Origin of the sequence: Sphingomonas canadensis, assembly GCF_026013525.1 — a bacterium.
GTDB classification, from domain to species: Bacteria; Pseudomonadota; Alphaproteobacteria; order Sphingomonadales; family Sphingomonadaceae; genus Sphingomonas; species Sphingomonas canadensis.
Genome location: NZ_JAPDRA010000004.1, coordinates 205091 through 262400, shown reverse-complemented (window position 1 = coordinate 262400; position 57310 = coordinate 205091). Strand labels below are relative to the sequence as shown.

49 protein-coding genes, 1 tRNA gene and 2 pseudogenes (2 of these 52 cut by a window edge) are annotated in these 57310 nt (G+C 67.6%); 21 read left to right on the top strand and 31 right to left on the bottom strand.

Features of this window, described 5'->3' with window-relative positions; translation table 11 throughout:
• From OM513_RS10895 to metH, 4 genes are all read left to right on the top strand, one after another.
• Positions 1-350 carry the end of an ArsR/SmtB family transcription factor gene (locus OM513_RS10895; protein WP_264944256.1) on the top strand. 604 nt of this gene lie to the left of the window's left edge, so 350 of the gene's 954 nt are visible here — the last part of the coding sequence; the start codon falls outside the window, past its left edge; its stop codon occupies positions 348-350.
• Positions 347-1288, top strand: a complete 942-nt coding sequence (gene metF / locus OM513_RS10890) for a methylenetetrahydrofolate reductase [NAD(P)H] (protein WP_264944255.1) — start codon at positions 347-349, stop codon at positions 1286-1288. Before OM513_RS10895 ends, metF begins: the two co-directional genes overlap by 4 nt.
• A 10-nt stretch (positions 1289-1298) precedes the next feature.
• Positions 1299-2345: a homocysteine S-methyltransferase family protein gene (locus OM513_RS10885; protein ID WP_264944253.1), complete on the top strand. Its 1047-nt coding sequence runs from the start codon at positions 1299-1301 to the stop codon at positions 2343-2345.
• A gap of 125 nt (positions 2346-2470) precedes the next feature.
• Entirely contained in the window at positions 2471-5068 is a 2598-nt protein-coding gene (gene metH / locus OM513_RS10880) for a methionine synthase (RefSeq protein ID WP_264944251.1), read from the top strand.
• A gap of 46 nt (positions 5069-5114) precedes the next feature.
• On the opposite strand, the gene OM513_RS10875 is transcribed toward metH, so the two are convergent.
• Positions 5115-5426, bottom strand: a complete 312-nt coding sequence (locus OM513_RS10875; protein ID WP_264944250.1) for a fucose-binding lectin — start codon at positions 5424-5426, stop codon at positions 5115-5117.
• Positions 5427-5620: 194 nt separating this feature from the next.
• Here OM513_RS10875 and OM513_RS10870 point away from each other — a divergent pair, with 194 nt between their 5' ends.
• Both OM513_RS10870 and OM513_RS10865 read left to right on the top strand, forming a co-directional pair.
• On the top strand, positions 5621-6016 hold the full coding sequence (locus tag OM513_RS10870) for a nuclear transport factor 2 family protein (protein WP_264944249.1): 396 nt from the start codon (positions 5621-5623) through the stop codon (positions 6014-6016).
• Between the two features lie 78 nt (positions 6017-6094).
• On the top strand, positions 6095-7687 hold the full coding sequence (locus OM513_RS10865; protein WP_264944248.1) for an MFS transporter: 1593 nt from the start codon (positions 6095-6097) through the stop codon (positions 7685-7687).
• A gap of 32 nt (positions 7688-7719) precedes the next feature.
• On the opposite strand, the pseudogene OM513_RS10860 reads toward OM513_RS10865, so the two are convergent.
• The 4 genes and pseudogenes from OM513_RS10860 to OM513_RS10845 form a co-directional block, all read right to left on the bottom strand.
• Positions 7720-8072: pseudogene (locus OM513_RS10860) on the bottom strand (IS630 family transposase); the annotation flags it as partial.
• Between the two features lie 233 nt (positions 8073-8305).
• Positions 8306-11272, bottom strand: a complete 2967-nt coding sequence (locus OM513_RS10855; RefSeq protein WP_264944246.1) for a TonB-dependent receptor plug domain-containing protein — start codon at positions 11270-11272, stop codon at positions 8306-8308.
• 253 nt (positions 11273-11525) lie between these two features.
• On the bottom strand, positions 11526-12707 hold the full coding sequence (locus tag OM513_RS10850; protein ID WP_264944244.1) for an acetyl-CoA C-acetyltransferase: 1182 nt from the start codon (positions 12705-12707) through the stop codon (positions 11526-11528).
• Positions 12708-12740: 33 nt separating this feature from the next.
• The gene (locus OM513_RS10845; protein WP_380916306.1) at positions 12741-13826 is read right to left on the bottom strand and encodes an alpha/beta fold hydrolase; all 1086 of its coding nucleotides are present in this window, start codon (positions 13824-13826) and stop codon (positions 12741-12743) included.
• On the opposite strand from OM513_RS10845, the gene phaR reads away from it, so the two are divergent.
• Positions 13825-14391 (top strand): polyhydroxyalkanoate synthesis repressor PhaR, encoded by a 567-nt coding sequence (gene phaR, locus OM513_RS10840; RefSeq protein ID WP_264944242.1) that lies wholly within the window; start codon positions 13825-13827, stop codon positions 14389-14391. The genes OM513_RS10845 and phaR overlap by 2 nt on opposite strands.
• Before the next feature lie 25 nt (positions 14392-14416).
• On the opposite strand, the gene OM513_RS10835 is transcribed toward phaR, so the two are convergent.
• Positions 14417-15628 (bottom strand): PDZ domain-containing protein, encoded by a 1212-nt coding sequence (locus OM513_RS10835; protein ID WP_264944241.1) that lies wholly within the window; start codon positions 15626-15628, stop codon positions 14417-14419.
• Entirely contained in the window at positions 15625-16434 is an 810-nt protein-coding gene (locus OM513_RS10830) for a class I SAM-dependent methyltransferase (protein WP_380916307.1), read from the bottom strand. The genes OM513_RS10835 and OM513_RS10830 overlap by 4 nt, the downstream gene beginning before the upstream one ends.
• Positions 16435-16485: 51 nt before the next feature.
• Between OM513_RS10830 and OM513_RS10825 the strand changes: the two genes are divergently transcribed.
• Positions 16486-16677, top strand: coding sequence for a hypothetical protein (locus tag OM513_RS10825; RefSeq protein ID WP_264944240.1), 192 nt, complete (start codon positions 16486-16488; stop codon positions 16675-16677).
• Positions 16678-16719: 42 nt separating this feature from the next.
• On the opposite strand, the gene OM513_RS10820 is transcribed toward OM513_RS10825, so the two are convergent.
• Together OM513_RS10820 and OM513_RS10815 are read right to left on the bottom strand one after the other, a co-directional pair.
• Complete coding sequence (locus OM513_RS10820) at positions 16720-18285, bottom strand: CpaF family protein (protein WP_264944239.1); 1566 nt, start codon at positions 18283-18285, stop codon at positions 16720-16722.
• Between the two features lie 97 nt (positions 18286-18382).
• The gene (locus OM513_RS10815; protein ID WP_264944238.1) at positions 18383-19105 is read right to left on the bottom strand and encodes a helix-turn-helix domain-containing protein; all 723 of its coding nucleotides are present in this window, start codon (positions 19103-19105) and stop codon (positions 18383-18385) included.
• Between the two features lie 85 nt (positions 19106-19190).
• On the opposite strand from OM513_RS10815, the gene OM513_RS10810 reads away from it, so the two are divergent.
• A complete protein-coding gene (locus tag OM513_RS10810; protein WP_264944237.1) occupies positions 19191-19640 on the top strand; it encodes a DUF6265 family protein in 450 nt (149 codons plus the stop codon).
• Positions 19641-19839: 199 nt separating this feature from the next.
• Here OM513_RS10810 and OM513_RS10805 read toward each other — a convergent pair whose 3' ends face one another.
• From OM513_RS10805 to OM513_RS10775, 7 genes are all read right to left on the bottom strand, one after another.
• On the bottom strand, positions 19840-20094 hold the full coding sequence (locus OM513_RS10805; protein ID WP_264944236.1) for an ATP synthase F1 subunit epsilon: 255 nt from the start codon (positions 20092-20094) through the stop codon (positions 19840-19842).
• Between the two features lies 1 nt (position 20095).
• The gene (locus tag OM513_RS10800) at positions 20096-20641 is read right to left on the bottom strand and encodes a hypothetical protein (RefSeq protein ID WP_264944235.1); all 546 of its coding nucleotides are present in this window, start codon (positions 20639-20641) and stop codon (positions 20096-20098) included.
• Positions 20638-22182 (bottom strand): F0F1 ATP synthase subunit beta, encoded by a 1545-nt coding sequence (gene atpD / locus OM513_RS10795; RefSeq protein WP_264944234.1) that lies wholly within the window; start codon positions 22180-22182, stop codon positions 20638-20640. The genes OM513_RS10800 and atpD overlap by 4 nt, the downstream gene beginning before the upstream one ends.
• Before the next feature lies 1 nt (position 22183).
• On the bottom strand, positions 22184-22765 hold the full coding sequence (locus OM513_RS10790; protein ID WP_264944233.1) for a hypothetical protein: 582 nt from the start codon (positions 22763-22765) through the stop codon (positions 22184-22186).
• Positions 22765-23643 (bottom strand): F0F1 ATP synthase subunit gamma, encoded by an 879-nt coding sequence (locus OM513_RS10785; protein WP_264944232.1) that lies wholly within the window; start codon positions 23641-23643, stop codon positions 22765-22767. The genes OM513_RS10790 and OM513_RS10785 overlap by 1 nt, the downstream gene beginning before the upstream one ends.
• Positions 23644-23770: 127 nt before the next feature.
• Entirely contained in the window at positions 23771-25300 is a 1530-nt protein-coding gene (gene atpA / locus OM513_RS10780) for a F0F1 ATP synthase subunit alpha (protein ID WP_264944230.1), read from the bottom strand.
• 2 nt (positions 25301-25302) lie between these two features.
• Positions 25303-25908 (bottom strand): F0F1 ATP synthase subunit delta, encoded by a 606-nt coding sequence (locus OM513_RS10775; RefSeq protein ID WP_264944229.1) that lies wholly within the window; start codon positions 25906-25908, stop codon positions 25303-25305.
• Positions 25909-26139: 231 nt separating this feature from the next.
• Between OM513_RS10775 and OM513_RS10770 the strand changes: the two genes are divergently transcribed.
• Both OM513_RS10770 and OM513_RS10765 read left to right on the top strand, forming a co-directional pair.
• Positions 26140-27090 carry a tetratricopeptide repeat protein gene (locus tag OM513_RS10770; protein ID WP_264944227.1) on the top strand — a complete coding sequence of 317 codons (951 nt, stop codon included), beginning with the start codon at positions 26140-26142 and terminating at the stop codon, positions 27088-27090.
• 16 nt (positions 27091-27106) lie between these two features.
• On the top strand, positions 27107-27778 hold the full coding sequence (locus OM513_RS10765; RefSeq protein ID WP_264944226.1) for a dienelactone hydrolase family protein: 672 nt from the start codon (positions 27107-27109) through the stop codon (positions 27776-27778).
• A 204-nt stretch (positions 27779-27982) separates the two neighbouring features.
• On the opposite strand, the gene OM513_RS10760 is transcribed toward OM513_RS10765, so the two are convergent.
• Complete coding sequence (locus tag OM513_RS10760; protein WP_264944224.1) at positions 27983-29464, bottom strand: DEAD/DEAH box helicase; 1482 nt, start codon at positions 29462-29464, stop codon at positions 27983-27985.
• Between the two features lie 225 nt (positions 29465-29689).
• Positions 29690-30130, bottom strand: a complete 441-nt coding sequence (locus tag OM513_RS10755; RefSeq protein ID WP_264944223.1) for a hypothetical protein — start codon at positions 30128-30130, stop codon at positions 29690-29692.
• 190 nt (positions 30131-30320) lie between these two features.
• Between OM513_RS10755 and OM513_RS10750 the strand changes: the two genes are divergently transcribed.
• Complete coding sequence (locus OM513_RS10750; protein ID WP_264944222.1) at positions 30321-30758, top strand: PilZ domain-containing protein; 438 nt, start codon at positions 30321-30323, stop codon at positions 30756-30758.
• Between the two features lie 10 nt (positions 30759-30768).
• Here the strand turns inward: OM513_RS10750 and OM513_RS10745 are convergent, their stop codons facing one another.
• Together OM513_RS10745 and OM513_RS10740 are read right to left on the bottom strand one after the other, a co-directional pair.
• Positions 30769-32394 (bottom strand): glycoside hydrolase family 43 protein, encoded by a 1626-nt coding sequence (locus OM513_RS10745; protein WP_264944220.1) that lies wholly within the window; start codon positions 32392-32394, stop codon positions 30769-30771.
• Complete coding sequence (locus OM513_RS10740) at positions 32391-33839, bottom strand: MFS transporter (RefSeq protein WP_264944219.1); 1449 nt, start codon at positions 33837-33839, stop codon at positions 32391-32393. Before OM513_RS10740 ends, OM513_RS10745 begins: the two co-directional genes overlap by 4 nt.
• A gap of 204 nt (positions 33840-34043) precedes the next feature.
• Here OM513_RS10740 and ada point away from each other — a divergent pair, with 204 nt between their 5' ends.
• The gene (gene ada / locus OM513_RS10735; RefSeq protein ID WP_264944218.1) at positions 34044-35093 is read left to right on the top strand and encodes a bifunctional DNA-binding transcriptional regulator/O6-methylguanine-DNA methyltransferase Ada; all 1050 of its coding nucleotides are present in this window, start codon (positions 34044-34046) and stop codon (positions 35091-35093) included.
• Positions 35090-35557: a DUF1203 domain-containing protein gene (locus OM513_RS10730; RefSeq protein ID WP_264944216.1), complete on the top strand. Its 468-nt coding sequence runs from the start codon at positions 35090-35092 to the stop codon at positions 35555-35557. The genes ada and OM513_RS10730 overlap by 4 nt, the downstream gene beginning before the upstream one ends.
• Before the next feature lie 11 nt (positions 35558-35568).
• Here OM513_RS10730 and OM513_RS10725 read toward each other — a convergent pair whose 3' ends face one another.
• Positions 35569-37065 carry a tetratricopeptide repeat protein gene (locus OM513_RS10725; RefSeq protein ID WP_264944215.1) on the bottom strand — a complete coding sequence of 499 codons (1497 nt, stop codon included), beginning with the start codon at positions 37063-37065 and terminating at the stop codon, positions 35569-35571.
• A 275-nt stretch (positions 37066-37340) separates the two neighbouring features.
• Here OM513_RS10725 and OM513_RS10720 point away from each other — a divergent pair, with 275 nt between their 5' ends.
• A complete protein-coding gene (locus tag OM513_RS10720) occupies positions 37341-40517 on the top strand; it encodes a TonB-dependent receptor (RefSeq protein WP_264944214.1) in 3177 nt (1058 codons plus the stop codon).
• 146 nt (positions 40518-40663) lie between these two features.
• Here OM513_RS10720 and OM513_RS10715 read toward each other — a convergent pair whose 3' ends face one another.
• From OM513_RS10715 to OM513_RS10700, 4 genes are all read right to left on the bottom strand, one after another.
• Positions 40664-41044 carry a response regulator gene (locus tag OM513_RS10715; protein WP_264944213.1) on the bottom strand — a complete coding sequence of 127 codons (381 nt, stop codon included), beginning with the start codon at positions 41042-41044 and terminating at the stop codon, positions 40664-40666.
• 119 nt (positions 41045-41163) lie between these two features.
• Positions 41164-41784 carry a response regulator FixJ gene (fixJ, locus tag OM513_RS10710; RefSeq protein WP_264944212.1) on the bottom strand — a complete coding sequence of 207 codons (621 nt, stop codon included), beginning with the start codon at positions 41782-41784 and terminating at the stop codon, positions 41164-41166.
• Positions 41747-43222 carry a two-component system sensor histidine kinase NtrB gene (locus tag OM513_RS10705; protein ID WP_264944210.1) on the bottom strand — a complete coding sequence of 492 codons (1476 nt, stop codon included), beginning with the start codon at positions 43220-43222 and terminating at the stop codon, positions 41747-41749. Before OM513_RS10705 ends, fixJ begins: the two co-directional genes overlap by 38 nt.
• A 200-nt stretch (positions 43223-43422) precedes the next feature.
• Positions 43423-44229 (bottom strand): universal stress protein, encoded by an 807-nt coding sequence (locus OM513_RS10700; RefSeq protein WP_264944209.1) that lies wholly within the window; start codon positions 44227-44229, stop codon positions 43423-43425.
• Positions 44230-44327: 98 nt separating this feature from the next.
• Here OM513_RS10700 and OM513_RS10695 point away from each other — a divergent pair, with 98 nt between their 5' ends.
• Positions 44328-45227: an ROK family protein gene (locus OM513_RS10695; RefSeq protein ID WP_264944207.1), complete on the top strand. Its 900-nt coding sequence runs from the start codon at positions 44328-44330 to the stop codon at positions 45225-45227.
• A gap of 21 nt (positions 45228-45248) precedes the next feature.
• Here OM513_RS10695 and OM513_RS10690 read toward each other — a convergent pair whose 3' ends face one another.
• A complete protein-coding gene (locus tag OM513_RS10690; protein WP_264944205.1) occupies positions 45249-45872 on the bottom strand; it encodes a DNA-3-methyladenine glycosylase family protein in 624 nt (207 codons plus the stop codon).
• 60 nt (positions 45873-45932) lie between these two features.
• Between OM513_RS10690 and OM513_RS10685 the strand changes: the two genes are divergently transcribed.
• On the top strand, positions 45933-46250 hold the full coding sequence (locus OM513_RS10685) for a 2Fe-2S iron-sulfur cluster-binding protein (RefSeq protein ID WP_264944204.1): 318 nt from the start codon (positions 45933-45935) through the stop codon (positions 46248-46250).
• A 45-nt stretch (positions 46251-46295) separates the two neighbouring features.
• Here OM513_RS10685 and OM513_RS10680 read toward each other — a convergent pair whose 3' ends face one another.
• From OM513_RS10680 to rlmB, 3 genes are all read right to left on the bottom strand, one after another.
• The gene (locus OM513_RS10680) at positions 46296-47063 is read right to left on the bottom strand and encodes a hypothetical protein (RefSeq protein WP_264944202.1); all 768 of its coding nucleotides are present in this window, start codon (positions 47061-47063) and stop codon (positions 46296-46298) included.
• 120 nt (positions 47064-47183) lie between these two features.
• Complete coding sequence (locus OM513_RS10675) at positions 47184-47894, bottom strand: hypothetical protein (protein WP_264944201.1); 711 nt, start codon at positions 47892-47894, stop codon at positions 47184-47186.
• 14 nt (positions 47895-47908) lie between these two features.
• Positions 47909-48661 (bottom strand): 23S rRNA (guanosine(2251)-2'-O)-methyltransferase RlmB, encoded by a 753-nt coding sequence (gene rlmB / locus OM513_RS10670; protein ID WP_264944200.1) that lies wholly within the window; start codon positions 48659-48661, stop codon positions 47909-47911.
• 125 nt (positions 48662-48786) lie between these two features.
• On the opposite strand from rlmB, the gene OM513_RS10665 reads away from it, so the two are divergent.
• Positions 48787-48873, top strand: a tRNA-Tyr gene (locus OM513_RS10665).
• A 62-nt stretch (positions 48874-48935) separates the two neighbouring features.
• Here OM513_RS10665 and OM513_RS10660 read toward each other — a convergent pair.
• Positions 48936-50402: a 2OG-Fe dioxygenase family protein gene (locus OM513_RS10660; protein ID WP_264944198.1), complete on the bottom strand. Its 1467-nt coding sequence runs from the start codon at positions 50400-50402 to the stop codon at positions 48936-48938.
• Between the two features lie 426 nt (positions 50403-50828).
• On the opposite strand from OM513_RS10660, the gene OM513_RS10655 reads away from it, so the two are divergent.
• A complete protein-coding gene (locus OM513_RS10655) occupies positions 50829-52469 on the top strand; it encodes a ShlB/FhaC/HecB family hemolysin secretion/activation protein (RefSeq protein ID WP_264944197.1) in 1641 nt (546 codons plus the stop codon).
• Here the strand turns inward: OM513_RS10655 and OM513_RS10650 are convergent.
• Positions 52367-52816 (bottom strand): hypothetical protein, encoded by a 450-nt coding sequence (locus tag OM513_RS10650; protein ID WP_264944196.1) that lies wholly within the window; start codon positions 52814-52816, stop codon positions 52367-52369. The genes OM513_RS10655 and OM513_RS10650 overlap by 103 nt on opposite strands.
• On the opposite strand from OM513_RS10650, the pseudogene OM513_RS20820 reads away from it, so the two are divergent.
• Both OM513_RS20820 and OM513_RS10645 read left to right on the top strand, forming a co-directional pair.
• Positions 52770-52928: pseudogene (locus OM513_RS20820) on the top strand (hypothetical protein); the annotation flags it as partial. The gene OM513_RS10650 and the pseudogene OM513_RS20820 sit on opposite strands and share 47 nt — an antisense overlap.
• Positions 52929-55016: 2088 nt before the next feature.
• Positions 55017-57310, top strand: the 5' portion of a protein-coding gene (locus tag OM513_RS10645; RefSeq protein ID WP_264944195.1) for a beta strand repeat-containing protein. It continues 1318 nt past the right edge of the window; the window shows 2294 of its 3612 coding nt (coding positions 1-2294); the start codon lies at positions 55017-55019; the stop codon falls past the right edge of the window.

Here is a 57310-nt window from a genome sequence, read left to right as displayed (position 1 = left end):
CCGATCTCTACGCGCTGCCGCTGGCCGATGCCGGGGCGGACGCCGCGATCCTGCATCACGTGCTCCATTTCGCGCAGCAGCCGGGCGCCGCGATCGCCGAGGCCGCGCGGGTGCTGAGCCCCGGCGGGCGGTTGCTGATCGTCGATTTCGCGCCGCATGAGCGCGAGGATCTGCGCACGCGCAACGCGCATGCCCGCCTGGGCTTTTCCGACGAGCAGATCCTGGGCTGGTTCGAGGCGCAGGGCCTGTCGCCCGTGCTCGTGGAGACGCTCGAGGGCGGCGAACTGACCGTCAAGCTGTGGCTTGGACGCAAGACCGGAGGCGAAGGAAAGCGAGTGAAGGCGGCATGAGTATCACGGTAAGCCAGCTTGAGGAGGCGCGGCGCGCGCTCGATGCCCCGTTGTTTGCGGACGTCGGCGGCGATGCGGCGGTGTCGTTCGAGTTCTTCCCGCCCAAGAACGAGGCGGCCGAGGCGAGCATGTGGGAGGCGGTGAAGACGCTGGAGCCGCTCGGCCCGCGCTTCGCATCGGTAACCTATGGCGCCGGCGGCACCACGCGCGATCGCACGCATGGCACCGTGGCGCGCATCGCGGCGGAAACCGGCATCCCAGCCGCCGCGCACCTGACCTGTGTCGAGGCGGCGCGCGACGATGTGCTCGCGGTTGCCGACGGCTTCTGGCAGGCGGGCGTGCGCCGCATCGTTGCGCTGCGCGGCGATCCCCCGGTGCTGGGGCAGCAGTTCCAGCCGCATCCGCAGGGCTTCCGCGGCGCGGCCGAGCTGGTCGAGGCGCTGGCGAAGCTGCACCCGTTCGACATCTCGGTCGCGGCCTATCCGGAGCAGCATCCCGAATCGCCGGACCTGGCCGCCGATCTCGATAATCTGAAGCGCAAGCTGGACGCGGGCGCCACGCGCGCGCTGTGCCAGTTCTTCTTCTCGCCGGAGGTCTTCTTCCGCTTCCGCGATGCGGCGGCGGCGGCGGGGATCACGGCGGAGATCGTGCCGGGCATCCTGCCCGTCTCCAACTTCGCCCAGACGCGCAAGTTCGCCACCGCCTGCGGCACCGGCATCCCGCCGTGGATGGCGCGGCTGTTCGACGGGCTGGACGATCACCCCGCCGCGCGCCAGCTCATCGCCGCGACGATCGCGGCGGAGCTGTGCCGCAAGCTCTATGCCGGCGGCGTCCGCGCCTTCCATTTCTACACGCTCAACCGCGCCGAGCTGAGCTACGCCATCTGCCACCTGCTGGGGCTGCGCCCCAAGGCGGCGGCGCAGGCGGCGGCGGCGTGAGGAACCTGCGATGACCCCACGCGAAACCCTGCTCGCCGAAGCGGCGAAGCGCATCCTGATCACCGACGGCGCCTTCGGGACCGAGATTCAGAAGCGCGGGCTGACCGAGGCGGATTATGCCGCCGGCCTCTCGCTCGGCCGCGACCAGAAGGGCAACAACGACATCCTGGCGCTCACCAACCGCGATGTGATCGCCGACATCACCCGCGCCTATTTCAAGGCCGGATCGGATATCGTTTCCACCAACACCTTCTCCGCCAATCGCATCAGCCAGGCCGATTATGGCGCGGAGGATCTGGTGCGCGAGATCAACGTCGCCGCTGCTTCGGTGGCGCGGGAGGCCGCGGACGAATTCCAGCGGCAGGACGGCCGCCCACGCTTCGTGGCCGGCGCGATCGGTCCGACCAACAAGACGCTGTCGCTCAGCCCCGACGTCAACGATCCCGGCTATCGCGAGATCGATTTCGACTATCTGAAGCAGGTCTATCGCGAGCAGATCGACGCGCTGGTGGAAGGCGGCGTGGATTTCATCCTGATCGAAACGGTGTTCGACACGCTGAACGCCAAGGCGGGCATCATGGCCGCGATCGAGGCGGGCGAGGCGCTGGGCCGCGATCTGCCGATCATGCTGTCGATGACGCTCACCGATCTTTCGGGCCGCAACCTTTCCGGACACACCGTCGAGGCCTTCTGGTATGCGGTGCGGCATGCGCGGCCGGTGACGATCGGGCTCAACTGCTCGTTCGGCGCGGAGCAGCTCCGCCCGCATGTCGCGGAGCTGAGCAAGATCGCCGACACGCTGATCATGGTCTATCCCAACGCCGGCCTGCCCAACGAGCTGGGCCAGTATGACGAGCTTCCCGATCAGACCGCGGCGCTGGTGCGCGAATGGGCCGATGCGGGGCAGGTGAACATCCTGGGCGGCTGCTGCGGATCGACGCCCGAGCATATCGCGGCGATCGCCCGCACGGTGCAGGGGCTGCCGCCGCGCGCGATGCCGGTGCCGGAGGTGCGCACGCGCCTGGCCGGGCTGGAGCCGATGACGATGGCGGCATGACTTCTATAGCCCTCTCCCCCTTCGGGAGGAGAGGGCTGGGAGAGGGGCGGTGCGGCCAACTCTCCATGACTCCCCCCTCTCCCCGGCCCTCTCCCCCTGAAGGGGGAGAGGGAGAAAGAAAGCCGATGACCCAAGCCACTGCCCAGTTCGTCAACGTCGGTGAGCGCACCAACGTTACCGGATCCGCCGCGTTCAAGAAGCTGATCATGGCGGGCGACTATCCCAAGGCGGTGGAGGTCGCGCGCCAGCAGGTGGAGAACGGCGCCCAGATCGTCGACGTCAACATGGACGAAGGCCTGCTCGACGCCGTCGAGGCGATGACGACCTTCCTGAAGCTGATCGCCGCCGAGCCCGATATCGCGCGCGTGCCGGTGATGATCGACAGCTCCAAATGGCAGGTGATCGAGGCGGGGCTGAAGTGCGTTTCCGGCAAGCCGATCGTCAATTCGATCAGCATGAAGGAGGGCGAGGACGCCTTCATCGCGCATGCCCGCAAGTGCATGGCCTATGGCGCGGCCGTGGTCGTCATGGCGTTCGACGAGAAGGGCCAGGCCGACACGCTCACCCGCAAGGTCGAGATCTGCGAACGCGCCTACAAGGTGCTGACCGGCATCGGCTTCCCGCCCGAGGATATCATCTTCGATCCCAACATCTTCGCCGTGGCGACGGGAATCGAGGAGCACAACAACTATGGCGTGGACTTCATCGAGGCGTGCAGGGAGATCAAGGCGCGCTGTCCGCATGTCCACATTTCCGGCGGCCTGTCCAACCTGAGCTTCAGCTTCCGCGGCAACGAGCCGGTGCGCCGCGCGATGCACAGCGTGTTCCTGTATCACGCGATCCGTGCCGGGCTGGACATGGCGATCGTCAACGCCGGCCAGATCGACATCTATGACACGATCGATCCCGAGCTGCGCACCGCGTGCGAGGATGTGGTGCTCAATCGCGATCCCGATGCGGGCGAGCGGCTGGTGGCGCTGGCCGAGCGCTATCGCGGCACCGATGCCGTGGCAGAGAAGCAGGCCGCCGAATGGCGCGGCTGGCCGGTCGCCAGGCGGCTGGAACATGCGCTGGTCAAGGGCATCGACGCGCATGTGGTGGAGGATACCGAGGAGTGCCGCCTGACCTTCGCCCGCCCGATCGAGGTGATCGAAGGGCCGCTGATGGACGGGATGAACGTGGTCGGCGACCTGTTCGGATCGGGCAAGATGTTCCTGCCCCAGGTGGTGAAGTCCGCCCGCGTGATGAAGAAGGCGGTCGCCCACCTCCTCCCCTTTATCGAGGCCGAAAAGGAGGAGGGTGCCAAGGGCAAGGGCCGGATCGTGATGGCGACCGTGAAGGGCGACGTCCACGATATCGGCAAGAACATCGTCGGCGTGGTGCTTCAGTGCAACGGCTTCGAGGTGATCGATCTGGGCGTGATGGTCCCGTGGACCAAGATCCTGGAGGCCGCGAACGAGAATGACGCGGACATGATCGGCCTTTCGGGCCTGATCACTCCCTCGCTCGACGAGATGGTCACGGTGGCGGAAGAGATGCAGCGTGCCGAAATGACGCTGCCGCTGCTGATCGGCGGCGCCACCACCAGCCGCGTGCATACCGCGCTCCGGATCGATCCGGCCTATAAGGGGCCGGTGGTCCATGTGCTCGACGCCAGCCGCGCGGTGGGCGTCGCCACCACGCTGGTCAGCGATACCGGGCGCGACGGCTTCGTCGCCAAGGTGTCCGGCGAATATGCCCAGGTGCGCGCCGCGCGCGAGGGCAAGGGGCAGAGCGAGCTGCTGCCGATCGAGGATGCGCGCGCCAATGCCTTCGCCTACGATCCCTCGCTGAAGCCGCCCAAGCCGATCCTGCCGGGCGTGCATGAGTTTCCCGACTGGGATCTGGCTAACCTGCGCCAGTATATCGATTGGACGCCCTTCTTCCGCGCCTGGGAGCTGGCGGGCAATTATCCCGCGATCCTCGACGACGCGGTCGTCGGCGAAAGCGCGCGTTCGCTGTTCGCCGACGCGGAGAAGATGCTGGACCGCATCATCGCCGAGAAGTGGCTCACCGCGCGTGGCGTCGCGGGCCTGTGGCCTTGCCGGCGCGAGGGCGACGACGTGATCGTCCACGTGGAGGACGAGGAGCATGTCCGCATCCCCTTCCTGCGCCAGCAGGTCGCCAAGCGCGAGGGGCGGGCGAATATGTGCCTGGCCGATTTCATCAGCCCGGACGGCGACTGGATCGGCGGCTTCGCGGTGTCGATCCACGGCATCGAGCCGCATCTGGCGCGCTTCAAGGCGGCGCTGGACGATTATTCGGACATCCTGCTGAAGGCGCTGGCGGACCGGCTGGCGGAGGCGTTCGCGGAGCGGCTGCACCAATATGTCCGCAAGTCGCTGTGGGGCTATGCCGAGGGCGAACAGCTCGACAATGCGGCGCTGATCAAGGAGCAGTATCGCGGCATCCGCCCGGCGCCCGGTTATCCGGCCTGCCCCGAGCACAGCCTGAAGCCGATCCTGTTCAAGATGCTGGACGCGCATCATCGCACCGGCATCAGCCTGACCGAAAGCTATGCGATGCTGCCCACCGCGGCGGTCTCCGGCTTTTACTTCGGGCATCCGGACGCGGAATATTTCGGCGTTGCGCGTATCGGGCGCGATCAGCTCGCCGAATATGCCGTGCGCCGCGGCGTCAGCCTGGAGGTGGCGGAGCGGCTGCTGCGCCCCAACCTCGATTGAGCGGGCGCGGCACGGGCGCGGAGCCGCCCCCGTGCCGCGCCCCGGATCATGCCGGGGTGTAGCTGCCCTGGGTCCAGCCCGGCGTTCCCGGATCGCTGCACCATTCGGTGGTGGTGCCCATCGCCGTGCAATAGACGCGGATATGCGCGCCGGCCGAGTCCTGCCACACGGTTGCGGAGACCATTCCGCCCGGCTTCAGGAAGGATCCGGTCGTCCATCCAGCCGATCCCGTATCGGCGCAGCGCTCGCTGACATTGTTGCCGTCGCTGGAATAGACGCGGATGTGCAAATTTCCGCTCGTGTCGATCCAACTGATCGTGTCGGTTGCCGCCACATAACCTGAGCTGGGCTGATTCATGACCTCTCCTGTTGTATTGCCTGCGAATCGAAGACTCGCCTTCAGCGATACAATATTTATTTGTTTCGGCTTAGAATTAAAGCGGTCGAGGCGAAGTATTTGACGCAGCGTGGGACTTTCTTACGGCTCCGGCGTCGTCTTCCCGTGCGCTTTCGATCTGTGATAAGCCCCTGCGCGGGGGGAGAATATCGGGGATGCTTGATCGGGAGGCGATCCTGCAAAGGATCGATACGGCCTATGCCGCGCGGACCCGCGGCGACATGGCCGCGCTGGATGCGATGTGGGCCGATGACGCCACCTATCAACTGATCGGGGCCAGCATGCTGCCGCGCGTGCCCGCGGGCGTATCGGACATGCATGAGGCGGTGGGGCGGCTGATCGATATCTTCCAGTTCCACGAGGCCGAGCGCGTGACCGCGATCGTGGAAGGGCTGCGCGCCGCGCTGCACTGGCGCATCACCTTCTCCACCGGCGCGGCCAGCATCGCGAACACCGAACTTTGCGACTTCTGGGAGTTCACGCCGGAGGGCAAGGTCCGCTCGCTGGTGCAGTTCACCGACACCGCGTTGCTGCGCATCCTGCTCGCCTGACGGGAGCCGCCGCGCGCCGCCCTTGCCGTTGCGGATCACTGCGGTAATGTTTCAGAAACAAGGGGGAGGGGGATCGCAATGGGCTCGGAAGCACAGGGCGCGGCTGGTGCGGCGGAGCCGACGGCCAAGGAGATGCGGCTGGTGATCAGCGCATCGTCGCTCGGCACGATCTTCGAATGGTATGATTTCTTCATCTGGGGCACGCTGACCACCACCGGCATCCTGGGCCGCACCTTCTTCCCGTCCGATAACGAGATGCTGGCGACGCTGCTGGCCTGGGCCACCTTTGCCGTCGGTTTCGGCTTCCGGCCGCTGGGCGCGATCCTGTTCGGCTATCTGGGCGACCGGCTGGGCCGGAAATACACCTTCCTGGTCACCATCACGCTGATGGGCGTGGCAACCGCGGGGATCGGGCTGATCCCCGGATATGCCGTGATCGGCGCGGCGGCGCCGGTGCTGATCATCCTGCTGCGCATCGCCCAGGGGCTGGCGCTGGGCGGCGAATATGGCGGCGCGGCGATCTATGTCGCCGAACATTCCAGCGACGGGCGTGCCGGCTATCACACCGGCTATATCCAGGCGAGCGTGGTGGGCGGCTTCATCCTCAGCCTGGCCGTGGTGCTGCTGTTCAAGATGGCGCTTGGCGGCGTCTGGGATTCCTGGGGCTGGCGCGCGCCGTTCCTGTTCTCGATCCTGCTGCTGCTCGTGTCGCTCTGGATGCGGCTGAAGCTGTCCGAGAGTCCGGTGTTCAAGGCGATGAAGGAAGCGGGCGAGACCGCGAGCAATCCGTTCGTCGAGAGCTTCACCTATCCGGGCAATCTGGGGCGGCTGTTCGTGGCGCTGTTCGGAATCGCCGCGGGGCTGACGGTGATCTGGTACACTTCGATGTTCTCGGTCCTGTCGTTCCTCACCGGGCCGCAGCGCGTGGACGAGACGACAGCGCAGCTCATCACCGGCGCGGCGGCCTTCGCCGGGCTGTTCTTCTTCGTCTGGTTCGGCAGCCTTTCGGACAGGATCGGGCGCAAGAAGCCGATCGTCTGGGGTTATGCGCTGACGCTGGCGGCGCTGTTCCCGGCCTTCTGGGTGATCGGCAGCGCGGCGAACCCCGGGCTGGCCGCGGCCGCGGAACGGGCGCCGGTTGTCGTTTCCGGCCCGCATTGCAGCTATGATCCGTTCGCATCGGTGCAGCCGGAAGCGTGCGGCAAGCTGCTCGACTATTTCTCGAAAAAGGGCGTGGCCTATACCAAGGCCCAGGCCTCCGCGCTCGACGTCACGATCGGCGGCGCGCGGGTGGAGGATGTGAGCCCGGCGGGGCTCGATGCGGCGTTGAAGGCGGCGGGATATGATCTTGCGAAACAGGTGCCGCCGGCGCGCAACATCGTGATCATCTTTGGCGCCATCCTGGTGCTGATGGCGCTTTCGGGCGCGACCTATGGCCCGGTGGCGGCGCTGCTGACGGAGATGTTCCCCTCGCGCATCCGCTACAGCTCGATGTCGATCCCCTATCACATCGGCACGGGCTATTTCGGCGGTTTCCTGCCGTTCATCAGCCAGTACATCATAGCGCGCACCGGCGATCCCTATGCCGGGCTGTGGTATACGTTCGCGGTGGTGGCGATGGCGCTGGTGGTGACGCTGTTCGGCCTGAAGAGCAGGCCGGCGGAGGGCTGAGCGCTGCCCCGCGCGTTGAAAGCGATTGGCGTTTATTTCGGGTCATATCCGCAGGTTCTGAAATAGTTGGCGCACTCTAGCGACCGGAAGATGTCGGAGAGTCCGCCGATGAGCGCCAATGATCCACTGACGGTTGGTTCGCCGGCCTTGATCGCCTCGCGGGCGCCGGCGCGCCTGTCCCTGGACAGATTGTCCACATCGCCCGTCGCGCTGCAGACCTCGCACGAGCATGTGGCCCGAACCAGTCGCCGTTGACCGGCCCGTCGAGCCTTATCTGCGCGTTCATGCCGGTCAGGCGCAGGCCCGGCGACCAGTGTGGCCGTCTTGCGATGCCAGTGCGGATAGCGCTCCGCAGCCGCTTTCCTCGGCGCCAGTGGCAGTGTGTGCTGTCATCCCGGCCGACGCCACGAAGCACATCAGTATGATCGGGGAGATCCGTTCCCGGCTTAACACGGCCGGAAGCCGATCGGAGCGATTTGTCTCACGCATCGCGATTTGGCCAGCCCAAGAGGCCGATGTTCCGGGTGGGCCAGATGTGCGGCGCCCAACAAAAAGGCTGGCCGGTCGTTAGACCGGCCAGCCCAATTTTGCCTATTGCCAGCCGAAGCTAGCCGGCGATCAGAAGTGAACCGAGGCGTTCACGAAGAACGTACGGCCCAGATAGTCGTAGCCACTGTACAGCGGGGCATTGCCCACGCGGTTGTAAGCGCCAGACGAGATCGACGGAGGCGTCTTGTTGGTCAGGTTCCGGACACCCATCGTGAGCTGATAGTTGCTGAGGGCAACCTGAACCGAAGCCTGGTGATAGAACACGTCCGGGGTCTCGAAATAATAGGGCGTGGTCGCAGGGTTCAGACCGTACAGGTCATAGCTCTGCTGGCCCTTGATATAGTCGAGGCCGTAACGCAGGGTCACGATGTCCCAGCGATAGGTCGCGTCCAGGGTGCCGGTCCAATCCGGGGAGTTCAGCGAACCGTTGTACTCATCGAGCGGATCGGTCGGGAACAGGCGGTTGGCCTGCGAGTAGTACTTCGTGGCCGCGACATTCAGCAGGAGCTGGCCCGGACCAACCTGGCGCTGATAGCGCAGATTGAAGTCAATACCCCGAACGCGATCTTCCGACAGGTTCACATAGTTGTCGTTGATCGTCAGAGCCTTGGTCACCGAGTTACGAGTGATCAGGTTGCAATAGCCGCCGCCTGCACGGAACTGCGGATCATCGTAGCAAAGCGAAGCGATGCCCGACGCACCAGCGCGCGCGACACCGTTCTTGACGACGATCGAGAAGTAATCCGCCGCGAACGACAGATTGCCCCATGCATCCATGCCGCCATCGAGACGCAGCACACCGCCAACCGACCAGTTGGTCGACGTTTCCGCCTTCAGGCCCGTGGCGCTGCCGCCGCCGGCGAAGGTGGTGACGCTGCTGGTCTGCAGGAAGTCGGGTGCAAGACCTTCCGACGCGCAGTTGATGTAGCGCGTATCGGTCGCTGCGAAGCCCGCGCCGTAGTTGTAGCACGGATCGACGGTCTGCGACAGGAAGCCCGAGGTCGCGCCCAGATACTGCTCGAACAGCGCCGGGGCACGATAGGACGTGCCGTAGCTGCCGCGGAAGCTGAGCCACTTGACCGGAGCGTAAACCGCGCCGAGCTTGTAGGTCTCATCGCCGCCGTACGAACGGTAATGGGTGTAGCGGCCCGAAGCGTTGATCGACAGATCGTAAACGAACGGCACCTCGCGGAGCAGCGGCGCATCGATTTCGCCGAACAGTTCCCACACCTCGTCGGTGCCGACGGTCGGCTGCGACGATGTGAAGCCGTACAGGTTGCCGCGAACGCTCTCCGGCGAAGGCTGATCGCTGATCGACGAGCGGCGGAATTCACCGCCGAGCGCGACCTGCAGATCACCACCCGGCAGCGTGAACAGCGGGCCGGTGAACGTCAGGTTGGCCACGGACTCGCTGTACTTGGTCACGCCGGTCACCGGATCGGTGACATAATTGAACCAAGCCGCCGGGAAGTTGCCACCGACGACGGACGCCGTCAGCGCCGGGGCCGCGATGCAGCCGCCGGTGGTGTCGCGGCAGGCAAAGCCGCCACCCGAGGCAACGACGTCCATCGACTGGCCGAGGCGATCGGTCAGAATCAGGTCGGTCGTGTAATCCGCGTCCGACCAGGTCTTCGACACGTAGAAGTCGTAGCTCCAGCCCGCAGGCAGATCGCCACGGATACCGCCGCCCAGCTTCGCGAAATCAACCTGCTGGCGGTTGTTGTAGTTGCCATAGGCGGTGAAGGCACGGACGCCGATCACCGACGACGGGTTCGCGGTCGAGGTGCCCGCGGCGCCGAAGGTGCTGAACTGCAGTTCCGCCGGGATCAGCGGGCTGCCCTTCAGATAGTCGAGCGTGAACTGGCGGAAACCGTTCTGCTCCGACTTACGGCGATTGAACAGCGCTTCGACGTAGATCTCGGCATCGCCCAGCGCGTTCATCTTGTAGCTGCCCTGCAGATACCCGGTCAGGATCTCGGCAGGCGAGTACAGCGACTGGTTCAGCATCCGCTGGTCGAACGTATCACGGACATTGAGGCCGATCGAGCCGCCGCCGACGCATTCATAACCCGGGATGCCGCCGCCTGCGCCCGCCTTCGGACGGAAGCGGTTGCAAGTGCCAGCGTAGCCAGCCGGGACGCCCGGTGCGAGCGCGACGGCCGCGCCCGAGACGCCGTTGGTGCCGATGGTGTTGACCGTAACGCCGCTCTCGCCGGTGCTGCCGGTGGGATAGCACTTGGATTTGCCGGTCAGGGGGTCGATCGCATCGCCCGAGCCCGGAACGCGGCTGCCATTGGAGGTCATCCGGTACTGGGTCTGGCACTGCATCCAGTCGCGCTGGCCCCAGGTGAGCTCGTCGCGCTTGTAATATTCGAGCGACCCGGCGACGCTGAAGCGATCACCGTTGAAGCCGAACACCGCGGCATAGCGCATCTCGTTGCCGCCGCCTTCTTCGGTAACGTTATGCTGGGCTTCGAGGGTGATGCCTTCGAACTTCGTTTCGGTCACGATGTTGACGACGCCCGCAACCGCGTCCGAACCATAGATCGACGACGCGCCGGCCTTCAGCACCTCGATGCGGTTGATGATCGCGGTCGGCAGCACGTTCAGGTCGGCCGAGCCGACCGAGCCGCGCGAACCGGCCGGGGCAACGCGACGGCCGTTGAGCATGATCAGCGTGCGAGTCGCGCCCAGGCCGCGCAGCGACAGGGTGTTCGCGCCCGGGCCGCCGTTGGTCACGTAACCGCCGTAAGCGTTATTGATCTGCGACGCACCGTTGGTGACGGCAGTGCTCTGCAGCGCATTGGTGGTCGAATTGAAGCCAGCGAGGGTGGCTTCCGCCTTGGTGATGACGGTGACGGGTTCCGGAAGGTTGAAGGTGTCGCGCTTGATGCGCGAACCCACAACGACGATCGGCTCGTCCGCGGCTTCCTCCGAGGAGGCTCCCTCATCCTGCGATGCAGCCGCCGAGTCGTCCTGAGCGAATGCAACCGAAGGGATCAGCAGGAGCGAACCGGCAATGGCGGTCGCGCCCAACAATCGCGTTAATTTCATCGTTGATAGCCCCTACAGGCGGAATGCCTGAAGCGGACATGGAAAGAGCAGTTGGGTGCGGCATGCAAGCAACATTGCGCCGCAGCGCGGGATTTGTCCCAGCGGTGTTGCAATTGCGCTACAGTGCCGTCCCGAATCGGGAGGAATGGCGGGATTTCAAGCTTTCAGCCCGGCCCCGCGGCCTCCGGCGCTGCGGGTTTCCGGCCCCTCCGCACCCTCGATTCGGGTGCGCCTGCTAACGTTCCACGCACATCGCGATGCCCATGCCGCCGCCGATGCACAACGTCGCGAGCCCCTTGTGTGCGTCGCGGCGCTGAAGCTCGTAGAGCAGCGTGGTGAGCACGCGCGCGCCGCTGGCGCCGATGGGATGGCCGATGGCGATCGCGCCGCCGTTGACGTTCACCTTGTCCGCGTCCCAGCCCATGTCCTTGCCCACGGCCAGCGCCTGTGCCGCGAACGCCTCATTGGCTTCCACCAGGTCGAGGTCGGCGACGGTCCAGCCCGCCTTTTCCAGCGCCTTGCGGCTGGCGGGGACCGGGCCGATGCCCATGATCGACGGATCGACACCCGCACTGGCCCAGCTCACGATGCGCGCCAGCACGGGGGCGCCGCGCTTCTCGGCTTCGGCGCGGGTCATCACCACCAGCGCGGCGGCGCCGTCGTTCAGGCCGCTGGCGTTGGCGGCGGTGACGCTGCCGTCCTTCTTGAACGCCGGGCGCAGGCCCGACACGCCGTCGATCGTGGCGCCGGCGCGGATATATTCGTCCTGATCGACCACCACATCGCCCTTGCGGCCCTTCACGGTCACCGGCGCGATCTCGTCCTTGAAGCGCCCCTCGGCGCGCGCGGCCTCGGCCAGGTTCTGCGAGCGCACCGCGAAGGCGTCCTGCTCGCCGCGGGTCACCTGATATTGCTCGGCCAGATTCTCGGCGGTGATGCCCATGTGATAGCCGTTGAACACGTCGGTCAGGCCGTCCTTGATCATCGTGTCGACCAGCGCGACATCGCCCATCTTGGTGCCGGGGCGCATGTTCTGGGCATGCGCGCTGAGCGACATGCTCTCCTGCCCGCCCGCGACGACGATGGTCGCGTCGCCGTTCGCCACCGCCTGGGCGGCGAGCGCGACGGCGCGCAGGCCCGATCCGCACACCTGGTTGACGCCCCAGGCGGGCACCTCCTTGGGCACCCCCGCGGCCATCGAGGCCTGGCGGGCGGGGTTCTGGCCCTGGGCGGCGGTGAGCACCTGACCCAGGATCACCTCGGACACTTCCTCGCCCTTCACGCCGGCCTGGGCGAGCGCCGCCTCGATCGCGGTGCGGCCCAGCTCGTGCGCGGGAACGCCCGCGAAGGCGCCGAGGAAGGAGCCGACGGGCGTGCGCTTCGCGGCGGTGATGACGATGTCGGTCGGGCTGGCCATAAGGGCGCTCCTGCGGGGTGATGTTGCGGTGCGCTATCTGGTGCGCGCGGCCTGCAATGTCCAGTCGCGCAGCGGTTCCCACAGTTCGGCGCGGGCGCGGCTGCCCACGATCATGCCGACATGGCCGGAACGGATCGTGCGCAGATCCGGCAGGCCGATGGCGGTGGCGGCGGGCACGATCCGGTCGTTGGCGGAAACGAACTCGACCGCGGGACAGCCGAGCGTGCCCGGCAATATCCGCCGCCCGCCGATCCACCAGCGCGCGCGGCCGGGGCGATCGGCGATCAGCAGCCGTTCGAACATCTGCTGCCCCGCAGCGTAGGTGAGTGGTGCGCCGCCGTTGGCCCAGTCCTCCAGCGCGACGAAGGCGCGGGCGGCGGGGCCGTCGGGCTCCAGCCCGGCGAAATGCTCGTACTTGGTGATCGTGCGGGCGGGATCGAGCTGCCAGAAGCCCGACTGGAGCACCTCCATCGGCACCAGGCCCAGCGCCTCGCACGCGGGCCGGGCCGCATTCCACAGCCCGGCGATCCCGGCGCGCGCCGCCGCGCCATAGCGGGTGAAGCGCCAGGGCGCGGCGATCATCGCCAGGCCGCGCACCGCGCGCAGGCTGGCCGCCGCCATCGCGATCGTGCCGCCCAGGCAATAGCCCGCCAGCACGGGGGGCTCGCCGAGCGAATCGAGCAGCGGAATCAACAGCTCCGCGATATGCGCGTCGATATCCTGCGCGCGCTCGCCCGGCCCCGGACTGCCCCAGTCGACGAGCAGCGGGCGCACGCCCTGGCCCGCCAGCCAGCGCAGCAGCGAGGTTTCTTCCGACAGGTCCAGGATGAAGGGCGGGTTGATCAGCGAGGGGACGAACACCAGCGGCGGGCCGGAGCCGCCATAATCGCGCAGCATTGCCCGGCCGGCGCTGGCCACCGGGGCGGGCAGGGCGCGGGATTCCGGGCGCCGGGCGGCCTGATATGCGGCCAGCCCGGCGAGGGCGCGAGCCCTGCGTTCGGGCGATGCTGCGGTTTCGCTGCGCAGCAGCTCAAGAAAGAGCGGAAGTGGACGCGGACCGTGTTGCGGTGCGGAATGGAAAGGTGATAGACATGTTTCCGTCACACGCGAGGGCTCCATGAAAAAAGCGACTCCCGGCGAAGGTCCGGTCATCATCAAGAAGTACGCGAACCGGCGCCTCTACAACACCGAGACGTCGTCCTATATCACGCTCGACCACCTCGCGGCGATGACGCGCGAGGGGCGTGATTTCAAGGTCATAGACGCCAAGACCGAGGACGACATCACGCACAACGTGCTCACCCAGATCATCATGGAAGAGGAAGCACGCGGTTCGCAGATGCTGCCGGTCAACTTCCTGCGCCAGTTGATCGCGCTGTACGGCGATTCGATGCAGGCGATGGTGCCGGGCTATCTGGAGGCCTCCATGGAGAGCTTCCGCCGCAACCAGGAGCAGTTCAAGAGCGCGGTCGAGGGCGCGTTCGCCAACTCGCCCTTCGCGGAGATCGCCAAGCGCAACATGGCGATGTTCGAGGCCGCGACCAGCGCGTTCAAGCCCGGTACGGCCCCGGCCCCGGCCCCGGCCTCGGCCGCCGCTTCGGGCGAGGGCAAGGACGACGATGTCGCCGCGCTGAAAGCGGAGCTTTCGCGGCTGCAGGACAAGATCGAAAAGCTGGGCAAGTGACGGACCGGGGGCGCCGCGCCCCCGGTCAGTAGAACTCGCTGAGCGTGACCACGACGCTGCGGCCGTCGCACAGGCCGAGCGATACCTTGGTGCCGTCCGGCGCCTTGCCCCAATCGTCCTTCGGCGTGCCGACCCAGGAGGCGCGGACGCGCTCGCCGTTGACAATGCACACCGCATCGCCCGCGCGCAGCCCGGCGGCCTCGCCCGGCGAGTTGCGCATGACATGGACGATCTTGAAGCCATCGTCGCTGGTGTCGCCCTGGATGCCGATCTTGCCGGGCTGCCGGACCTCCTCCGGCTTGCTGCGCGGGCCGAGCACCATCACCCCGCCGCCGGGATCGAGGAACAGGTTGTAGCGCGGGCGCAGCGTGCCGGTGGCCAGCACCCCGTTGGCGCCCAGATTGGCGATCACGGACTGGGAATCGTTCGCCAGCACCTCCAGCCGCCCCAGGTCGATCGGGCCGAGCAGCGCGGGCACGCGCGTGAAAGGGCGGATCATATCCTCGCCGTCGCCCACGCGCACATCGGTGACGCGGGCGCCGTCGAGCGGGAGCTGGCGCCATATCGCGCTCGATATGGTGAGCCCCTCGCCGCCGCTGGAGGCGACCACGATGCCGCCGATGCGCGTGGCCGCCAGATCGACCGTGACCAGCGGGATGCCCGTGTTCGAATCGATCGCCAGCGGCAGCTCAATTCCTTCGGGTGGCGGGGTGCCCGAAGGCTGGACGCGCATGCGCTTGCCGTCGAAGTCGAACTCCAGCGCCAGATTGCGCAGCATGTCGGTGCCGATCACCAGCGCCACGGGATAGCCCACGGCCTTTATCGCGCCCGACAGATCGGTCATCGGAATGTCGGCGGAAAAGATGCGCGCCGCGCCGAAGGTGAGGGTGCGCAGCGTGGCGCCCTCGATCGATTCCTCGCCTTCCTTTTCCGCGGCATAGAGCGTGCGGACCGGGAGCCGCTGGTCGCGGACGAAGCCCGCGTCGATAATCGTCGTCGGCGTCGCGGAGTCGATCAGCGCCAGCGCCGCGCGCCCGTTGATCCTCACCTCCACCAGCAGCGCCCAGCTATCCGGATGCGCCAGCGGGAACCAGCGGTCGATCAGCGCCGGATCGAAGTCCGCCGGCGCGTCCTGGGCGGTTGCCGGCCCGGGCGTGCGCGCACCGGCCCCGGCGGGCACGAGCGCCAGCAGGGCGGCGGCGGACAGGGCGGCGAGCGCCGGGCGAACGAGGATCACGGCTTGCGGAACTTCAGCGTCATCCGGTCACTCTCGCCGATCGCGAGATACTTGTCACGATCGACCTCCTTCAGCCGCAGCACGGGCGGGAGCGTCCACACGCCGTCCTTCCAGTCGGCGGTGTCGAGCGGGTTGGCGTTGACCTCGGACGCGGCGACGAAGACGAAGCCCGCCTCCGCCGCCAGCCGCTTCACGGTCGATACCTTGATATAGCCGCTCTTCAACTCGCGCTCTTCGCTGGCGTCTTCGGGCAGGCGGTGATCGACCACGCCCAGGATGCCGCCGGGCTTCAGCATCGCGAACATCTGGCGGAACGCCTCGGCCGAATAATCCTTGCCGTCGCGCTGATAGCCCATCCGCCAGTTGTGGACGTTGCGGAAGGTGAGCACCACGTCGGCGCTGCCCGCCGGCACGCGCGGATCGCTGTCCGCGAAAACCGGGAAGGCGGCGAGCTTCACATGGCCATAGGCGGCGGGATCGGCAGCCTGCTTCGCCTGCAGCCCCTTGAGCTGATCGGGCCAGATGCCGGTGCCATAGAGCGTGCCCTTGCCGCGGGTATAGGGCGCCAGGATCTCGGTATACCAGCCGCCGCCGGGCCAGATCTCCACGATCGTGTGACCGGGCTTCACGCCGAAGAAGGCGAGTGTCTCCGCCGGGTGGCGATAGCGGTCGCGCGCCATGTTGGCGGCGCTGCGGGTGGGAGCCTTCAGCGCGGCTTCCAGATCGGGATCGGCGGGGGCCGGGGCGGCGGCGATCGCGACGAAGGCGCCCAATGCGGCCGCGGCGATCATCAGGGGGTGGCGCATGCTCTCTCCATACCTATCTGTTCCGCCGAAACTGATCGGCGGGCGGGGACGATGCAATCCTATTCGTGGAGCGTGGCCGGATTGTTGCTGGCCGTGGCGGCGGCAAGCGGAATTGCCGAGCACCGGCGGCGCAAGCGCACCGACCTGAACGCCGTCGGCTGGATGCCGTGGATGCTGATCCAGTTCGCCGCGCTGTTCTCCGCGCTGATCGCGGTCAGCCTGGCACTGCACGGGGCGGGGTAGGGGCTGGGCTGTTCAGGCGGCGCCGGCCCGCCGGCCGGAGGATCAGAGGCAGGCTTCGAGCAGCGCCTGATCGAAGCCGAACTGCTTGGCCTTGTCGAGCGTGTAGGGGCGCAGGCCCATCGAACGGTATTCGCCGATGATCTTGCCGTCGGCGCTCTCGTCCAGATACTCGAACTTGAACAGCTCCTGGGTGACGATCACCGGGCCTTCCATGCCGATCACCTCGGTGACGTTGGTCACACGGCGGCTGCCGTCGCGCAGGCGCTTCACCTGGATGATGAGATCGACCGAGTCCGCGATCTGGCGGCTGATCGCCTCCTTCGGCACCTTGATGTCGGACATCATCACCATGTTCTCCATACGCGCCAGCGCCTCGCGGGGGCTGTTCGAGTGGAGCGTACACATCGACCCGTCGTGGCCGGTGTTCATGGCGGCGAGCATGTCGAAACACTCGCTGCCGCGGATCTCGCCCAGGATGATGCGGTCCGGGCGCATACGCAGCGCGTTCTTGACGAGATCGCGGATGGTGACCTCGCCCTGGCCCTCCAGGTTCGGCGGGCGCGTTTCGAGCGGCAGCCAGTGCGGCTGCTGAAGCCGGAGCTCGGCGGCGTCCTCGATCGTCAGCACGCGCTCGCCCGGGTCGATCATCTTCGACAGCGCGTTCAGCATCGTCGTCTTGCCCGAGCCGGTGCCGCCGGAGATGACGACGTTGAAGCGGCTGGCGCCCGCGATCTTCAGCGCGGTGGCCATCTTCTGCGACATCGACCCGCCCTGGGCCATCATGTCCAGCGTGATCGGCTTGGCGGAGAACTTACGGATCGAGATGGCGGTGCCGCGCAGCGACAGCGGCGGCACGATCACGTTGACGCGGCTGCCGTCCTTCAGGCGGGCGTCGGCCAGCGGCGTGGTCTGGTCGACGCGGCGGCCGACCGAGTTGCAGATGCGCTGGGCGATCTGGAACAGATGCTCCTCGTCGCGGAACTGGATGTTGGCCAGCTCCAGCTTGCCCTTGCGCTCGACATAGGTCTGGTCGGGGCCGTTGACCATGATGTCGCTGACCGCCGGATCGGCCAGCAGCTCTTCGAGCGGCCCCAGGCCGAGCAGCTCGTCGACCAGCACCTTTTCGAGCGCGAACTGCTCGCGGCGGTTGAGCGTCAGCTTCAGCTCGGCGAGCACCTCGCCGATGATCGGGCGGAATTCCTCGGCCAGCTCGTCCTTGCTGAGCGTGGCGGCGGCCTCCGGATCGACGCGCTCCAGAAGGCGCGGGAGGACCTGTTCCTTGATGCGGTGGACCGAGGCCTCGAAGCCTTCCATCCGCGAACTGCTGGCGTCGCCCGATGCTGCCTGGCGCTCGTTGAGCCGGGCCATCGCCTCGCCGGTCGCCGGGCCGGTGCCGTCACCATCGGACATCGGCATCGGCGCGGGCGGCGCGGCGGCGCTGCCGGGCAGGGGAACGCTGTTGATCGGCGGGAACTGTTCGCCGCCCGGAGGCGGGGGCAGATCGAGCGGGCGGGCGGTGGGGCCGCCCTGCATCGGCCGCGCGACACCGAACGCGGGCCGGCTGCCAGAGCCTCCCCCCAGTCCACTGCGTCGACCGAAAGCACTCATCGAAAGCTCTTAACCCCCCGGGATCCCTGCGCAGGTCCGGACCCTAGGGGGCAAGGTTTGACAATTGCCTAACCACGTCCCCCGCAGCGGCACGGGTTCAAACGAAGGGGCCGCGCGCCCGCGCCCGGGCGGCGCTGGGGGCGATGCCGGCGATGGTACGGAAATCGCGCGCCATATGCGCCTGATCGGCATAGCCCTGGGCCGCGGCGGTATCGGCCAGCGGCGAATCGTCCGCCTGCATCCCCGCCAGCGCACCGCGCAGCCGCAGCAGCCGCAGATAGGCGCGCGGCGGCATGCCATAATGGCCGGCGAAGTGGCGCTGGAGGCGGCGGAGCGGGATGCCCGCCGCCTGCGCCGCCTGGCCGACGCCCGCCCCCGCCATCAGCGCGCGGCCCAGCGGCGGCACGGCGATGTCCGCGAAGGCGCGGACCAGCGCCGCGATCACCGCATCGTCATCGGGCGGCAGGATCACGGCGGCCGGCGCGTCCTCGCCCAGCGCGATCCAATCGTTGACGAAGCCGGCGGGGCAAGGCCCGCCCAGCGCCTGCCACGCCCAGGGCCACAGCTTCACCCCGGTGAAGCGCGCGCCCGCGCCCAGCCGCAGGCCCACCGGGCGGGTGCAGAGACCGGCGGCGAACAGCGGCGGCTGATCGCGCATCCAGAAGGATCGGCCGGCGTGGCGGCGGATCAGCTCCAGATTGCCGTCGGGCACCACTTCGCTCACCGTCCATTCGGGCGCGTCGGCGGGCACGCTGGCGGTCCAGACGGCGGCGACAAGGCCGTCCAGTTCCCGGGGCAGCGGCAGTTCGGCATAGTCCATCGCGCCAGCCTGCCATGTCGCATGGGTTCAAGCCAGCGCGGGCGATGCGGCGGTATCGCGCGGACAGACCGGAGGAGAAGACCCCATGCGCAGCCTGATCGCCCTTGCCGCCGCCCCGATGATCGCGGGCGCCGCGCCCGCACAGGAGGCCGTGCCGATGCCGGCGTGGATGGCCGGGACCTGGTGTACGGAGGGCGCCGCCGCCATCACCTGCGAACGCTGGAGCGCGCCCGCGGGCGGGATGATGCTGGGCAGCTCGCAGACCGTGAAGGGCGGGCGGACGGTGAGCTTCGAATATCTGCGCGTGACGCTGGAGGGCGCGGTGCCGGTCTATACCGCGCAGCCGGGCGGCGGCGCGGCGGTGGCCTTTCGCGCGGCAGCGGGCGGGGACCGGGCGATCACCTTCGCCAACCCCGGCCATGATTATCCCCAGCGCATCCGCTATTGGCGCGAAGGCGATTCGCTGAACGCCGAGATCGCGCTGGCGGACGGGAGCAAGCCGATGCGCTGGCGCTATCTGCGCGCGGCGGACTGATCCCAGGGCGCCGCCTTCGCGGAGTTCAGAGTATCGCGCCCGCGGCCAGAATCGGGTTCATCGGGCCAGGTCGAACGCACCCGGCCCCAGCCGGCGAAGCCGATCGCCGGACAAGCAAAAGGGCGGGTGCCGAGGCCCCGCCCTTTGCATTGTCCGCAATCCAGCGTCGCCGGCCGCGCGCGCGGGCGCGGCGGCGCGCTCAGGCCGCCTTTTCGGCGAGGACCGTCAGGCCCTTGTCGTTGACCTCCGCGAAGCCGCCCTCGATGCGGATGATCTCCGGCGTGGAGGCTCCGGCCTTGTAGATCTCAAGGTTGCCGTCGCGGATCGTGGACATGACCGGGGCATGGCCTTCCAGCACGCCGAAATCGCCCTCGGTGCCGGGAACGACCACCATGTGGACGTCCTCCGAACGGACCAGCTTCTCAGGCGTCACGAGTTCGAAGTGCAGGGGCATGTCATTCATCCCTAAGGAAAAGTTGCGCGCTGACCAGTGGAATCCGGCCGCCGGAGGAAACCAGCGCGAGATAGAGGAACTGGCCGGTGCCCAGGTCTGCGCGCCAGGTTTCCACCTTGTCGCTGCCTTCCTCGCCCGAGCTCTTGGGATCGAGCTTATAGGGCAGGCCGGAATAGGCCATGTTCTTGTGCAGCGTGGCCCATACCGCGGCCAGGCGATCGGCGGTGGTGTTGCGCACGGTGACCACGCAGCGATTGCCGTTGGCACCGCCGAACAGCACGTCGCCGTCGGCCAGATTGGCCTTCACCGCCTGGAAATCGCCCAGGCCCTCGTCCGGGATCGTCTCGATCTGGTCGGAAAAGCCGCGATCGGAAACCTGGGGATCATCGAGCGTGAGCTGGCCCGCCAGGAACAGCGGGCACAGCCCATAGGCGAGGTCCGCCGCCGTCTCGTCCACCGGGCGCACGTTGGACTGCGCCGCCGCCGTCGCGGGCAGCAGCGCAAGGCCAAGCGCCGCGGCGGCGATCCGGCACAGCACGGTCGTCAAGCCTCCTCGGCCAGCTTCTGCGCCTTGGCCACGGCCTCGTCGATGCCGCCGACCATGTAGAAGGCGGCTTCCGGCAGATGGTCGTACTCGCCCTCGACCACCGCCTTGAACGACTTGATGGTGTCCTCGATCTGCACGAATTTGCCGGGGATGCCGGTGAACACTTCGGCGACGTGGAACGGCTGGCTGAGGAAGCGCTGGATCTTGCGCGCGCGGGCGACGGTCAGCTTATCCTCTTCCGAAAGCTCGTCCATGCCCAGGATCGCGATGATGTCCTGCAGCGACTTGTACTTCTGCAGGATCGCCTGGACGGCGCGGGCGGTCTCATAATGCTCCTGGCCCACGACGCGCGGCTCCAGCACGCGGCTGGTCGAGTCGAGCGGGTCCACGGCCGGGTAGATGCCCAGCTCCGAGATCGCGCGCGACAGCACGGTGGTGGCGTCCAGGTGGGCGAACGAGGTGGCCGGCGCCGGATCGGTAAGGTCGTCGGCCGGCACGTAGATCGCCTGCACCGAGGTGATCGAGCCCTTGTTGGTCGAGGTGATGCGCTCCTGCAGCGCGCCCATGTCGGTCGACAGCGTCGGCTGATAGCCCACGGCCGAGGGGATGCGGCCCAGAAGCGCCGACACCTCGGCGCCCGCCTGGGTGAAGCGGAAGATGTTGTCGACGAAGAACAGCACGTCCTGGCCTTCGACGTCGCGGAAATATTCGGCGATCGTCAGGCCCGACAGCGCGACGCGGGCACGCGCCCCCGGCGGCTCGTTCATCTGGCCATAGACCAGCGCCACCTTCGAACCCTCCGACGTGGCGTTGCCGTCCGCGTCGGTGGCGATGACGCCCGCTTCGAGGAATTCGTGGTAGAGGTCGTTGCCCTCACGGGTGCGCTCGCCCACGCCCGCGAACACGGAGGTGCCGCCATGGCCCTTCGCGATGTTGTTGATCAGCTCCTGGATCAGCACGGTCTTGCCCACGCCGGCGCCGCCGAACAGGCCGATCTTGCCGCCCTTCGCATAAGGCGCGAGCAGATCGATGACCTTGATGCCCGTCACCAGGATGCTGGCGTCGGTCGACTGGTCGATGAACAGCGGGGCCTCGGCGTGGATCGGGGCGGTCTCGGTGTTGCCCACCGGGCCACGCTCGTCGATCGGCTCGCCGATCACGTTCAGGATGCGGCCCAGCGTCTTCGGGCCGACGGGCACGCGGATCTGCGATCCGGTGTCGGTCACGATCTGGCCGCGGGTCAGGCCTTCGGTCGAGTCCATCGCGATCGTGCGGACGGTGTTCTCGCCCAGGTGCTGCGCGACTTCGAGCACCAGCTTGTTGCCGTTGTTCTCGGTCTCCAGCGCCGAAAGGATCGCCGGCAGGTGGCTCTCGAAGGCCACGTCGACGACGGCGCCGATGACCTGGCTGACGCGGCCGACGTTGTTCGTCGTCACCGGCGCGGCCGCGGTCGTCCCGGCATCGGCCTTCGGCTTGGCGGGCGCGCGCGGCTTGCGGGCGGCGGCGGGCTTGGCTGCGGTCTTCGTGGCTGCGGTTGCCATGTCAGTTTCCTTGGGGCTTGCTGTTGGCGGGGGCTTCCGCCCCGTTCCTGGTGAAAGTGATTGCGACGCGATCCTTGTCCGCGTCGATGGCGTAGGGCGTGCCGGTCAGGTCGCCGCGCGCGGCGACGCCCTGTTCCAGTGCGGGCATCAGCGCGTCGGCTTCGATCTTCGACTGGAACAGATAGTCGCGCACGATCGCGGCGAAGCGCTTGCGCGCGTCCTTCGCGGTCTTCTGGTCGCCGATCGAGAGGCTGAACAGGATGGTGTCGATCTTGCCGGCGGCGGCGCCGCGGGCGGCGAAGCTGGCGGTGTTGGGCGTCTTCGACATGCTGCCCGCCACCATCACCGGCCCGCCCTTGGACGCGAAGCCCGTGCCTTCTGCGGCATAGGGCGTGGGGCGGAAGCCGAACTGGTTGGCACCGCCGATCGCGGCATCGGGGGCGCCGAACACGCGATCCCAGCCGTTGACGTCCTTCAACTCCTCGGCGCGCGCCGCGTCGTTCTGCTGCACGGTCTGCTGCGGCGCGGGGGCGTTGCACCCCGCGGCGAGCGTTCCGAGCAGAAGGGCGGCGGCGATACGCATCAGAGCGCCTCGGCCCCCGAGATGATCTCGACCAGCTCGGTGGTGATCGCGGCCTGGCGGCTGCGGTTGTATTCGATGGTGAGGCGGTTGATCAGGTCGCCCGCGTTGCGCGTGGCGTTGTCCATCGCCGTCATCTTCGAACCCTGTTCCGACGCCGCATTCTCGCGCATGGCGCGGAAAAGCTGGATCGCAACGTTGCGCGGCAGCAGATCGGCCAGGATCTCCGCCTCGTCGGGCTCATATTCGGTGGCCGCGGCGGCGCCGGTCTCCGCGGCGGGCGCGGGGATGGCGACGGGGATGATCTGCTGCGCGGTGGGTTCCTGCGTCAGCACCGTCTTGAAGGTCGAATAGAACAGCGTCGCCACGTCGAACTCGCCGGCTTCGTAGCGGGCGATCAGATCGCCGGCATAGCCGCGCGCATCGGCGAAGGTCAGCTTGCCCAGATCGCCCGGCTCGATGCTGTGGACCAGCTTGTCGCGGAACTGGCGGTTGAGCACGGCGCGGCCCTTGCGGCCGATCGTGTAGATCTTCACCGTCTTGCCCGCGGCGAGCAGCTCCTGCGCGTGGCGCCGGGCCAGGCGAGCGATGTTGGTGTTGAACGCGCCGGCCAGGCCCTTGTCGCTGGTCGCGACGACCAGCATGTGGACCTGATCCTTGCCGGTGCCGGCGAGCAGCTTCGGCGAGGATTCGCTGACGGTCACCTTGGACGCCAGGCTGGCCACCACCGCCTCCAGGCGCTGGGCATAGGGGCGGCCGGCCTCGGCTGCCTCCTGCGCGCGGCGCAGCTTCGCGGCGGCGACCATCTTCATCGCCTTGGTGATCTTCTGGGTCGACTTGACCGAGCCGATCCGGATTTTCAGGGCCTTGAGACTTGCCATTCCGTTTCCACTAACCCCGTTCGGGCTGAGCCTGTCGAAGCCCCGTTCTGTCCTTGCCTTCCGCCGGGGAAGAAGGACCGCCCTTCGACAAGCTCAGGGCGAACGGGGTTCGGGTTGCTGCCTCGCGTTACGCGAACGTCTTGCCGAAGGCGTCGAGCGCGTCCTTCAGCTTGGCGCGGGTGGCGTCCGAGAGATCCTTGGTCTCGCGGATGTCCTTCAGCACATCGGCGTGGGCCGTGCGGAAATGCGCGAGCATCGCGGCCTCGTAGCGCACCACGTCGGTGACCGCGATGCCGTCGATGAAGCCCTGGGTGCCGGCGAAGATCGACACCACCTGCTCCTCGAACGGCAGCGGGCTGAACTGCGGCTGCTTGAGCAGCTCGGTCAGGCGCGCGCCGCGGTTGAGCAGCTTCTGGGTCGAAGCGTCGAGGTCCGAGCCGAACTGGGCGAAGGCGGCCATCTCGCGATACTGCGCCAGCTCCAGCTTGATCGATCCCGCGACCTTCTTCATCGCCTTGGTCTGCGCGGCGGAGCCGACGCGGCTGACCGAAAGGCCGACGTTGATGGCCGGGCGGATGCCCGCGAAGAACAGATCGGTCTCAAGGAAGATCTGGCCGTCGGTGATCGAGATCACGTTGGTCGGGATATAGGCCGACACGTCGCCCGCCTGGGTCTCGATGATCGGCAGCGCGGTGAGCGAGCCGTTGCCGTTGGCGTCGTTCATCTTCGCCGCGCGCTCCAGCAGGCGCGAGTGGAGATAGAAGACGTCGCCCGGATAGGCTTCGCGGCCCGGCGGGCGGCGCAGCAGCAGCGACATCTGGCGATAGGCCACCGCCTGCTTCGACAGATCGTCATAGACGATCACGGCGTGCATGCCGTTGTCGCGGAAATATTCGCCCATCGCGCAGCCGGTGTAGGGCGCGAGGAACTGGAGCGGCGCCGGCTCCGAAGCGGTGGCGGCGACGACGATCGAATATTCCATCGCGCCATTTTCTTCGAGCGCGCGGACGATCTGCGCCACGGTCGAGCGCTTCTGGCCGACGGCGACGTAGATGCAGAACAGCTTCTTGCTGTCGTCGCTGCCGGCGTTGGTCGCCTTCTGGTTGATGAAGGTGTCGATCGCGACGGCGGTCTTGCCGGTCTGGCGGTCGCCGATGATCAGCTCGCGCTGGCCGCGGCCGACGGGCACCAGCGCGTCGAGCGCCTTGAGGCCGGTCTGCATCGGCTCGTTCACCGACTTGCGCGGGATGATGCCCGGCGCCTTCACCTCGACGCGGCGGCGCTCGGCGGCCTCGATCGGGCCCTTGCCGTCGATCGGGTTGCCCAGCGCGTCGACCACGCGGCCCAGCAGGCCCTTGCCCACCGGCACGTCCACGATCGTCTCGGTGCGCTTCACCGTGTCGCCCTCGCGGATTTCGGCGTCCGAGCCGAAGATCACGACGCCGACGTTGTCGGCTTCGAGGTTGAGGGCCATGCCCTTCACGCCGTTGGCGAACTCGACCATCTCGCCGGCCTGGACGTTGTCGAGACCGTGGATGCGGGCGATGCCGTCACCCACCGACAGCACCTGGCCGGTTTCCGAGACCTGGGCCTCGGTGCCGAAGCTGGCGATCTGGTCCTTGATGACCTTCGAGATTTCAGCGGCGCGGATGTCCATTTTCAGCCTTTCATCGCCTGGGCGAGGGAGTTGAGACGGGTCTTGATCGAGCTGTCGATCATCTGGCTGCCGATCTTCACGACCAGGCCGCCAAGCAGCGAGGGATCGACCGAAAGGTCGACGGTGACGTCACGGCCGACGCGCGAGCGCAACTGCGCCTTGAGCGTATCGACCTGATCCTTGGAAAGCGGATGCGCGCTCGTCACCTGGGCGCTCACCTCGCCGCGATGGGCGGCGGCGAGCATGCGGAAGGCGCGGATCACGGCGGGAAGCTGGCCCAGCCGGCGGTTCTGTGCCAGCACGCCCAGGAAGTTCGCCGTGGTGCCGTCCAGCTTCAGCACGGCGGCGGTGGCGGCGATCGCCCGGGCGGCGTCGGCGCGGCTGACCAGCGGGCTGGCGGTGAGCGACCGGAAATCGGCCGATTCATCGAGCGCCTTGGCCACGGTGGCCAGGCTGGCCTCTACCTTGGGCAGTTCCTTCGCATCGCGGGCCAGCTCGAACAGCGCGGTCGCATAGCGTCCGCTCAAGCTGGCCTGGATACCGCCAATATTGCCGCTGGAAATCTCCACGCGTTCGGTTTCCTCATAGGGAGCAGGAATTGGCCCCATGCGAGCTGGGGACGGCATCCATATATGAGGCGCCCCCGATGGGTTGGCGCGCGCCTAGCATCGGGGGACGGGGGATGCAACCCGAGTCGGCACCGCGGCCACGCGCGGCGGCATCGCGCGGCCCGGGCCGCAAGGCGCGGCGAACCGCGGCCGGGCGGCACGCCGGGCTTGCCTGTCCGCGCGTCCGCTGCAACTGTCGTGACGCATCGCAAACGACGAGGGGGATGGATCGTGGCAAGGCGTTCTTGGATCGCGCTGACGGCGGGGCTCATGCTGGCGGCGCTCCCCGCGCCCGCGCAGGCGGAGGAGGCCTTCATGGTCGGGCGCTTCCCCGCGGCCTATCGCGACGCGGCGATGCTGCTGTCGCTGTCGATCGACCGGCTGCACGGGCGCGACGGCGGGGCGCTGGGCTTCGCGATCGAGCGCGCGCTTTCCCAGCCCGATGCGCGCGGCGAGGTGCATTTCGACCTGATCGGCGGATCGCGGCGCGGCCCCGGCAATGCCGAGGGCGTGCTTTCCGGCGCGGTCTCCAGCGGCGTCGAGGACAATTACTGGAAGCGCAAGGACAAGGACTGCGCCGAGCGCGACGCCAACAAGAAGTGCATCAAGGAGGTGGAGAAGGAGGTCGATTGCACGCGGCGCGTGATCAACCTCAACGCCGATCTGCGCATCACCCGCACCACCGACGGGCGCATCGTCTATTCCACCTCCAAGCCGCTGCGCGAGGAGCAGAGCTGGTGCCACGGCGCGGGCGAGCGGCCGGCGTCCACCGTGGAGGAGAGCATCACGCGGATGATCAACGCCATTGCGGCGCAGGTGCGCGTGGAGATCGTGCCGCGCTGGGAACGCTATTCGATCCGCTATCGCGAAACGCCCAAGGGGTTGCCCAAGGACCTGGCCAAGCGCTTCCGCGCGAGCATGAAGACGTCCGAGCGCAACCGCCCCGGGGCGTGCCAGGAATGGGCGGCGATCGACGCGGCGGCGCCGGGCCACCCCTCGATCCTGTTCGATCTGGGCCTGTGCGCCGAGGCGGCCGGGGAATATGAGCAGGCGCTGGCCTATTACCGCCGCGCCGATCCGCTGATCGGCGGCCGCGGTAACGAGGCGAGCCGGGGCATCGACCGTGTCCAGCGGATCCAGGCGGCGCTCTACGATGATTCCGAGCGCGACGGGCGGCGGTGACCGGGGGAGCGCAGCCATGCCGATGATCGCGATGACCATGGCCGATGGCGCCACGATCGGCGTCTATCATGTTCCCGCGCAGGGCGTGCGGCGGGGCGGGCTGGTGGTGATCCAGGAGATCTTCGGCGTGAACCCGCATATCCGCGCGGTGGCGGACGGCTATGCGGCGGACGGATATGAGGTGCTGGCCCCGGCGGTGTTCGATCGCGAGCGGCCGGGGTTCGAGACCGGCTATGACGCCGCGGGCATCGCCGAGGGGCGGACGCTGGCGCGCGAGCTGCATCCTTTCGCGCTGACGCTGGCCGATACGCAGACCTGCATCGATGCGCTGAAGGCGCAGGGGCCGGTGTTCCTGACCGGCTATTGCTATGGCGGATCGGTGGCGTGGTTCGCGGCGGCGCAGCTTGAGGGGCTGGCGGCGGCATCGGGCTATTACGGATCGATGGTGCCCGGCGCGGCGGAGCTGGAGCCGCGATGCCCCACCATCCTGCATTTCGGACGGCACGACCATGGCATCCCGATCGAGGGCGTCGAGAAGCTGATCGCATCCGGGCCGCGCAACACCGAAGTGTTCGTCTATGAGGCCGGGCACGGTTTCAACTGCGACGCGCGGGCCGATTACGACGCCGAAAGCGCCCGCATCGCGCGTGAGCGCACGCTGGCGCTGTTCCGCGCCAACGGGGGCTGATCGGGGGGCGCAACCGTTCGCCCTGAGCTCGTCGAAGGGCGGCCATCCACGGGCCATGCGCTTGGGGGACGCGCCTTTCGACCAGCTCGTGGTGAACGGGCCAGGTCAAACGCACCCCGCCGAAGCGTGGATTTCACGTCGATCGAAGCGGGCCGGCTCCCCTGCCTTCGCAGGGGAGCCCGGCATCCGGCCGGAGTCGCCGTTCTAGCGGCGGCCGCCCTGGTTGCGCTGGCCGCCGCCGTTCGCGGGCTTGGCGTGCCACTTGCGCTTGGGGCGGGCATAGTTGCGCGGGGCGTCGCCGCGAGGCTCGCCGCGGGGCTGGTCGGCGCGCGGGGCATCGCTGCGGCGCGGCTGATCGGAGCGCGGGGCGCCATCGGCGCCGCGGAGCGGATTGGCGCGGGGGCCGCGATCCTGGCTGCGGTCCGGCCCGCGATCCTGGCGGCTCGGGCGATCCTGGCGCTGCGACTGCATCGCGCGGCCGCGGCGGCCGTTGGCCTCGTCGCGGCTCATCGGCGCCGGCGCGGGCTTGTTCGAGAGCGTGGCGGCGGCGGCGACGAAGCCCTCCGGCAGCGGACGCACGGCGAGGCGCTGGCGCGTCAGCTTCTCGATATCGCGCAGATAGGGCCGCTCGTCGTCGGCGCAGAAGCTGATCGCGATGCCGTCATTGCCGGCGCGCGCGGTGCGGCCGATGCGGTGGACATATTGCTCGGGCACATTGGGCAGCTCGAAGTTGAAGACGTGGCTGACGCCGGACACGTCGATGCCGCGCGCGGCGATATCGGTGGCGACCAGGATCGGCACCTTGCCCGCGCGGAACTCGCCCAGCGCGCGCTCGCGCTGCGGCTGGCTCTTGTTGCCGTGGATCGCGTTGGCGGCGACGCCGTTGGCGGCGAGCAGGCGGACGACGCGGTCGGCGCCATGCTTGGTGCGGGTGAACACCAGCGCGCGATCGATCGGCTCGCTGCGCAGCATCAGGGTGAGCAGCGCCTGCTTCTCCTTCTGCTGGATATAGGTCACCTGCTGCTCGACGCGCTCGGCGGTGGTGGCGACGGGGGTCACCTTCACCTCCACCGGATCGGCCTTCAGGAACTGGCCGGCCAGCTCGCGGATCGCCTTGGGCATGGTGGCGGAGAAGAACAGCGACTGGCGCTTGGCCGGCAGCTCCTTCACGATCCGGCGCAGCGCGTGGATGAAGCCGAGGTCCATCATCTGGTCGGCCTCGTCGAGCACGAAGATCTCGATGCCCATCAGGATCGCGTAGCATTGGTCGATCAGATCGACGAGGCGGCCCGGCGTGGCGACGAGCACGTCGACGCCGCGGGCCAGATCGGTCTTGTTCTTGTGGACCGAGGTGCCGCCGAACACGGTGGCGATGCGCAGCCCCGTGCCCTGCGAATAGTCGCGCGCGCTCTGGGCGATCTGGGCCGCCAGCTCGCGGGTGGGGGCGAGGACGAGCATGCGGCAGCCGCGCGGCTGGGCGCGCTTGCCGCTGGCCACCAGCCGGTCGATCGAGGGGAGCATGAAGGCGGCGGTCTTGCCGGTGCCCGTCTGGGCGATGCCGAGCAGGTCGCGGCCCTGGAGCAGCGCGGGGATCGCCTGCGCCTGGATCGGGGTAGCCTGCGCATAGCCCTTGACGGCAAGCGCGGCGAGAACGGCCTGGGACAGGCCGAGTTCGGAGAATTGCATTGGAAACCTTTGCGATATGCGGCCGGCGCGCGCCGCACAGGGGGCACGCGCAAGCGGGGGTCAAAAGCTGACGACCCGCGTGAAAAGGGAAGCCGTGGGTTCTTTGCCGAGGCGGAGCCGGAAATATCCGTTCACGCTGCATGACGCCTCGATGGCGGCGCATATGGCAGAAGGGCTGTCTAAAGTCAATGCCGCGAGGAGGGGCGGCGGGGGCCGGGAACCCCTTCAGCCGCCGTTGCAATAGACCTCGTCGATCGTGCCGCGGGCGGCGTCGAACACCAGCGACACCACCGCGCAGCCGGGCGCCAGCGACAGCGGCAGATCGTCGAAGCCGATCCATTTGCGTTCGGCGCGGCCGCCGGTGACGAGCACGCCGGTCACCTTGGTCCGCGCCTTGTCCGCCCAGGCATAATAGCGGGTGTAGCCGGCCACCGGCTGCGCGCCCGCGGGCATGCGCAGCGCGCCTTCGATCCGGTCCATCAGCGCGGCGAGCGCGGGATCGGCGTCCGACTGGTCGGGCGCGGTCTCGGGCTGGGGCTGGGCGCTTTCGGAGAAGGCCAGCGCCTCGGGATGGTTGGCCTTGCCCGGCAGCGGCCCGCCCGCGTCCTGCGCGGCGAGCAGCAGCGGGGCGGCGAGGAACATGGCGAGGCCGGGAACGAGGCGCATGGAATCTCCTTTGCCGCCCAGCATAGGGCCGCGCCGCCCGCCCGCCAGCGCGAAAGCCGCCGGCGCTGTCCCGGAATCGGCAGGGCGTGGCAGGGCCGGAGCCGGGCGTGCGGGCGGCGCTTCGAATCCGTTAACCTCCTGCGCGCTAGCGGATGCCCTGGCCGCTTTGTTCGCGGCGCCGGAGAGGGGCGTGCTGGTCGCAAGGATCGAGGTTCTGGGCGAGGTCGACGCGCGCGGCGCGATCCGCTTCCATGTCGACAGCGATAGTGTCGTGCGCGGCATGAACGGGGTTCCGGTCAGCGTCCGCGTCGAGAATTTCTCGCGCACGGGCATCTTGTTCCATGGCGACGTGGACCTGCCCGAAGGCACGCTGATCTCGATCGGGCTCAGCGGCGCGGGCGCGCGCGAGGCGAAGGTGGTGTGGCGCGATGGCGACGCGCACGGCTGCGAATTCCTGATGCCGATCGCGCGGCGCGACATGGCGCGCGCATTCCGCGGGCAGGGCGAGGTGCTGGCCGAGCTGCGCGCGGCGCTGGCGCGCGGGACGGCGGTGGAGCCCCCGCCCGAGCCGCCCCTGCCGCCGCGGCCGGGGCGCCGCATCCGCTGGTGGTCGCGCAGGCGGCGGTAGCAGGCGCGGGTCAGTCGGCCGCGGCGCGATACTCCCGCTCGCGATAGTCGAACCAGTCGAAATCGGCGTGGAGGCCGGCGCCGGACGTGTCCTGGCAGGCCATGCCGACGAAGGCGCCGGTGAAGTTCGCCGCGCCGGGAAGCGTCGCCTCGTCGGACAGGATCGAGGCGTCGAATTGCTCGGGCAGCCAATGCCACTCGCGCCCCGGCACGCGCCAGGCGAAGCGGAGGCGATCGTAATCCACCTCCACGCGCAGCTCCACCGGGCCTTCGGGGACGGGGACGGGCGGGGTCCAGGCGTCGCCCGCGGGCGAATCGGGCAGCGCGGACATCACGCGCAGGTGGCGGCCCTCCGCCTTGTCGTGGCTGATGTGGAGATAATGATATTTGCTGCCGTTGTACCAGGCGATCAGCCCCGCCGACTGCTGATAGTGGCGCGGCGCGAAATCCATGCTGCACGCCGCCGAATAGCAAAAGGCCTGCTGGCGCCGCGCGACCAGCGCCTGGGCGAACAGGCTTCCCAGGCTCTCCCGCCCGAAAAGGCGCAGGTGGCCGGGGCGGGCGGACAGGCTGAAGATCGTCTCCGGATGCGGGGTGCGCAGCCATTGGAACTCGGCCGGCAGATCGGGCGCGTCGAACTCCGCGCGCGGCGCCGGATCGGGCGGCGTGCCTTCGAACAGGCCGGGGGAGGGGATTTCGAGCTGGGGGAGGCCGCTGCCGTCGAGCGTGTAGAGCCAGCCGTCGTCGCCCCAGCGCATCGGCTGGATCGCGGTCTCGCGCCCCAGCACGCACCGGCCGCGGTTGGGCAGCGGGCGGCCGCACAGATAGACCATCCAGGTCTCGCCCTCCGGCGTCTCCACCAGGTCCGCATGGCCCGCGCGCATCAACGGCGCGTCGGGCCGGTCGCGCGCGGTGAGGATCTGGCCATGGGGATGCAGTTCATAGGGGCCGAACAGGCTGCGCGAGCGCGCCATGGTGACCGCGTGGTTCCACTGCGTGCCCCCCTCGGCCGTGATCAGATAATAATAGCCGCCGCGGCGATAGAGGTGCGGCGCCTCCGTGAAGCCCAGCGGCGTTCCTTCGAAGATCATGCGGCGCTCGCCGGTCAGCCTGCGCTCCTCCGGGCTGTAGCGCTGGATCACGATCCCGGCGAAGCGCTTGCGCCCAGGGCGGTGGTCCCACAGCATGTTGAGCAGCCATTTGCCCCCGTCCGCGTCATGGAACAGCGAGGGGTCGAAGCCGCTGCTGTTGAGATGGACGGGATCGGACCAGTCGCCGTCGATCGTGTCGCAGGTGACCAGATAATTGTGGAAATCGCGCAGCGACGCGCCCGATGCCCCGCCCACGGTGGTGCGGCCATAGCGCTTCACATCGGTGTAGATCAGGTGAAACCGCTCGCCGTCGTGGCTGAGGCAGGGCGCCCAGACGCCGCAGCTATCGGGATCGCCGCGCATGTCGAGTTGGCTCGCGCGGTTGAGCGGGCGGGCGATCAGCCGCCAGTTCGCCAGATCGCGGCTGTGGTGGATCTGGACGCCGGGGAACCATTCGAAGGTGGAGGTGGCGATATAATAATCCTCGCCCACCCGGCAGATCGAGGGATCGGGATTGAAGCCGCGCAGGATCGGGTTGCGGATCATGCGGCGGCTCCCCGGGCGGCGCGGGCGCGCAGCTCGATGGCGATGCCCAGCACCAGCAGCAGCACGCCGAATCCGAAGCCGGCATAGCCCGCCACGCCCGCCGCGCCGATGCCCGGGCCGAACCACAGATAGCCCGCCGCCGCGCCGCCGAGCAGGATCGGGATGACGCCGCTCTCGCGCCCCTGCTCGCCCCCGGGCTTCACCACCAGTGCCCACAGGATCGCCGCGGCGGCAAGATCGAACACCGCCAGCGCGATGAAGAAGGGCGTGTAGCCGATCTGGCTGACCAGCGCGCCGATCAGCAGCGTGAAGATCATCACCCCCAGGTTGGCCATCGTCCCCGCCATGCCCGCCACGGTGCCCAGTTCGTCGCGCCGGAACAAGTCGCTGCCCATGGTGATGCAGGTCACCGACAGCGTCTGGTGCGCGAAGCCGCCGATGCTGAGCAGGATCACCGCCGCCACCGGGCTGGTGACCGATCCGACGAAGGCCATGCTGGTCATCAGCAGCGCGCCGAAGGTGAAGGTCCAGCGCCGCGCGTCGATCAGGCCGATGCCGCGCCGCTGGAGCCACAGCACCATCGCCGGGCCGAACAGGCAGCCCAGGTCCGCCGCGACGAAGGGGACGACCACCGCCACCGCCAGCGACTTGAGGTCCATCCCCCGCACCTCGTGCAGATAGAGGGGCAGCCAGAAGGTGAGCGTCGCCCAGGTGGGATCGGCCAGGAATCGCGGGATGGCGATGCCCCAGAAATTGCGGCGGCCGAGCAGCGACAGCACCGCGGGCTTGCGGCCGGAGGACTGGACATGCGCCTCCTGCCCGGAGCGGATCGTCTCCAGCTCCTCGGGCGCGATGGCGGGGTGCTCCTCGGGCGCGCGGTACCAGCGCAGCCACAGCAGCACCCACAGCAGCGCCAGCGCCCCCGCGACATAGAAGGCCGCGCGCCAGCTCCACCACACCACCGATATCGCAACCAGCGGCCCTGCCAGCGCGATCCCCGCAGACGCGCCGAGATTATAGATGCCGCCCGCCAGCCCGCGCTCCTTGGCGGGGAACCATTCGGACACGACCTTCAGCCCCGCGGTGTGCGACGTGCCCTCCGCAAAGCCCAGCGCGCCGCGCAGCACCGCCAGCCCCTGCCAGCTCGTCACCAGCCCGTGCGCCATGGTGAGCAGCCCCCAGCCTGTGGCGAAGACCGCCATGCCGGTGCGCAGCCCGATGCGATCGAGGATATAGCCGACCACCGGCTGGAGCATGATGAAGCCCTGGAAGATGCCGGTGACCCAGGAATATTGCTCCTTGGTCATCGCCACGTCCGCCTGGAACGGCTCGGTGGCGACGGCGACGCCCAGCGTCTGGCGGACCAGATAGTTGATGATCGTGCCCAGCATCACGATCGCGATGATCCACCAGCGCAGCGCGCGGGTGCGTTGCCAGATGCTCACTCGATCCCCTCCAGCGCGGCGGGCATCCGTGCGTGCGGCGGCCCAGGTTCTGTTAGCGGTAACGGTTACGCGATCCGCGGCGCAGGGCAAGTCCCGGCATGATTTTGTACGAGTAGTTGTGCGGGCCGGCATCGTGCAAAGCCCCGGCGCTTTGGGCGCAAGCGGCGGGATGCCTGCGCCCGGGCAGCGGCCTATACCGGGGCCATGAGCAACGACCTTCCCCTGAGCGAGGATGCGGCCTGGTCCGCCTTCCTGGCGCATGACCGGCATTCGGACGGGCGCTTCATCGTCGCGGTGACCACCACCGGCATCTATTGCAAGCCGAGCTGCCCGGCGCGGCGGCCGAAGCGCGAGAATGTGGCATTCTATCCCGATGCCGATGCCGCGCGCGCCGCGGGCTTCCGCGCCTGCCTGCGCTGCAAGCCCGACGAGACGGGGCGCGACCGGCTGGCGGTGGCCCGCGCGGTGGCGCTTATCGAGGGGGCGGAAGACGGCATCGGGCTCGACGAACTGGCGGCGCAGGTGGGCTATGCGCCGCATCATTTCCACCGGCTGTTCAAGCGCGCCACCGGCGTGACGCCCGCCGCCTATGCCCGCGGGCTGCGCGCCCGCCGCGCCGCCGAGGCGCTGAAGGCGGAGGCGACCGTGACCGGCGCCATCTATGAGGCCGGATATTCCGCGCCGAGCCGCTTCTACGAGACCGCCAACGCGCGGCTGGGGATGACGCCCAGCGCCTGGCGCCGCGGCGGGGCGGGGGTGACGATCCGCTGGACGATCGCCGATACCAGCCTTGGCCCGCTGCTGATCGCGGCGACGGGCAAGGGGCTGTGCCGTGTCGCCTTCGACGAGGACGCGATCCAGCTCGCCCGGCGCTTTCCGGCGGCCGAGATCGAACAGGGGGGCGCCGCGCTGGCCGAGCTGGCGGCGCGGGTGGTGGCGGAGGTGGAGGCGCCGGGGCGCCACGCGGACCTGCCGCTGGACGTCCAGGGCACGGCTTTCCAGGAGGCGGTGTGGCAGGCGCTGCGCGCGATCCCGCCCGGCGAGACGCGCAGCTATGCCCAGCTTGCCGCCGAGGCCGGCAACCCGCGCGCGGTGCGCGCCGCCGGAACCGCGTGCGGCGCCAACCATGTCGCGATCGTCATCCCCTGCCACCGCGCCCAGCGCGCCGACGGCAGCATGGGCGGATACGCCTATGGCATCGACCGCAAGCTGGTGCTGCGGCGGCGCGAGGGCGTGGAGGAGGAACAGGCATGAGCTATCGTATCGAGGGGCTGGCGCCCGCGCGCTTCGCGGCGCTGTTCGGGCTGGACGAGGCGGCGCTGGCGGAGCGGGGCGTGCGCCGCGTCACCGCCACGCACAAGCCGGGCTTTCCCTGCCGCATCACGCTGGAGGACGCGGAGCCGGGGGAGGCGCTGCTGCTGCTCAACCATACCGACCATGACGTGGCGACGCCCTATCGCAACAGCTACGCCATCTATGTGCGCGAGGGCGCGGCGCGGGCAGCGGTGGTGGAGGACGAACCGGCGCCGGTGTTCGCAGGGCGGCCGATCGCGCTGCGGGGATATGATGCAGCGGGCAATCTTGCCGGGGCGCTGCTGGCGATGGCGGGCGAGGCGGACGCACGCATCCGCGAACTCTTCGCACGGCCGGAGGTCGCCTATATCCACGCACACAACGCCGCCCATGGCTGTTTCGCGGCGCGGGTGGAGCGGGGCTAGGCGCGCGCCGCTCAGCGGATGCCGGAGCGGCGGCGGATCTCGGCGATCAGCTCCAGCGCGAACTGGCGGCTGGAGCCGTCGTGCGGGGCGTTGGCCAGCGGCTGGAGCATGGCGATCGCGCCGCGATAATCGCCGATCCGCAGCATCTGCCCGATCGCGCGATAGCGCATCGTGGTGTTGCTGGGCTCAAGGTCGATGGCGCGGCGCAGATAGCCGATCGCCTCCACATTGGCGCCGCGCGCCTCGGTGAGGTTCTCGTTCATTCCCGCCAGCGCATCGACGTGGGAGGCGTCGCGCGCCAGCACGCCCATCAGCAGCTTGCGGCTCTCGGCCAGCCGGGAGGTGGCGGTGGGGGTGCCGTGCGCGGCCTGGGCGGAAAGCACCAGCACCCGGCCCTTCAGCGCGAGTATGTCGAGATCGCCGGGGCTCTTTGCGATCAGCGGATCGACCAGCTCGGTCGCGCGGATCGAACGTCCGGCGAGGAACGCCAGCTTGGCGGTGTACAGCGCCAGCGCCGGATCGTCGGGCCATTTGCCCAGCTTGTTGTTGGCGGAGGCATAGGCGAGCAGGAACTGGCTGGCGTCCTCGCCCGCCCAGGCGCCGTCCAGCTCCGCATCGTCCACGCGGCGCTCCAGCAGCGCGACCTCGCCCGGGCGCAGCTCGCGAACCGCGATCTCCGCGTCGGGCACGTGCGGCACGGCGATGTCGCGCGGCGGCGGCAGATCGGCCGCGGCATAGGCGGCGATGTCCGCGTCGAACCCGGCATAGCCGCCGGCGAACAGCAGCTCGGGCTTGCCGAGCGGCCTGCCGGAGCGGACCAGGTCCAGATAGCGCTTCACCTCCGCCGCGCGCTTGCCGCCGAACAGCGAATGATGCGCGATCAGCCATCCCTGGGCGTAGAGCTTGTCGCGGTCCTTGGTCATTTCCAGCGCGTTCTCGACGCTGGCGATCCGGGCGAAGGGCGTCAGCGCAGCGGGATCGAGCCACAGCGCGACCCGCGGGATCTCCCCGATGCGGACCCGCGTGCCGCCGGTAATCCGGGCGCTCTCGAACACCGAGGCGAAGCCTTCATTGTACCAGGACGGATAGATGCCCGGCAGGTAGCGGCGCAGGAAATAGTGGCAATATTCGTGGAAGAGCGCCTCGCGCATGTCATAGGCGGCGCGCCTGCGCTTGTCGGCGCGCGCCACGATCGCCGCCTGATCGATCGCGTTGTTGAAGAACAGCGCCTCGGTCAGATCGTCGGCGGTGGTCAGCTTGCGCAGCGTGGCGATGTCGTCGACCATCAGGATGTCGAGCTTGCGCCCGCGCGCGGCCTCGGACGCGCCGGTCATCGTCATCAGCGCGGCGTTGAGCGCCTCCAGCTCGCGCGCGAGCTGGCGCACCTCATCGGCCGGCAATTCGGCCTGGAGCGTGAAGTGGCGCGTCTCGGCGCGGTGCCAGGCCTGGGCGCGTGCCTCGCCGGCTGCGGCGATCAGCATCAGGATGGCGGCGAGCAAGCGGATCATCGGTCCCCCCTTCGGACCGCGGCAGATTAGCCAAGCCGCGCGCGCGCGCAACAGCCGCGGCGCGCCGCAGCCGTGCAAGTGACGGAAATGGCACAGGGAAGGCAGCGCGCAGGCCCTGGCGCGCGGGCCGGCCGGTTCGCCGCAGGATCGTTACGCCTCCTCAAATGTATGAGTTGACACCAACTCAGACCAGAAATACTGGGAAATGTGACCGCTAACATTGCGAACGGCGATGTGCGGTGAGCCCAAAAGAGGCGCTTTGAGGAGGGGACACCATGATCACGCGACTCTCGAATCCGTCGAATGCGCGCCGTGCAGCGATGCTCGGCGCAGTGTTGCTTGCGGGAACCGCCTGGCCCGCGCTGGCGCGTGCCGCCGCAGATCCGGCGCCGGATGCACAGCCGGAGGCGGCCGCGCCCGCGCCGCAGCAGGACGCCCAGTCCGCCGAAGGGAACGGCGAGGAGATCGTCGTCACCGGCTATCGCCGCAGCCTTCAGAACTCGACCAACTCGAAGAAGGACGCCACCGGCTTCACCGACGAGATCTTCGCCGAGGACATCGGCAAGTTCCCCGACACCAACCTGGCCGAATCGTTCAACCGCGTGCCCGGCGTGACGATCAGCCGCGAGATCACGGGCGAGGGCCTGAACGTCACGATCCGCGGCCTGGGGACCAACTTCACCCGCGTCCTGCTCAACAACGCGCCGGTCGCGATCGCCTCCACCGGCCGTACCGACGCGCAGAGCACCAACCGCGAGGTGGACCTGGACCTGTTCCCGACCGAGCTGTTCAGCCGCCTGACCGTGCAGAAGAGCCCGACCGCCGGCATGCTGGAGGGCGGCGCGGCCGGCACCGTGAACATGCGCAGCGCGCGCCCGTTCGACAATCCGGGGACGCACGTCACCTATTCGGGCCAGGTCACCAAGAACAGCAACGCCGATGACTGGGGCTATCGCGGCTCCGTCCTGGCCAGCACGACCAGCGGCGATTTCGGCGTGCTGGTGGGCGTGGCGGGGGTGCGCAACCGCGTGCGCGTCACCGGATACGAGACGATCGGCTGGACCAACCCCAACCTGTCGGCGACGCAGAGCAGCTCTTCCACCCGCAACGGCACCGGCGGCGGCAACTGGACGATCCCCGGCACCGTGCCCGCCAACGCCAACATCCCCGGCGTGGCCACCGGCACCACGATCGACGAGGCGTTCCTGCTGGCGCGCAACCCGGGCGCCAACATCACCCAGATCGACAACGGCATCATCCCGCGCCTGGGCCGTCCTTCGGACGAGTTTGGCACCAAGGACCGGATCAACGCGATCGCCAGCCTGGAATATAACGGCGACGGCTTCCACGCCTATGTCGACGGCATGTACGGGTGGAAGAAGAACAACCTGCAGCGCATCGACATGAACTGGGTTGGCCGCAACGGCGCGATGATCCCGGTCAACACCACCTATGACCGCAGCGACTGCACCCAGGGATGCGTCGTCACCGGCGGCACCTATTACAACGCCCAGTGGTTCCTCGAATACCGCCCGTTCATCGAAGAGGTGAGCTTCTGGGGCATCAATCCCGGGCTGGAGGTGGAGTTCAGCGATACGCTGAAGGCGTCGATCAGCGGCAACTATACGCGCAGCAAGTTCCATCGCGAATCGCCCACCGTGCTGGTGATCACCCCGGCAAGCTCGGGCGTGACGGTAACCTATGACAATTCGGCGGGCGATTTCCCGAACGTCACCACCAACATCGACCTCAACAATCCGGCCAGCTTCGGCTGGAACGGCGGCCGCGTGAACATCCAGGACGAGCGCCGCCTGACCGAGACCAAGGGCATCCGCGGTGACCTGACCTGGGGCGACAGCGGCTTCAACCTGCATGTCGGCGCCGCCTATGACGACGTCTCGCGCGAGATCCGCGGCTTCGACAATTCGCAGGCGTGGCAGAATGCGGTGTGCGGCAACCGTCCCAGCGTGTTCGTGCCCAGCCCGAACACCCAGCCGGCGTGCCAGGGCCTGAATTCGCCCGGCGCGGCGCCCGCCGGCTATCCCAGCTATCCCGCCTATGGCACCGGATATTCGGCGGGTTCGGCCGGGCCGGTGACCTATGCCGGGTCGCTGATCCCGCAATCGGCGCTGGCGTCCTATCTGATGCCGGGGCCGAGCGGATTCGTGACCGTGGACTGGGAGAAGTTCAAGGCGGCGTCCAACTATGACGCCTTCCACGACGCCGCGCCCGAAGCGGGCGGCACCAACACGGGCGCCAGCGGCGGCTATGTCCGTGAAAAGGTGTGGGGCGCCTTCGCCGAGCTGAACGGCGATACCCAGCTTGGCGACGGACAGCTCAAGTACAATATCGGCCTGCGCTACGTGCGCACCGACCAGACGATCGGCGGCCGCGTGTCGATCTCCGATCCGCGCAACTCGCAGGACCCGGACGGCGCCGGCCCGCTGCCCGCCGCCTGCCCGGGGGCGGGCAATGTCCGCGATGGCTCCTGCTATCCGAACGTGGTCAATTTCGTCTACACGAACACCGATTACGGCAACTGGCTGCCGTCGGCGAGCGCGGCCTATAACATCACCGGCAACGCCGTGGTGCGTGCCGCGGTGTCGCGGACGATGACCCGCCCGAACCCCAGCTCGATGCTGCCGGGCCTGAACTTCAGCTCGCCCTCGGCGGACGTAGGCTCGGTGGGCAACCCGGCGCTCGATCCGTTCATCTCGGACAATATCGATCTGGGCTTCGAATATTATACCGGGGCGGAGGGCTATGTCGGCTTCGCCGCGTTCCGCAAGGCGGTGACCGGCTTCACCGTGAACGGCACGGTGACCGTGCCCTTCTCGGCGCTGGCAACCTATGGCGTCACCTATGACACGCTGTCGCCGACCCAGCAGGCCGCGATCAACTCGCGCGGCGGCCCGGGCAGCGCCACCGTGGTGCTGCAGCAGCAGGTGAACGCCACGGGCACGCTCAAGGTCAACGGCCTGGAGTTCAACTGGGTCCAGCCGCTCGATTTCCTGCTGGGCCGCTATCTGGGCATCAACGGCTTCGGCTTCACCGCCAACCTGACGCTGATCGAGCAGAAGGCGTCGGGCGCGGCCCCGGCGGTGGCGACGGGCGTGTCGCCGGTCACCTACAACCTGACCGCCTATTACGAAAACCACGGCATCTCGGCGCGGCTTTCGACCACCTTCGCCCAGGGCAACCCGGCGTCGGGCAGCAACCAGAACGGCATCCCGCTCGCCTCGATCTACAACGACGACTATCAGCAGTGGGATTTCGGCAGCAGCTTCGACCTGGCCGAGATCCTGGGCACCAAGGGGCTGCCCGAGCTGACCGTCGACGTGATCAACATCACCAAGGCGAATCAGCGCAGCTACTTCCAGTTCGAGAATGCCGCGTTCACCAGCTACAACCCCGGACGGCAGATCATGATCGGCCTGCGCGGACGGTTCTAACCGCGGTCAAAAGGGGGGAGGCGGCGGCCGGCATCCACCGGCCGCCGCGCACCCCGCGGCATCGCCGCATGGACCGGAATGAAATGTCTCCCAGCCGGCCGCCTTCGGGCGGCCGGTCCCGTTTCGGGGAGGGGGCAGGCGGGCGCCTAGCTAAGCGCGCCCATCAGGTCGTGGCGGCGCAGCGGCTTTTCCAGGATCGCGCCGAAACCGGCATCCGTCGCGGCCTTGCGGAGCTCCGGCGAGAGGTGGCCGGTGATCAGCACCGACTTGCCGGCCCAGCCGCCATCCTGAAGCGCGCGCAGCACATCCAGCCCATCGCAATCCGGCAGCAGATAATCGGCGATCAGACCCCAGGCGTTGTTGGCGGTGGGATCCGCGAGCAGCGGCCCGGCCGCGGCATAGGAGCGCACTTCATACCCGCTGCCGTGCAGCAGCAGATGCAGCGAACGGCGTACCCCATCGTCATCCTCTACCAGAAGGATGCGGGGGCGCGCCTGGCGCGCAGCAAGGGGAGTGGTGGCGTCCATCAAATCCTCTACCGCATTGAAGATGCCCAATGCGGCGGCGGCAGTCGCTACGTGAGTCTCCGGATGACGGGCGTTACGAAGCGTGCCGCGGGACCGGGGAGCGGCTGGCGGCTCTGCGGTCAGGCGTCGCCGCGCAGCCCCGCGGCAAAGGCGATCCGCAGCGCTTCGGAAAGGCTGCGGACGCCCAGCTTGCTCATCACATTGGCGCGATGCACCTCCACGGTGCGCGGGCTGATCCCCAGATCATAGGCGATCGTCTTGTTGGGATGGCCGCGCACCAGGCCGCGCAGCACGTCCTGCTCGCGCTGGGTGAGCGCGGCGATGCGCACCTGCGCCTCATGCTCCGAAGTCGCGGCCTCGTCCTCGCGCTCCAGCCGGCGGAAGGCCGTGTCGAGCGCCTTGAGCAGCACGTCCTTCTCGAACGGCTTCTCGATGAAGTCGACGGCGCCGCCCTTCATCGCGGTGACGGCGGTGTTGATGTCGCCATGGCCGGTCAGCACGATCACCGGCAGCGCCACGCCGCGCGTGTTCAGCTCGGCCTGGACCTCCAGCCCGTCCATCTCCGGCATGCGCACGTCGAGCAGGATGCAGCCCGGCTCGGCGTCCTTCGCCACCTTCAGGAATTCGATCCCGGACGCATAGGCCTTCACCTCATACCCGGAGGTCCGGAGCATGAAGCCAGCCGAGCGGCGGACCGACTCCTCATCGTCTACGAGGTGAATTGTCCGCTTTTCCGTCACCCGGTTCCTCCGTACTCGCGCCCATTACCGTGAAGTGGAAGACGGTGCCGCCGCCCGTGCGCGGCTCGGCCCAGATGCGCCCGCCATGCGCCTCCACGATCGTTCGGCAGATCGACAATCCCAGCCCCATGCCGCGTTCCTTCGTACTCGTGAAGGCCTCGAACAGTTTCGGCAAGACCTGCGGATCGATTCCCGGCCCGGTATCCACGACCGACACGCGGATCATGCCGCGCGGATCGACGGAGGTGCGCACCGTGACGTCGCGCACCTCGCCGCCGGTCATCGCGTCGATCGCGTTGCGGATCAGGTTGAGCAGCACCTGCTGGATCTGGACCCGATCGACCAGAACATGGGTGACTTCCGGCGACAGATCGAAGAATGCGCGGACGCCGCGTTCCTTGGCGCCCACCAGCGCCAGGCGGCTGGCCTCGTCGATCAGACGGTTGAGATCCTCGATATGCTTCTCGACATCGCCGCGCGATACGAAGTCGCGCAGGCGGCGCACGATATTGCCGGCGCGCAGCGCCTCCTTTGCCGATTCCTCCACGGCCTCGCGCAGCATTTCCCCCATCTCGCCCTCGACACCGGCGGCGGCAAGGAGATCGCGGCCGGCCTCCATATAGTTGGCGATCGCCGTCAGCGGCTGGTTGAGCTCGTGCGCCAGCGTGGATGCCATGGTGCCCATCGCCGACAGGCGCGAGACGTGGATCAGCTCCGATTGCAGTTCCTTCAGCCGCAGCTCGGAGCGCTGCTGCTCGGTCAGGTCGCGGATGAAGCCGGTGAAGATGCGGTGCCCCTCGCTGGAGGCTTCGCCGACCGACAGCTCCATCGGGAAATCGGTGCCGTCGCGCCGCTCGCCCACCACGATCCGGCCGATGCCGATGATCCGCCGCTCTCCGGTGGAGATATAGCGCCCGACATAATCGTCGTGCCGGATGCGATCGGGCGAGGGCATCAGGATCGACACGTTCTTGCCGACCACCTCCGCCTCGGACCAGCCGAACAGCCGTTCCGCCGCTGCGCTGAACGACAGGATCGTGCCGCGTTCGTCGATCACGATCATCGCGTCGGGCACGGTAGCCAGGATCGAGCGCAGGTGCAGCTCGTTGCGTTCCAGCGCGCTCTCCGCGGCCTTGCGGTTGGTGATGTCGTACAGGACGACGCCATAGCCGCGCAGCGAACCGTCATCGGCCAGCAGCGCGCTGATCGTCACATCGGCCAGGAATTCCGATCCGTCGCGGCGGACGCGCCAGGTTTCCTCGCGCGAGTGGCCGTTCGCCACCACGCGGGCCAGATCGGCCTCGGGCTTGCGCGCGTCGCGATCGACCGCGGGATAGAGTTGCTCGCCCGATTGGCCGACGATCTCGTCAGCGGTCCAGCCCGTCAGCAGCTCCGCGCCGACATTCCAGCTCGAAACCACGCCGTCGGGATCGAGCATGAAAAGTGCCCGGTCCCTGGCCGTCTGGATGAAGAGTGCGAGAGTGTCCGCGTCGTGCTCTTTCTGTCCTACCATTGCCCAACCGATTACGACCACCCCTGGCCCGTATGGCGGGGATGGCTAGCACGGCGGACTGGCGGGCGCGAGAGCAATCGCCGCCGCGCCGGATGCAGGGGATGCATCCGGCGCGCGCAGGCGGATCAGTGCGCCAGGAACAGCGGAACCGGGCTTTCGGTGAGCATGCGGCGGGTAACCCCGCCGAACAGCGCCTCGACCAGTCGGCTGCGGCCATAGCCGCCCATCACCAGATAATCGGGGCGCATGTCCGCAACCTGCGCGAGCAGCGCCTCGGCGGTGCTCGATCCGCCGGAGGAGACGCGGCGCAGCACCGGCTCGATGCCGTGGCGCGACAGATATTGCGCGGCCTCGGTCGCGGGCTTGTCGATCGATCCGTCGTCGATTTCCAGGATCGTCACCTCCGATGCCAGCGTCAGCAGCGGCACCGCGGCCTGCAGCGCCTCTCCGGCGGCATGCGATCCGTTCCACGCCACCAGCGCGCGGCCCCCGGCGAACGCCACTCCGCGCATCTCCGCGGGCACGGCGAGCAGCGGCGCCTCTCCCTTCGCCAGCAGTTCGCCGGCGATGGCGCGCATGTTGGGCCAGGGCAGGTCGTCGAACTGGCGATTGATCACGATCACATCGGCCAGCGCGGATGCCTCGCGCAGCGCCTCGGAAACGTCGCCGGTCACGTCGCTCCAGGTCCAGGGCACGTCCTCGCGCTCCAGCCGGGCGGTGATCTTGTCGCGGTTTTTCGATTCATTCTCGCGCTCCTCGGCGAGCAGCAGCGCGCTGCCGCCGACGGGGACGTAATCGTCGACCGCCATCGGGATGATCGAAACGTCAAGGCAGTTGAGATGGCCTTCCACCGCGCGGGTCAGGTCGAGCGCGGCCTGCAGCCGGGCCTCCTGGCCCTGATCGTCATGCACGAGCACCAGGATATTCTTCATGTCCGCCTCCATCAAAGAATGACGCGAGGCTATGGACTTGATGCGGCCGGGGGTATCGGGGATTTCCCCGAGGGCTGCTTTGCCCTAGCCTGGCCGGGATGGCAGCACAGGCATGGCAACCGCTGGTCGCAGGAGTAGAGCTGGGCGGCACCAAATGCGTGGCGCTGCTGGCGTCCGGACCCGATTCGCTCCGCGCGCGCGAAACGATACCCACCACCGATCCGGCGGCGACGCTGGCCGCGATCGAAGCGGTGCTGGACGGCTGGGCGTTCGACGCGATCGGCATCGCCAGCTTCGGCCCGCTGGAGCTGGACGCCGCGCATCCGGACTTCGGATCGATCACCGCCACCACCAAGCCGGGATGGACGGGCACCAGCCTGCTGCGCCGCCTGGCCGCGCGATACGGCAAGCCGATCGCGATCCAGACCGACGTCAACGGCGCGGCGCTGGCCGAGGGGCGCTGGGGCGCCGCGGGCGGGCTCGACGCGCATGCCTATATCACCGTGGGAACGGGCGTGGGCGTGGGCATCGTGAGCGGCGGCCGGCCGGTGCAGGGCTATGCCCATGGCGAGGCCGGGCACATGCGCGTGCCGCGTGCGGCCGGGGATGCCTATCCTGGCTGGTGCCGCTTTCACGGCGATTGCGTGGAGGGGCTGATATCCGGCCCGGCGCTGGCGGAGCGTTTCTGCTGCCCCGGCAGCGCGTTGCCCGACGAAGGGCCGCAATGGGACCTGTTCGTCCACGATCTGGGCGGGCTGCTCCACAATCTGGTGGTCACGCTGGCGCCCCGGCGCATCGCGATCGGCGGCGGCGTGGTGACGGATCGGCCCTATCTGTTCCCCCGGCTGCGCGCGCGGCTGGCGGAGAGCCTGGGCGGGTACGGATCGTTCGCGGGCTATGCCGGCGAGCTGGAGACGCGGCTGGGGCCGCCGGGGCTGGGCGCGATGGCCGGCCCGCTGGGCGCGATCGCGGTGGGGCTGGACGCGCTGACGGGATAGGCCGGTGCCGCGCCAGTGCGTTCAGATCACCGCCATGTCCACCTTGTAATGATGCCATGCCAGGATCGCCGCGGCGCCGCGATGCGGGCGCCAGGGATCGGCGAGGGTGCGGATCGCCTTCTCGCTGGGGCGCTCCTCCATGCCGAAGATGCGCCCGATCTCGATCTGCACCGCCAGGTCGCCCGCGGGCCAGACGTCGGGGCGCCCCTCCGCGAACAGCAGGTAGATCTCCGCCGACCAGCGGCCGATGCCCTTCACCCGGACAAGCTGGGCGATGGCCTCCTCATCGTCTTCCGGCAGGCCGAGCAGGTCCAGACGGCCGCTCGTAACCTCGTCCGCCAGGCTGCGGGCATAGCCGGCCTTCTGGCGCGAGAGGCCGGCGGCGCGCAGTTCCTCGTCGCTCGCGCGGGCCAGCGTCAGCGGATCGGTGAGGTCGCCCAGCCCGGCGGCGAGCTTGTTCCAGATCGATTGCGCGGCGGCGACGCTGACCTGCTGGCCCACGATCGTGCGCAGCAGCGTCTCATAGCCCGGCTCGCGGATTCGCGGCTCGGGATAGCCCGCGCGGGCCACCGCCTCGCCGAAGCGCGGCTCGGCGGCGGCCAGCGCGTCGATCGATGTCTTCAACTGTTCGGCGCTCAGGCCCATCGGTTGCATCCTTGAACTGAACGGCGTTCAACGGCATGGACGCCGCCGAAGGAGACTGAAGTGCCGAAACTTATCGTGGTGACGAGGTCCGGGGAAGAACGCGAAGTCATCGGCGAGGCCGGGCTTTCCGTGATGGAGGTGATCCGCGAGGCCGGCTTTGACGAGCTGCTCGCGCTGTGCGGCGGCTGCTGTAGCTGCGCCACCTGCCATGTGCATGTCGATCCGGAATTTGCGGCCAAACTGCCGGCGATGACCGAGGACGAGAACGACCTGCTCGAAAGCTCGTCGGAACGCGACGAGACCTCGCGCCTTTCCTGCCAGATCCGTTTCGACGATTCGCTCGACGGGCTGAAGGTCCGCATCGCCGCCGAGGATTGATCCGGGCGAACCGCCGGGACGCCACGCGCCCCGGCGGCGGCCTTCTCAGGGCTTGGGACGCACGCGCAGCGATGCCATCGGCGCGGTGTCCGTATTGTCGTCGATCTTCCAACTGATCGTCTTGACCTTGCCGTCGCCGATGGCGCCGTCCTCGTTGTTCTGGCTGATGATCTCCGCATCGGTGACGAAGGTGAACACGCCGTCCATCGGCTTGGCATCGGTTCCCATCATCATCGACATGCTTTGCGCCATCGGGCCGGAGGTTGGCATGCCCATACCGGTCGGGTCCTGATTGCTGAACCCCGGCACCTTGAAGCGCACCATGTCCTTGCCGCGCAGCTCGATCGAGATCCAGGGGAAGGTGATCTTGTTGTCGGGGCTGTAAGGATAGGCGAAGCCGTGATCGAGCGTGCCCGAAATCTCGAAGTCGATGAAGAACACGCCATCGCCGCGATATTCGACCTTGCGGTATCCGGTTTCCTTCGAAAGTTCCGATGCGATGCGCATGAAGCGGCGGTCGCGCTCGGCCTTTTCCTCGGGACTGAGGGTCAGCGGGAAGGGCGGCTCGGCTGCGGTCTTGCCCTTGCCCTTCGTCTTGCCGGCTTCCGCCGACGCCTTCACGCCTTCCAGCATCGCCTTGCCCATCAGGCCTTCGACGTCCACCGCGTTCACCTCGCCCGTATAGCTGAAGGTAAAGCTGCGGTCGACGTGAATGGTCAGCGCCGAGGTGAACTTGCCCGGCGTGAATACGCAGGAGACGAGCAGCAGAGGCATGGCCAGCGCGGCCACCATCTTCGGCCAGATATTCGTCACGGATACCCCCTTTTCGTAGATCGCCAGGCAGGCGATCCGCAATATGGCCGCGGAATCGGTCCGCAGCCCAGGGCGTAACTTAGGCGATGGGCAGGGCCGCGCAAGCGCGGCCGCAACCGGTCAGAGGCTTTTCACGCGCAGCACCGCGGTCGGCGCGTCCTCGGTCGCGGGGGTCAGCGTCCAGCGGATGGTGGTGACGCCGCCCGCCTTGGTGCCGCCTTCCTCGTTGTTCTGGCTGACCACTTCGGCATCGGTGGTGAGCGTGAAGACGCCGTCGGTCTTGCTTTCCTCGGGCGAGCTCATGCCGCCGGTGGCCGAGCTGTCCTGCTTGGCGAAGCCCGGGGTCTTCACGCGCACCATATCCTTGCCACGCAGTTCGATCGCCACCCAGGGCAGAACCATGCCGGCGTCCTGGTTATAGGGATAGACGAAGCTGTGGGTCAGCGTGCCCGAGGTCGAGAAATCGACGTAGAACACGTTGTTCCCGCGATATTCGACCTTGTTGTAGCCCGGCTCCTTCGAAAGCTTGGCCGCCAGTTCGCGGTTATCGGCGTCCTGCTTGGCGACATCCTCGGCGCTGGGGCCCTTGGGCGCGGTATCGGCGCCTTCCTCGCCCTCCTTCTTGTCGCCCATCGCGGCCAGGCCGGCGAACATCTGGCCGGTCATACCGGCCAGGTCCACCGCCAGCACCTCGCCCTTGTAGGTGAAGGTGAAGCTGCGGTCGGCGCGGACGTTCATCGTCGATTCGAACTTGCCCGGCATGAACAGGCAGCCGGCGAGCATCAGCGGCGCGATCAGCGCCAGCGCCGCGGCGCGGAACCACTTACCCATCATGCACTCCCCCTTCAGGACATCGGCCGCGCGGTGACCGCATAGAGCGCGACCGCGGCGGCATTGGAAACGTTCAGGCTTTCCACCTTAGGGCCGATGGGAAGCTTCGCAAGTTCGTCGCAATGCGCCTCCGTATTGTGGCGCATGCCCTCTCCCTCGGCGCCCAGCACCAGCGCGATTCGCGCATCGCCCATCACCTCGGCCAGCGTGCCCTTGGCATGGCCGGTCAGCCCGATCCGCCAGAAGCCGGCTTCCGCGATCTCGTCCAGCGCGCGGGAGAGGTTCACCACGCGGACCCAGGGAACCACCTCCAGCGCGCCCGATGCCGCACGCGCCAGGCTGCCCGATTCCGGCGGGGCGTGGCGGTCCTGCGTGACGATGCCCAGCGCGTCGAACGCGGCGGCGGAGCGCAGGATCGCGCCCACATTGTGCGGATCGGTGACCTGATCGAGCAGCAGTAGCGGGCGGCGGTCCCCCGCGCCCTGTTCCAGCAGGTCGCCCAGCCAGATTTCCTCGAGCGGATCGACCTCCGCCACCAGCCCCTGGTGCGGCGCGTCGTTGGGCACCAGCCGGCCAAGGTCCGCTACGTCGGCATAGGTGATCGGGATCACCGGCGGCAGATCGAGCGCCGACAACGCTTCGCGCGTGCCCCAAACGCGGCGCACGGTGCGGTTGGGGTTCGCCAGCGCGGCGAGCACGGCATGGCGGCCGTAGAAGCGCGGGCGGCCCGGGGCGGCCTGCGACGGGCGGTGTCCGTGGCGGGCCATCAGCGGAGGAGGATTGCGGCGGTTTTCACGCGCAGGACGCTATGCCCGCCCGCGCGCACGCGCAAGGCGTTGACAGCGCGGGCGCGCTTCGGCATTGGCACGCGCTCGCTGGACGGCGGCTCCCTGGATAGGTGGCCGAGTGGTTAAAGGCAGCAGACTGTAAATCTGCCGGGCATCGCCCTACGGTGGTTCGAATCCATCCCTATCCACCAGCCGCCGTCCCGCGATCTTCGCATGAAGCGCGAACGCTCCGTTCCGGGCATCGTCCCCGGGATCAGTCCGCCGCGCCCTCCGCGCGGAAGGTGAGCACCAGCGCGTCGCGATAGCCCATCGCCGTGCCCGCGGCGCGGATGGGCGAAACCTCGTGCCGCACCGCGCGATCGTCGATCAGACAGGCCGCTCCCGGCGTTTCCAGCAGGCGTTGCACCAGCGGCTCGCCGCCGGGCGCCGCGATGGTGGTCACGCCGCCCTCCACGCCTTCGCGCGCCACGAGCAGAATCAGCACCCAGTCCACGCCGTCGCGATGCATGCCCTCGGGCGTCGGGCGTCCCTCGCCATCGGGCGCCGCCTCGATACGGAACTGGTGCGCCTCGACGTGCCATGCGCCGCCCTCCGGCGGGCGCGCCGCGGCGAACAGCGCGCCGCAACGGCGCATCAGCCCCTCGAACAGCGGGTGGGCCGCGATGGCGGGCTCGATCGGCTCGTAATGCCGGTCGATGCCGCCGTTGAGCGGGTTGTAGCCGGTCGTCTGATAATGGGGCTGGGGCGGCTTGGCGCGGATCGCGCCGTCCTCCAGCGCGAAGGTGGAGAACCGGCGCCGGCGATAGGTGCCGCCGTCGGCCATATATTCGTCGCGCGGCATCCGGTCCCAGCTTTGGGCGAACGCCGCCCAGCCTGCCGGATCATATGCGTCCGCCAGATCGGCGAGCCCGGCGAAGGCGAAGCCGTCCGTGCGCAGCGCCTCTCCGATCGGGCAGGGCGGCGGGGCGGGCTCAGCGGGCGGCAGCGCATAGCGGTTCGCGCTCACCACGGCGCGGCCGCCGTCGGGCGCGATCCGGGTGACGGTGACATGGCGCTCGGCCATGCCGTCGATCCGCTCGATCGCCAGATCGTGCGCGGCCAGCGCCGCCGGGCCATGCACCGCGGCGATGATTTCCTCGCCCTCCACCGCTACGCGCAGCGTCACGGGCGCGTCATGGCCGTTGCGGATCTGCAGGTCCTTGTACGGCCACACCACCGTGGCATCGAGGCCGAGCGGGGCGAAGCGATCCTCCTCCGCATAGAGATCCTGCGAATGGGGGAAGCGTTCCACCACCTCCAGCCCGGCGCGCAGCCCGGCCTCATAGACGATGCCGCTGACCTGGCAGAGCCCGCCGCCGATATCGCCGCCCAGCGCATCGCCGCGGATGCCGCGCCCCATCTGAAACCCTGCAGCCTCCGAAGGCCGGCCGACCAGCCGCCAGAAGGACAGCGTCTCCCCCGGTGCGATCCGCACGCCGTCGAGCAGTTCGGCGCCGCGGCTGATGTTGTGATATTTGCCTTCCCAGAAGGCCGTGCGCTTGATCGGCTGGGTGACCGTGGCCACCGGATGCCCGGCCGCGCCTGATGGCGCCCCATCCGGCCGTGCCGCGAAGCGCCGCCGCGGGCCGAACTCGCGCAACTGCCGCCGCGCCAGCGCGACCGACATGCGCACCGGCTCCGGCAGCGCTGAGCGCAGGAAGCGCCTGAACGTGCCGATCATGGCGTCCACCCCGGGCAATGGATGCCCTGGTGGCAACAGAATAACGCTGGCCGCAATCGCTGGCGCCCCCTTCCCCGGCGCGGACCATGCCGCAGTTTCGCGAGCGCTTCAATCTTGCGGTGGCGGCTGGGTGGTGGGCCGCTCTGATTATTAAATCTCTGTAATATTGGATAGATATCACTCGAATAGAAGCAAATTGGAAACAATTTTATCTTCTTGATATTGTTCTTTTGTAAGAAAACCTCATCCAAAATGGGTTGGGATCGTTCTTGAAGATGTCACATTAGTCGTTACCCTTGAGCTGTAGTACTCGGGGGGAGTTCGATCATGATAAGAGGGTCGCACGCCTGGTTGGGCGTGTCTGGTAGCGTAGTCTCTGCATTCCTTGCGGCATCTGCCGCGCATGCTCAGGTTACCCCAGGAGCGTTGCCGAGCCGGGAGCAGGTGGAGATACCGCGTTCGCAAGAGGCGGTGCCGGCATCCAGCGCGCGCGTCCGTGACGACAGTGCCCGGTCTGCACCATGCCCGTTCTCCGATTCGCCGCTCGAGGTCGAGCTGAACCGGCTGCGCTTTGCCTTGCCCGATGGCGCGGCTCTGCCCGATGCGCTGGCCCAGGCGCTGGAGGGCATCGCTCCCACGGCTGGCCGGCACAAGCTGGCTTATCTGTGCGAACTGCGCGATTCGGCGGCCGTCACGCTTCGCGGCCGCGGCTATGTCGCCGGCGTCACCATTCCGCCGCAGGAGATCAACGGCGGCGAGGTGATCCTGACAGTGATCCCCGCGCGGTTGACCGATGTTCAGATTGATGGTGCCCCCGGCCCCTATCGCCGTGCGGTGGAGGGGCGGATCGCGCTGCTGAAGGCTCTGCCTGCGCTCAATACGCGCGAAGTGGAGCGGATCCTGCTTGGTGCGAACGATATACCGGGCCTCCAGGTCTCGATGAACCTGCGCGCGGCGGGCACGGGCCCGGGCGAGGTCATCGGCGTGCTGACGGTGCGCTACACGCCCTTCACGGTGATGGCGAACCTGCAGAACACCGGATCGCGCACGCTGGGCCGCGAGAGCGGCACGGTGCGCGTCGAATATTTCGGCCTCACCGGCCATTCGGATCGCACCTTCGTGGGCGGATCGACCACTGCGGACCTGCGCGAGCAACAGGTGGTGCAGGTCGGCCAGTATTTCGGCACCGATGGCGGCACCACGTTCGGCGCGCGGTTCAGCCATGCCTGGTCGCGGCCGGATCTGGGCGCGCTCGACCTGCGGTCGCGTTCGCTGGTGGGCGGTGTCGACATTTCGACCCCGCTGGTGCGCACCGTGCGCGGCGCGGCCGATCTGGGCGGCGGCTTCGAGCTGATCGAGCAGACGATCAAGCTGCAGACCGGCGGCGGTGGCGTTCCCGTGACGCAGGACAAGCTGCGCGTGGGCTATCTGCGCCTTTCCGGCAGCCTGCGCGAGCCGCAGTTCGCCGGTCCCGACCGCTGGGCGATCGGCGGATCGCTGGAGGTGCGCAAGGGCTTCGCGATTCTGGACGCGACCGACACGGGCACGATCACCCCGGCGGGATATGCCCCCAGCCGTTTCGACGGCGTGGCGACCGCCACGGTGGTGCGCGGCGGGGTGAGCGGCGTCGTGAGCCTTTCCCCCGCGTTCAGCCTGTCTGCGATGGCGCAGGGCCAATGGGCCAGCGATCCGCTGTTGAGCTTCGAGGAATTCTCCGTCGGCAATCTGACGCTGGGCCGCGGCTATGATCCCGGTGTGACGGCCGGCGACAAGGCGGCGGGCGCGCGGATCGAGCCGCGGCTGCAGTTGCCGGCAAAGGCCGGCGCAGCCCATGTCTACGGCTTTTTCGACATCGTGCGGATCTGGAACGACGATCCCTTCACGACCGAGGATGGGCGCAACCTGCGCTCGGTCGGCGCGGGCGTGCGTGCATGGCTACCGGGCCGGCTCGCGATCGATGTCAGTTATGCCCGCCCGCTCGACCCGGAACTCGATCTGCCCGGTGCGCGCCGGGCGCCGTCGCGCTTCCTGCTTTCGATCACCCTCCAGTTCTCGCCCAAGGGCTGAGCCCCGCCAAGGAACCAGGCCATGACCAAGCTTTCCACGCTCCGCGCCGCGCTGATCGCCGGCACCGCAATCGCCAGCGGCATGATCCTCGCCATGCCCGCCGCCGCGCAGAACCTGCCCGACACGGGCAACGTCACCTCGGTCACTTCCGGTATCAGCGGCGGCGCCCCGGGATCGACCACGCCGACGTTCAGCACGACGCCGACGCCCAGCGGATCGACGCTGCAGGTGGACCTGCGCGACAACCGCACGATCCTGAACTGGGGCGGCAACGGGTTCAACATCGCCGAAGGCAACGGCGTGAACTTCCGCGATTCACGCGCGACGAGCGGCGTGACGGGCCGCACCGACAATATCGCGGTGCTGAACCGGGACCTGAGCGGGCGTGCCTCGGGTATTTATGGGTCGATGACTTCGGATCCGAATGTTGCCGTTTATTTGATTAATTCAAACGGTCTCATTTTTGGTTCAAATTCGGTAGTTAATACAGGTGCATTATTCGCAAGTACATTAGATATTACTGATAGTGATTTCATTGATGAGGATAGTTATCGCTCCTTCTCTGGTGCGGGAGCATTCGGCACTATCTCCTTCAGCGCGGGAGCACGCCTAACCACGGCCGCCAACACTGGCGCGACTGGTGAACGTATGGGCGATATGATTTTCACCTCGTCGCTTATAACTGGAAGTGGTTCGTTTGATGCGTTGAACGGCGATCTGGGCTTTATTGCCGCAAGCGCGGTGACGATTCAGAGTGTGCCTGGAAGTCCCCTTTCCTTCACCATCTCGCGGGGGTCTGACGAGAGAATCCCGTTGTCCCAGATCGACCTGTCGGGCAGCCTGTCCGGCAGAAACGTGTCGATCGCGACCTCGCAGCGGAGCGGGGGAAATCTTGGTCAGGATCTTTGGGTTTCCGGTTCCATAACGGCCACTGGGGCTGCGGCCAGCGACAGAGGCGTTGTGTTGACAGCGGGAGTTAGTGCGCCTGGGGTTGTCGGTTGTGCGGCGGGATGCACCAATCGCGGCACCATATACCAACGCGCGACAATCAATAGCGCTAAGGGCATTTATCTTTATGCTCGCCGCGACAATTTCGCTGGAATCGAGATGAGAGGATCTCTCGAGGCTAGCGGTCAGATAGAATTGATTGCAGGTAGGGCCAATAATGGCTCAGGAAATATTACCGGTAAGAGTATTTTTATTCCAAATGTGTTCAGCTCTTCTGGAATGGTGCGATCGACCGGAGGGGATATTAGCGCATATGTTGGAGATGGGGGTTCAATACATTTCTCAGGCGGCGTAGAATCATTTGGCAATATTTATCTTACGGCGGACAACATTGATGTTGGTAGCGCTGGGATGAGGGCAGGCGGAAGCGTTAATCTAACAATATATGGAAATGCTATATTTACAGGTGATGTAAATGTCGGCGGAGATTTTGTTTTCGCAGATATGGATAATGTCTATGCGCGGCTTGGGTTCAGGGACGTATACGCAGGTGGGGCGATACGCATTGGTTCGCATGGGATTGTCTCTACTCAGTTAGTTGATGCTGGAGGAAGTGCGTACCTACGGGGTGATCTTGGTCTTAATATTCGTAGCATTAGTGCGGGTCTTGATCTCACATTAATATCCAACGGCAGCGGAATTCCAAATTCTGGAGTAGAGAGTGGAATTGCACAGATTGGCGACGCCAGAGCTGGTGATGATGGGGATATCATAATCCGTGTCGTAACTCTCAGGGACTATGCCGGAAATTCGTACTTGGGCACCTTGGAGGCTGGTAGGGATGTTAACATTAACATTTCCGAGACGGGAAGATCGTCCCAGCTTGGCAACATCGTTGCCGGCCGCAACGTTGATATTGCAGGATACGCATTTTCAAATATAAATTGGGTAGAGGGCCTTAGTGGATATGTAAATATTAGATCTATTCAATCAACAAAGGTAATGAATGTTGTTGCTGGAACAGATATTGATATCAAAGGGACTTCGGTCGCACTGATCGGCGGATCGGCGGCGGGAAATATATTACTAACTTCGACTCAGTCATCCGTCGTGGTCGGTGACGGTGTGACCGGTCTGGGAGGGGTCAGCGCCGGCCGAGACATCGTCCTTAACTCCGCAGCAACAATATCCATGCGCGGGCACACATCCGCCGGAGGCAGCATTTCGTTGACAGGAACCGGTGTCAACACCTCCGCCCTGACCGGCGGAACTGCTTCCTTGAAGGCAAAAGGCGCGATTGACATCACCTCTACCGGAAGTGTCGCCGGTGGCGGGCAATTCACCATGCAGAGCAATAGCGATGGAGTGGGATCAGAGGCGATAACTATTACAGCAGGCACAACCGTAAACTACACCGTAGATACTATATTGCTCGGGGGTACTGCGCGGCAATCTGATATTCGCGTCCGTTCCCCGATGAATTTCGGGATTGCGTTCGGCACATTGTCCGCCCGCTCGTTGCTGGGAGCGAGCGGCAATGATCCCTTCGTCAACGGCATTACACGGAATGCCGCGCTCGCTTTCCGCGGCGAGATTAACTTGACCGATTCCTTCGTTGCCCAGGGCACGTCCGTAACCATCAACGGTGTCTCGGTTAATGAAGGCGGAATCACCGTACGTTCCTCCGCCGCCACAACCCTGGCTCGTGGCCTTGTTGCCTCAGGGGACATCCTCGTCGAAACCGGTTCCGGCGATCTCGTCATCGCGGCCGATGGCTCGGTCACGGGCGCTAACGTCGTTCTTTCAACCCCGGCCGCCTTCATCAACAACGCTGGCGCGAATGCCGTCACCGCCTCCGGCCGTTGGGTGATCTACTCGGCCAATCCCACCGGCAACACCTTCGGCGGGCTGGACAGCGGGAACACCGCCTATTGGAACTCCACGCTCGCTACGCGCGCGCCGGGTACGATCAGCGGCAATCGCTATGTCTTTGCCTATCAGCCGACGGCGACGATCAACGCGATCGATTTCAACAAGATCTACGGCACCGATCTCAACGCCCCTGGGGCCGCGATTCCGTTCGGAGCCACCGGGCTGCACCCGGGCGTGACCGGCGCCTTCCTGGGCGACACGGTGAGCACGGCCTTTACGGGAAGCCCCGCGATCACCTCCGCCGGCTTTGCGCCGCGGGCCAGTGTCGCGGGCGGCCCCTACAGCCAGACACTCACCGGCCTGGGCACGCTCACCAGCCCCTCCGGCTATGCGATTCAGCTCGGCAGCTCTGCGGGGATGGTCACCGTGACGCCCAAGGCGCTCACCGCGACCGTGGCGGCCGACGACAAGACCTATGACGGTACTGTCAACGCCACCGGATCGGTGGTGCTTACCGGCGTCGTCGACGGCGACAGCGTCGGCACGAGCAGCGGCAGCTTCGCCTTCGCGGACAAGAACGCGGGCACGGACAAGACCGTCACCGTCTCCGGCATCACGCTGACGGGTGCGGATTCGGGGAACTATACGCTCAGCGTTCCCGCCACCGTTCTGGCCGACATCTTCAAGAAGGCGCTGAACCTCAGCTACACCGTTAACAGCAAGACTTACGACGGCACGACGGGCGCGACCGGTACGGTGACGTTCAACGGCGGCGTCATCCAGGGCGATCAGGTGCAGGTTACCGGTGCCAGCTTCGCCTTTGCTGACAAGAATGCGGGCGCCGGCAAGGCAGTGAACGTCACCGGTATCACGCTCACCGGGGCGGATGCGGGTAACTATACCTTCTCGATCCCCGGCAGCCTGGTCGCGGATATCCTGAAGAAGGCGATCACGGGCACCGCCACCGCCAACAACAAGACCTATGACGGCGCGACCGGCGGCACCGGCAGCGTGGTGCTGAACGGCGTCGTTCAGGGCGACGCGGTCGGCACCAACGGCACGGTCTTCACCTTCGCGGACAAGAACGCGGGGACCGGCAAGACCGTGAGCGTCAGCGGCACGACGCTGACCGGGGCGGACGCGGGCAACTATACGCTCACGGTTCCGGCCAGTGTGCTTGCGGATATCCTGAAGAAGGCGATCACGGGCACCGCCACCGCCAACAACAAGACCTATGACGGCGCGACCGGCGGCACCGGCAGCGTGGTTCTGAACGGCGTCGTCCAGGGCGACGCGGTCGGCACCAGCGGCACGGTCTTCACCTTCGCGGACAAGAACGCGGGCACCGGCAAGACGGTGAGCGTCAGCGGCACGACGCTGACCGGGGCGGACGCGGGCAACTATACGCTCACCGTTCCGGCCAGCGTGCTTGCGGATATCCTGAAGAAGGCGATCACGGGCACCGCCACCACCAACAACAAGACCTATGACGGCACGACCGGCGCCACCGGCAACGTGGTGCTGAACGGGGTGGTCCAGGGCGACCAGGTGGGCACCGCGGGCACGGTCTTCGCGTTCGCGGACAAGAATGCGGGTGCGGGCAAGACCGTCAACGTCTCCGGTACGACGCTGACCGGAGCGGACGCAGGCAACTATACCCTGTCGATCCCGGCCACGGTGCTGGCGGATATCCTGAAGAAGGCGATCACGGGCACCGCCACCGCCAACAACAAGACCTATGACGGCACGACCGGCGGCACCGGCAACGTGGTGCTGAACGGCGTCGTTCAGGGCGACAGCGTGACCGGATCGGCGACCTTCACCTTCAGCGACAAGAATGCGGGCACCGGCAAGGCCGTCTCCATATCGGAAGCGACACTCTCAGGCGCGGACGCGGGCAACTATACGTTGACGCTCCCCGCCAGCGCGCTTGCCGATATCCTGAAGAAGGCGCTTACCGCCACGGTGACGGCCGACGACAAGACCTATGACGGCACCAACGGCGGCACCGGCAGCGTGGC

Excerpts from the sequence above, each read along its gene's own strand:
- OM513_RS10720 (WP_264944214.1), top strand. The coding sequence starts at position 37,341 with ATGATCACGCGACTCTCGAATCCGTCGAATGCGCGCCGTGCAGCGATG.
- OM513_RS10715 (WP_264944213.1), bottom strand. The coding sequence starts at position 41,044 with ATGGACGCCACCACTCCCCTTGCTGCGCGCCAGGCGCGCCCCCGCATC.
- OM513_RS10730 (WP_264944216.1), top strand. The coding sequence starts at position 35,090 with ATGAGCTATCGTATCGAGGGGCTGGCGCCCGCGCGCTTCGCGGCGCTG.
- OM513_RS10760 (WP_264944224.1), bottom strand. The coding sequence starts at position 29,464 with ATGCAATTCTCCGAACTCGGCCTGTCCCAGGCCGTTCTCGCCGCGCTT.
- OM513_RS10700 (WP_264944209.1), bottom strand. The coding sequence starts at position 44,229 with ATGAAGAATATCCTGGTGCTCGTGCATGACGATCAGGGCCAGGAGGCC.
- OM513_RS10775 (WP_264944229.1), bottom strand. The coding sequence starts at position 25,908 with ATGGGGCCAATTCCTGCTCCCTATGAGGAAACCGAACGCGTGGAGATT.
- OM513_RS10875 (WP_264944250.1), bottom strand. The coding sequence starts at position 5,426 with ATGAATCAGCCCAGCTCAGGTTATGTGGCGGCAACCGACACGATCAGT.
- atpA (WP_264944230.1), bottom strand. The coding sequence starts at position 25,300 with ATGGACATCCGCGCCGCTGAAATCTCGAAGGTCATCAAGGACCAGATC.
- metH (WP_264944251.1), top strand. The coding sequence starts at position 2,471 with ATGACCCAAGCCACTGCCCAGTTCGTCAACGTCGGTGAGCGCACCAAC.
- OM513_RS10660 (WP_264944198.1), bottom strand. The coding sequence starts at position 50,402 with ATGATCGGCACGTTCAGGCGCTTCCTGCGCTCAGCGCTGCCGGAGCCG.
- OM513_RS10850 (WP_264944244.1), bottom strand. The coding sequence starts at position 12,707 with ATGGCCAGCCCGACCGACATCGTCATCACCGCCGCGAAGCGCACGCCC.
- OM513_RS10705 (WP_264944210.1), bottom strand. The coding sequence starts at position 43,222 with ATGCTCGATCCCGACGGCGTGGTTTCGAGCTGGAATGTCGGCGCGGAG.
- OM513_RS10690 (WP_264944205.1), bottom strand. The coding sequence starts at position 45,872 with ATGGGCCTGAGCGCCGAACAGTTGAAGACATCGATCGACGCGCTGGCC.
- OM513_RS10790 (WP_264944233.1), bottom strand. The coding sequence starts at position 22,765 with ATGCGTATCGCCGCCGCCCTTCTGCTCGGAACGCTCGCCGCGGGGTGC.
- OM513_RS10745 (WP_264944220.1), bottom strand. The coding sequence starts at position 32,394 with ATGATCCGCAACCCGATCCTGCGCGGCTTCAATCCCGATCCCTCGATC.
- rlmB (WP_264944200.1), bottom strand. The coding sequence starts at position 48,661 with ATGGCCCGCCACGGACACCGCCCGTCGCAGGCCGCCCCGGGCCGCCCG.
- OM513_RS10695 (WP_264944207.1), top strand. The coding sequence starts at position 44,328 with ATGGCAGCACAGGCATGGCAACCGCTGGTCGCAGGAGTAGAGCTGGGC.
- ada (WP_264944218.1), top strand. The coding sequence starts at position 34,044 with ATGAGCAACGACCTTCCCCTGAGCGAGGATGCGGCCTGGTCCGCCTTC.
- OM513_RS10810 (WP_264944237.1), top strand. The coding sequence starts at position 19,191 with ATGCGCAGCCTGATCGCCCTTGCCGCCGCCCCGATGATCGCGGGCGCC.
- atpD (WP_264944234.1), bottom strand. The coding sequence starts at position 22,182 with ATGGCAACCGCAGCCACGAAGACCGCAGCCAAGCCCGCCGCCGCCCGC.
- phaR (WP_264944242.1), top strand. The coding sequence starts at position 13,825 with ATGAAAAAAGCGACTCCCGGCGAAGGTCCGGTCATCATCAAGAAGTAC.
- OM513_RS10785 (WP_264944232.1), bottom strand. The coding sequence starts at position 23,643 with ATGGCAAGTCTCAAGGCCCTGAAAATCCGGATCGGCTCGGTCAAGTCG.
- OM513_RS10845 (WP_380916306.1), bottom strand. The coding sequence starts at position 13,826 with ATGGAGCCCTCGCGTGTGACGGAAACATGTCTATCACCTTTCCATTCC.
- OM513_RS10870 (WP_264944249.1), top strand. The coding sequence starts at position 5,621 with ATGCTTGATCGGGAGGCGATCCTGCAAAGGATCGATACGGCCTATGCC.
- metF (WP_264944255.1), top strand. The coding sequence starts at position 347 with ATGAGTATCACGGTAAGCCAGCTTGAGGAGGCGCGGCGCGCGCTCGAT.
- OM513_RS10725 (WP_264944215.1), bottom strand. The coding sequence starts at position 37,065 with ATGATCCGCTTGCTCGCCGCCATCCTGATGCTGATCGCCGCAGCCGGC.
- OM513_RS10815 (WP_264944238.1), bottom strand. The coding sequence starts at position 19,105 with ATGGACTATGCCGAACTGCCGCTGCCCCGGGAACTGGACGGCCTTGTC.
- OM513_RS10820 (WP_264944239.1), bottom strand. The coding sequence starts at position 18,285 with ATGAGTGCTTTCGGTCGACGCAGTGGACTGGGGGGAGGCTCTGGCAGC.
- OM513_RS10755 (WP_264944223.1), bottom strand. The coding sequence starts at position 30,130 with ATGCGCCTCGTTCCCGGCCTCGCCATGTTCCTCGCCGCCCCGCTGCTG.
- OM513_RS10675 (WP_264944201.1), bottom strand. The coding sequence starts at position 47,894 with ATGGGTAAGTGGTTCCGCGCCGCGGCGCTGGCGCTGATCGCGCCGCTG.
- OM513_RS10765 (WP_264944226.1), top strand. The coding sequence starts at position 27,107 with ATGCCGATGATCGCGATGACCATGGCCGATGGCGCCACGATCGGCGTC.
- OM513_RS10865 (WP_264944248.1), top strand. The coding sequence starts at position 6,095 with ATGGGCTCGGAAGCACAGGGCGCGGCTGGTGCGGCGGAGCCGACGGCC.
- OM513_RS10885 (WP_264944253.1), top strand. The coding sequence starts at position 1,299 with ATGACCCCACGCGAAACCCTGCTCGCCGAAGCGGCGAAGCGCATCCTG.
- OM513_RS10825 (WP_264944240.1), top strand. The coding sequence starts at position 16,486 with ATGCAATCCTATTCGTGGAGCGTGGCCGGATTGTTGCTGGCCGTGGCG.
- OM513_RS10830 (WP_380916307.1), bottom strand. The coding sequence starts at position 16,434 with ATGCGCCACCCCCTGATGATCGCCGCGGCCGCATTGGGCGCCTTCGTC.
- OM513_RS10805 (WP_264944236.1), bottom strand. The coding sequence starts at position 20,094 with ATGCCCCTGCACTTCGAACTCGTGACGCCTGAGAAGCTGGTCCGTTCG.